General features: G+C 61.9%; 58 protein-coding genes and 2 pseudogenes (1 of these 60 only partly in view). 42 read left to right on the forward strand and 18 right to left on the reverse strand.

Features of this window, described 5'->3' with window-relative positions:
- Positions 1-164: 164 nt before the first annotated feature.
- The gene (locus tag C3F36_RS00005; protein ID WP_104454191.1) at positions 165-1,112 is read left to right on the forward strand and encodes an IS30-like element ISAs2 family transposase; all 948 of its coding nucleotides are present in this window, start codon (positions 165-167) and stop codon (positions 1,110-1,112) included.
- 302 nt (positions 1,113-1,414) lie between these two features.
- Here C3F36_RS00005 and C3F36_RS00010 read toward each other — a convergent pair whose 3' ends face one another.
- On the reverse strand, positions 1,415-2,458 hold the full coding sequence (locus C3F36_RS00010; protein ID WP_139737889.1) for a phage portal protein: 1,044 nt from the start codon (positions 2,456-2,458) through the stop codon (positions 1,415-1,417).
- Entirely contained in the window at positions 2,455-4,221 is a 1,767-nt protein-coding gene (locus C3F36_RS00015) for a terminase ATPase subunit family protein (protein WP_104454192.1), read from the reverse strand. Before C3F36_RS00015 ends, C3F36_RS00010 begins: the two co-directional genes overlap by 4 nt.
- 149 nt (positions 4,222-4,370) lie before the next feature.
- Here C3F36_RS00015 and C3F36_RS00020 point away from each other — a divergent pair, with 149 nt between their 5' ends.
- The 24 genes and pseudogenes from C3F36_RS00020 to C3F36_RS00130 form a co-directional block, all read left to right on the forward strand.
- Positions 4,371-5,192, forward strand: coding sequence for a GPO family capsid scaffolding protein (locus C3F36_RS00020; protein WP_104454193.1), 822 nt, complete (start codon positions 4,371-4,373; stop codon positions 5,190-5,192).
- A gap of 12 nt (positions 5,193-5,204) precedes the next feature.
- Positions 5,205-6,236, forward strand: a complete 1,032-nt coding sequence (locus C3F36_RS00025) for a phage major capsid protein, P2 family (protein ID WP_104454194.1) — start codon at positions 5,205-5,207, stop codon at positions 6,234-6,236.
- A 9-nt stretch (positions 6,237-6,245) separates the two neighbouring features.
- Positions 6,246-6,971, forward strand: a complete 726-nt coding sequence (gene gpM / locus C3F36_RS00030) for a phage terminase small subunit (RefSeq protein WP_104454195.1) — start codon at positions 6,246-6,248, stop codon at positions 6,969-6,971.
- Between the two features lie 106 nt (positions 6,972-7,077).
- A complete protein-coding gene (locus C3F36_RS00035) occupies positions 7,078-7,548 on the forward strand; it encodes a head completion/stabilization protein (protein ID WP_104454196.1) in 471 nt (156 codons plus the stop codon).
- Positions 7,548-7,751: a tail protein X gene (locus tag C3F36_RS00040; RefSeq protein WP_104454197.1), complete on the forward strand. Its 204-nt coding sequence runs from the start codon at positions 7,548-7,550 to the stop codon at positions 7,749-7,751. Before C3F36_RS00035 ends, C3F36_RS00040 begins: the two co-directional genes overlap by 1 nt.
- A 2-nt stretch (positions 7,752-7,753) precedes the next feature.
- Entirely contained in the window at positions 7,754-7,966 is a 213-nt protein-coding gene (locus tag C3F36_RS00045; protein ID WP_199769634.1) for a TraR/DksA C4-type zinc finger protein, read from the forward strand.
- Positions 7,967-7,975: 9 nt separating this feature from the next.
- Positions 7,976-8,338, forward strand: a complete 363-nt coding sequence (locus C3F36_RS00050) for a putative holin (protein ID WP_104454199.1) — start codon at positions 7,976-7,978, stop codon at positions 8,336-8,338.
- Between the two features lies 1 nt (position 8,339).
- Complete coding sequence (locus C3F36_RS00055) at positions 8,340-8,648, forward strand: phage holin family protein (RefSeq protein WP_104454200.1); 309 nt, start codon at positions 8,340-8,342, stop codon at positions 8,646-8,648.
- Entirely contained in the window at positions 8,645-9,466 is an 822-nt protein-coding gene (locus C3F36_RS00060) for an N-acetylmuramidase domain-containing protein (RefSeq protein WP_104454201.1), read from the forward strand. The genes C3F36_RS00055 and C3F36_RS00060 overlap by 4 nt, the downstream gene beginning before the upstream one ends.
- Entirely contained in the window at positions 9,456-9,929 is a 474-nt protein-coding gene (gene lysB, locus C3F36_RS00065; RefSeq protein ID WP_104454202.1) for an Rz-like lysis system protein LysB, read from the forward strand. Before C3F36_RS00060 ends, lysB begins: the two co-directional genes overlap by 11 nt.
- Positions 9,823-10,065 carry an Rz1-like lysis system protein LysC gene (gene lysC, locus C3F36_RS23675; protein WP_233759690.1) on the forward strand — a complete coding sequence of 81 codons (243 nt, stop codon included), beginning with the start codon at positions 9,823-9,825 and terminating at the stop codon, positions 10,063-10,065. Before lysB ends, lysC begins: the two co-directional genes overlap by 107 nt.
- Entirely contained in the window at positions 10,040-10,510 is a 471-nt protein-coding gene (locus tag C3F36_RS00070; RefSeq protein WP_104454203.1) for a phage tail protein, read from the forward strand. The genes lysC and C3F36_RS00070 overlap by 26 nt, the downstream gene beginning before the upstream one ends.
- Complete coding sequence (locus C3F36_RS00075) at positions 10,492-10,950, forward strand: phage virion morphogenesis protein (RefSeq protein ID WP_104454204.1); 459 nt, start codon at positions 10,492-10,494, stop codon at positions 10,948-10,950. The genes C3F36_RS00070 and C3F36_RS00075 overlap by 19 nt, the downstream gene beginning before the upstream one ends.
- A 78-nt stretch (positions 10,951-11,028) precedes the next feature.
- Entirely contained in the window at positions 11,029-11,601 is a 573-nt protein-coding gene (locus C3F36_RS00080) for a phage baseplate assembly protein V (protein WP_104455974.1), read from the forward strand.
- Positions 11,598-11,969 carry a GPW/gp25 family protein gene (locus C3F36_RS00085; protein ID WP_104454205.1) on the forward strand — a complete coding sequence of 124 codons (372 nt, stop codon included), beginning with the start codon at positions 11,598-11,600 and terminating at the stop codon, positions 11,967-11,969. Before C3F36_RS00080 ends, C3F36_RS00085 begins: the two co-directional genes overlap by 4 nt.
- Positions 11,966-12,865 (forward strand): baseplate J/gp47 family protein, encoded by a 900-nt coding sequence (locus C3F36_RS00090; protein ID WP_104454206.1) that lies wholly within the window; start codon positions 11,966-11,968, stop codon positions 12,863-12,865. The genes C3F36_RS00085 and C3F36_RS00090 overlap by 4 nt, the downstream gene beginning before the upstream one ends.
- Complete coding sequence (locus tag C3F36_RS00095; protein WP_104454207.1) at positions 12,862-13,494, forward strand: phage tail protein I; 633 nt, start codon at positions 12,862-12,864, stop codon at positions 13,492-13,494. The genes C3F36_RS00090 and C3F36_RS00095 overlap by 4 nt, the downstream gene beginning before the upstream one ends.
- Positions 13,491-14,525 (forward strand): phage tail protein, encoded by a 1,035-nt coding sequence (locus C3F36_RS00100; RefSeq protein WP_104454208.1) that lies wholly within the window; start codon positions 13,491-13,493, stop codon positions 14,523-14,525. Before C3F36_RS00095 ends, C3F36_RS00100 begins: the two co-directional genes overlap by 4 nt.
- A 15-nt stretch (positions 14,526-14,540) precedes the next feature.
- Complete coding sequence (locus tag C3F36_RS00105) at positions 14,541-14,954, forward strand: tail fiber assembly protein (RefSeq protein WP_104454209.1); 414 nt, start codon at positions 14,541-14,543, stop codon at positions 14,952-14,954.
- 208 nt (positions 14,955-15,162) lie between these two features.
- Positions 15,163-16,341 carry a phage tail sheath protein gene (locus C3F36_RS00110; protein ID WP_104454210.1) on the forward strand — a complete coding sequence of 393 codons (1,179 nt, stop codon included), beginning with the start codon at positions 15,163-15,165 and terminating at the stop codon, positions 16,339-16,341.
- Positions 16,342-16,350: 9 nt separating this feature from the next.
- Positions 16,351-16,869, forward strand: coding sequence for a phage major tail tube protein (locus C3F36_RS00115; RefSeq protein WP_104454211.1), 519 nt, complete (start codon positions 16,351-16,353; stop codon positions 16,867-16,869).
- 80 nt (positions 16,870-16,949) lie between these two features.
- Positions 16,950-17,234, forward strand: a complete 285-nt coding sequence (locus C3F36_RS00120) for a phage tail assembly protein (RefSeq protein ID WP_025327469.1) — start codon at positions 16,950-16,952, stop codon at positions 17,232-17,234.
- Between the two features lie 8 nt (positions 17,235-17,242).
- Positions 17,243-17,374, forward strand: coding sequence for a GpE family phage tail protein (locus tag C3F36_RS00125; RefSeq protein ID WP_081045270.1), 132 nt, complete (start codon positions 17,243-17,245; stop codon positions 17,372-17,374).
- Positions 17,371-18,288, forward strand: a pseudogene (locus C3F36_RS00130) (phage tail tape measure protein); the annotation flags it as partial. The gene C3F36_RS00125 and the pseudogene C3F36_RS00130, both read left to right, overlap by 4 nt.
- A gap of 17 nt (positions 18,289-18,305) precedes the next feature.
- Here the strand turns inward: C3F36_RS00130 and istB are convergent.
- Together istB and istA are read right to left on the reverse strand one after the other, a co-directional pair.
- Entirely contained in the window at positions 18,306-19,061 is a 756-nt protein-coding gene (gene istB / locus C3F36_RS00135) for an IS21-like element ISAs27 family helper ATPase IstB (protein ID WP_043851824.1), read from the reverse strand.
- Between the two features lie 22 nt (positions 19,062-19,083).
- Positions 19,084-20,649 (reverse strand): IS21-like element ISAs27 family transposase, encoded by a 1,566-nt coding sequence (istA, locus tag C3F36_RS00140; RefSeq protein WP_043851823.1) that lies wholly within the window; start codon positions 20,647-20,649, stop codon positions 19,084-19,086.
- 191 nt (positions 20,650-20,840) lie between these two features.
- On the opposite strand from istA, the gene C3F36_RS00145 reads away from it, so the two are divergent.
- The 3 genes from C3F36_RS00145 to C3F36_RS00155 are packed head-to-tail and all read left to right on the forward strand — an operon-like array spanning position 20,841 to position 24,676.
- Positions 20,841-23,012, forward strand: coding sequence for a phage tail tape measure protein (locus C3F36_RS00145; protein ID WP_158656055.1), 2,172 nt, complete (start codon positions 20,841-20,843; stop codon positions 23,010-23,012).
- Between the two features lie 12 nt (positions 23,013-23,024).
- Entirely contained in the window at positions 23,025-23,516 is a 492-nt protein-coding gene (locus tag C3F36_RS00150) for a phage tail protein (protein WP_104452358.1), read from the forward strand.
- Positions 23,516-24,676, forward strand: coding sequence for a phage late control D family protein (locus tag C3F36_RS00155; RefSeq protein WP_104454213.1), 1,161 nt, complete (start codon positions 23,516-23,518; stop codon positions 24,674-24,676). Before C3F36_RS00150 ends, C3F36_RS00155 begins: the two co-directional genes overlap by 1 nt.
- A 122-nt stretch (positions 24,677-24,798) precedes the next feature.
- On the opposite strand, the gene rplT is transcribed toward C3F36_RS00155, so the two are convergent.
- From rplT to thrS, 4 genes are all read right to left on the reverse strand, one after another.
- Positions 24,799-25,155 (reverse strand): 50S ribosomal protein L20, encoded by a 357-nt coding sequence (gene rplT / locus C3F36_RS00160; protein ID WP_010674800.1) that lies wholly within the window; start codon positions 25,153-25,155, stop codon positions 24,799-24,801.
- Between the two features lie 15 nt (positions 25,156-25,170).
- Positions 25,171-25,368 (reverse strand): 50S ribosomal protein L35, encoded by a 198-nt coding sequence (rpmI, locus tag C3F36_RS00165; protein WP_005300673.1) that lies wholly within the window; start codon positions 25,366-25,368, stop codon positions 25,171-25,173.
- Positions 25,369-25,454: 86 nt separating this feature from the next.
- Positions 25,455-26,003, reverse strand: coding sequence for a translation initiation factor IF-3 (gene infC / locus C3F36_RS00170; RefSeq protein WP_026139078.1), 549 nt, complete (start codon positions 26,001-26,003; stop codon positions 25,455-25,457).
- 3 nt (positions 26,004-26,006) lie between these two features.
- Entirely contained in the window at positions 26,007-27,935 is a 1,929-nt protein-coding gene (gene thrS / locus C3F36_RS00175) for a threonine--tRNA ligase (protein WP_010674801.1), read from the reverse strand.
- Between the two features lie 322 nt (positions 27,936-28,257).
- Between thrS and C3F36_RS00180 the strand changes: the two genes are divergently transcribed.
- On the forward strand, positions 28,258-28,473 hold the full coding sequence (locus tag C3F36_RS00180; protein WP_124245003.1) for a hypothetical protein: 216 nt from the start codon (positions 28,258-28,260) through the stop codon (positions 28,471-28,473).
- A 3-nt stretch (positions 28,474-28,476) separates the two neighbouring features.
- Here C3F36_RS00180 and C3F36_RS00185 read toward each other — a convergent pair whose 3' ends face one another.
- Positions 28,477-29,067 carry a tetratricopeptide repeat protein gene (locus C3F36_RS00185; protein ID WP_199767334.1) on the reverse strand — a complete coding sequence of 197 codons (591 nt, stop codon included), beginning with the start codon at positions 29,065-29,067 and terminating at the stop codon, positions 28,477-28,479.
- A gap of 174 nt (positions 29,068-29,241) precedes the next feature.
- On the opposite strand from C3F36_RS00185, the gene C3F36_RS00190 reads away from it, so the two are divergent.
- The gene (locus tag C3F36_RS00190; protein ID WP_104454214.1) at positions 29,242-30,297 is read left to right on the forward strand and encodes a PA0069 family radical SAM protein; all 1,056 of its coding nucleotides are present in this window, start codon (positions 29,242-29,244) and stop codon (positions 30,295-30,297) included.
- 6 nt (positions 30,298-30,303) lie between these two features.
- Here C3F36_RS00190 and C3F36_RS23535 read toward each other — a convergent pair whose 3' ends face one another.
- Both C3F36_RS23535 and gyrA read right to left on the reverse strand, forming a co-directional pair.
- Positions 30,304-30,477 carry a hypothetical protein gene (locus C3F36_RS23535; protein ID WP_199769635.1) on the reverse strand — a complete coding sequence of 58 codons (174 nt, stop codon included), beginning with the start codon at positions 30,475-30,477 and terminating at the stop codon, positions 30,304-30,306.
- 304 nt (positions 30,478-30,781) lie between these two features.
- Entirely contained in the window at positions 30,782-33,529 is a 2,748-nt protein-coding gene (gene gyrA, locus C3F36_RS00195; RefSeq protein ID WP_104454215.1) for a DNA topoisomerase (ATP-hydrolyzing) subunit A, read from the reverse strand.
- 199 nt (positions 33,530-33,728) lie between these two features.
- On the opposite strand from gyrA, the gene ubiG reads away from it, so the two are divergent.
- From ubiG to yfaE, 5 genes are all read left to right on the forward strand, one after another.
- Positions 33,729-34,445 carry a bifunctional 2-polyprenyl-6-hydroxyphenol methylase/3-demethylubiquinol 3-O-methyltransferase UbiG gene (gene ubiG / locus C3F36_RS00200; protein WP_010674813.1) on the forward strand — a complete coding sequence of 239 codons (717 nt, stop codon included), beginning with the start codon at positions 33,729-33,731 and terminating at the stop codon, positions 34,443-34,445.
- Positions 34,445-35,131 (forward strand): HAD family hydrolase, encoded by a 687-nt coding sequence (locus tag C3F36_RS00205; protein ID WP_104454216.1) that lies wholly within the window; start codon positions 34,445-34,447, stop codon positions 35,129-35,131. The genes ubiG and C3F36_RS00205 overlap by 1 nt, the downstream gene beginning before the upstream one ends.
- 588 nt (positions 35,132-35,719) lie before the next feature.
- A complete protein-coding gene (gene nrdA / locus C3F36_RS00210) occupies positions 35,720-37,987 on the forward strand; it encodes a class 1a ribonucleoside-diphosphate reductase subunit alpha (RefSeq protein WP_010674815.1) in 2,268 nt (755 codons plus the stop codon).
- A 79-nt stretch (positions 37,988-38,066) separates the two neighbouring features.
- Positions 38,067-39,200, forward strand: coding sequence for a class Ia ribonucleoside-diphosphate reductase subunit beta (gene nrdB / locus C3F36_RS00215; protein ID WP_104454217.1), 1,134 nt, complete (start codon positions 38,067-38,069; stop codon positions 39,198-39,200).
- Between the two features lie 48 nt (positions 39,201-39,248).
- On the forward strand, positions 39,249-39,569 hold the full coding sequence (gene yfaE / locus C3F36_RS00220; protein ID WP_406568611.1) for a class I ribonucleotide reductase maintenance protein YfaE: 321 nt from the start codon (positions 39,249-39,251) through the stop codon (positions 39,567-39,569).
- Positions 39,570-39,680: 111 nt separating this feature from the next.
- On the opposite strand, the gene mltA is transcribed toward yfaE, so the two are convergent.
- Complete coding sequence (mltA, locus tag C3F36_RS00225) at positions 39,681-40,832, reverse strand: murein transglycosylase A (protein ID WP_104454218.1); 1,152 nt, start codon at positions 40,830-40,832, stop codon at positions 39,681-39,683.
- Positions 40,833-40,982: 150 nt separating this feature from the next.
- Here mltA and C3F36_RS00230 point away from each other — a divergent pair, with 150 nt between their 5' ends.
- Positions 40,983-41,234: a DUF1289 domain-containing protein gene (locus tag C3F36_RS00230; protein ID WP_104454219.1), complete on the forward strand. Its 252-nt coding sequence runs from the start codon at positions 40,983-40,985 to the stop codon at positions 41,232-41,234.
- A gap of 82 nt (positions 41,235-41,316) precedes the next feature.
- Here C3F36_RS00230 and fruA read toward each other — a convergent pair whose 3' ends face one another.
- Genes fruA through fruB form a run of 3 tightly spaced genes read right to left on the reverse strand, consistent with a single transcriptional unit; the run spans position 41,317 to position 45,127 of the window.
- Entirely contained in the window at positions 41,317-43,041 is a 1,725-nt protein-coding gene (fruA, locus tag C3F36_RS00235) for a PTS fructose transporter subunit IIBC (RefSeq protein ID WP_104454220.1), read from the reverse strand.
- Positions 43,038-44,027 carry a 1-phosphofructokinase gene (gene pfkB, locus C3F36_RS00240; protein WP_104454221.1) on the reverse strand — a complete coding sequence of 330 codons (990 nt, stop codon included), beginning with the start codon at positions 44,025-44,027 and terminating at the stop codon, positions 43,038-43,040. Before pfkB ends, fruA begins: the two co-directional genes overlap by 4 nt.
- Positions 44,027-45,127: a fused PTS fructose transporter subunit IIA/HPr protein gene (gene fruB, locus C3F36_RS00245; RefSeq protein ID WP_104454222.1), complete on the reverse strand. Its 1,101-nt coding sequence runs from the start codon at positions 45,125-45,127 to the stop codon at positions 44,027-44,029. Before fruB ends, pfkB begins: the two co-directional genes overlap by 1 nt.
- Before the next feature lie 307 nt (positions 45,128-45,434).
- Here fruB and cra point away from each other — a divergent pair, with 307 nt between their 5' ends.
- From cra to C3F36_RS00270, 5 genes and pseudogenes are all read left to right on the forward strand, one after another.
- A complete protein-coding gene (cra, locus tag C3F36_RS00250; RefSeq protein ID WP_199769636.1) occupies positions 45,435-46,421 on the forward strand; it encodes a catabolite repressor/activator in 987 nt (328 codons plus the stop codon).
- A 634-nt stretch (positions 46,422-47,055) separates the two neighbouring features.
- A complete protein-coding gene (locus C3F36_RS00255) occupies positions 47,056-48,249 on the forward strand; it encodes an aromatic amino acid transport family protein (RefSeq protein ID WP_041211460.1) in 1,194 nt (397 codons plus the stop codon).
- 243 nt (positions 48,250-48,492) lie between these two features.
- Positions 48,493-48,889 (forward strand): annotated as a pseudogene (locus tag C3F36_RS00260) (antitoxin Xre-like helix-turn-helix domain-containing protein).
- Positions 48,889-49,578 carry an RES family NAD+ phosphorylase gene (locus C3F36_RS00265; protein WP_103260196.1) on the forward strand — a complete coding sequence of 230 codons (690 nt, stop codon included), beginning with the start codon at positions 48,889-48,891 and terminating at the stop codon, positions 49,576-49,578. The pseudogene C3F36_RS00260 and the gene C3F36_RS00265 overlap by 1 nt, the downstream one beginning before the upstream one ends.
- Before the next feature lie 119 nt (positions 49,579-49,697).
- Positions 49,698-51,035: an IS4-like element ISAeme15 family transposase gene (locus tag C3F36_RS00270; protein ID WP_104454223.1), complete on the forward strand. Its 1,338-nt coding sequence runs from the start codon at positions 49,698-49,700 to the stop codon at positions 51,033-51,035.
- A gap of 71 nt (positions 51,036-51,106) precedes the next feature.
- On the opposite strand, the gene C3F36_RS00275 is transcribed toward C3F36_RS00270, so the two are convergent.
- Positions 51,107-52,513 (reverse strand): DEAD/DEAH box helicase, encoded by a 1,407-nt coding sequence (locus C3F36_RS00275; RefSeq protein ID WP_041211462.1) that lies wholly within the window; start codon positions 52,511-52,513, stop codon positions 51,107-51,109.
- A gap of 305 nt (positions 52,514-52,818) precedes the next feature.
- Here C3F36_RS00275 and C3F36_RS00280 point away from each other — a divergent pair, with 305 nt between their 5' ends.
- Positions 52,819-53,622, forward strand: a complete 804-nt coding sequence (locus C3F36_RS00280; RefSeq protein ID WP_104454224.1) for a substrate-binding periplasmic protein — start codon at positions 52,819-52,821, stop codon at positions 53,620-53,622.
- Positions 53,623-53,709: 87 nt separating this feature from the next.
- Here C3F36_RS00280 and aroC read toward each other — a convergent pair whose 3' ends face one another.
- Positions 53,710-54,798, reverse strand: a complete 1,089-nt coding sequence (gene aroC / locus C3F36_RS00285) for a chorismate synthase (protein WP_104454225.1) — start codon at positions 54,796-54,798, stop codon at positions 53,710-53,712.
- A gap of 16 nt (positions 54,799-54,814) precedes the next feature.
- Positions 54,815-55,281, reverse strand: partial view of a 50S ribosomal protein L3 N(5)-glutamine methyltransferase gene (prmB, locus tag C3F36_RS00290; protein WP_041211581.1) — the final stretch only. 469 nt of this gene lie beyond the right edge of the window; only the last 467 of its 936 coding nucleotides appear in the window; the start codon falls outside the window, past its right edge; it ends in the stop codon at positions 54,815-54,817.

Raw genomic sequence — 55,281 nt, forward strand, 5'->3', positions numbered from 1 at the left:
CCAATTAAAATTGTTGGTTTGGAAATAAGCCTGTAAATGAAAGGATCTGACGGAAAGTGCGGGAATTCAGATAATAAGTGCGACACTCATGGATGAATGGCGAGAGGTGGCCAACTGCTGATTGGTGGTACCCTTATGCTCGCCAAAGTAAAAGCAGTATCACCATGAGCTATCAGCAGTTGACCGAGGGGCAACGATACCAGTTATCGGTGCTTCGCGCACAGGGGATGTCCATCCTTGCCACCGCACGCGCCATTGGCGTTCATCGCTCCACCCTCTACCGGGAGCTGCGTCGTAACGCCGGGCCGCAGGGCTACCAGCCAGACAATGCGCATCAGCACGCCACCCACCGACGGGCCAGTGCGGCCAAATCTCGGCTATCTGCCGATGTCATCCAGTTTGTCGAGCTGACACTCGCCTGGTGGTGGAGCCCGGAGCAGATAAGCGCGGTGGGCAAGCAGATAGGCCTCATGGTGAGTCACGAGTGGATATACCGCCATGTGGCCGCCGACAAAGCCCGGGGTGGCCAGTTGTACCGCCATCTGCGCCAGGGCCACAAGCGCTACCGCAAGGGGGCGAGCAGCCTGCGTTCTCCCATCAAGGAAGCCCGCTCTATTGATGAACGGCCGGCTATCGTCGATAGCCGGGAGCGGCTCGGTGATTGGGAGGCGGACACGGTGCTGGGCAAGCAAGGCACAGGTGCACTGGTCACCCTGGTGGAGCGCAAGAGCCGGCTCTATCTGGTCAAGCGGGTCGCGAGCAAACAGGCTGGGGTGGTGCGGGATGCGATAATCGAGATGTTAACGCCCTACATCGAGCAGGTGCATACCATCACCTTTGACAACGGCGGCGAGTTTGCCGAACACAAGGCGATAGAGGAAGCGCTGGGTGCCGAGACTTACTTTGCGCACCCTTACTCTTCGTGGGAGCGCGGTCTGAACGAGAACAGCAATGGGCTGTTGAGGCAGTTTATCCCAAAGGGAACAGACCTGAGAGAGGTCACGGACGAGGATGTCAGGAGAGCGGAGCAGTGGCTCAACCTACGACCTCGGAAATGTCTCGGATTCAGGCAGCCTGTCAAGGTATTCGAAGAGTACTGTCAGGCGGCATAGGCGAGTGTCGCACTTCGAAGTTGAATTCGCGGTGAAGGATCGCAAAAAGGATCCCTTATCCCCCGCGCGGCCAGTGCTGGCGCGGGGAGTCGCTCCCTGCACCTGGTCGTTCACCTGCATGATTTTCCACACATAAAGCGGGCAGGCGAGGCGGGGTCTTGACTGCGCGCGCTGGGTGCTGAGGGGCCGCCGCCCCGGGGCGTCAGGGCGCTGAACGCCAGGCAAAACAAAGCCCCCTCGGTGAGGGGGCCTCTCTTACGCCGTTTTAGCGACTCATAAGGTCCTTGTAACTGTAGCCTCGCCTATGCCGCCTGCCCTGTCAGATCTGACAGTCGGTAGGGATTGAACCGGATCACCTCCTCCCCCGCCCAGTCATTGAGCGCCAGCAGGCTGGCCTTGATGCTGTCTATCTCGTTGATGTCGAACACCTGGGCGGCCTTGGTCACATCGCCAAAGCCGCCGGTGCTGTTGGGCATGACTCCCATCAACTGGGGCGGTACCCGGTGGCTGGCGAGCTGGTCATCCCGGCTCACGTTCTTGATGCTGAGGAAGTCATCCTTGGCGGCCACCTCGGCCACCGGGATCAGCTTGACCCCGTCCTTGCTACCGCCCGGGGTGTAGAGCAAGAGGTTGCGGAAGTTGCCGGGGCCCTTGCTCTGGCGCAGGGCTTCTTTAAGGTCCTTGATGTCCTGCTCATTCTGCGTTGGGTCTGTGATGTGCATGATGAAGCCCGCGTGGCTGCCGTTCTCGTAGTAGCGGCGGCGGAACAGGGTGGCCGACTCGTTGAGCAGGGTGGAGTTGAGCCCGCCAACATAGTCGGGGATGCCGTAGATCTCCTGGTTGATGTCCGCCTCCATCACATGGCCCACCCGGCCTGCGGGCAACGCCTGCTCCTGGCCGGGTTGGGCAATCCACCAATACTGGTTGAGATCCAGCGCGCGCCGGGTGTACTTGGCGCGCAGGTGGTCATAGCGCAGCACCCCGCCGAGCCGGTTCTGCACCGCCTGCAGGTAGCCGTTGCCGAAGATGAGGTAGTCCAGCACCAGGCCGGTGAAGGCGGCCAGGCTCAATTTCGGGTGCGGGATGAAGCAGGAGCGCAGGATGTTGCGCTTCACCTGGATGGCCGAGGCGTGATGCACCCCGGCCCGATAGACCCGGGACAGCCCATTGAGGGAGAGGGGCGGCTCGTACCAGCGGCCGTTGTGCATGGCCTCCAGGTAGTCGAACACCTCCCGTTGCGATAAGACGGGCACCGGCTCGCCAAAGCTGAACGCCTCGATGGCCGCGCCGGGTTTCTGGGTCGCCGTCATCGGCGGGGTATGGCGCTGTGGGCGGCGCTTTCTCATGAGAAAATCTCCATCATGCTGGTATTGGCACCGGTGGCACCTGCCAGCGGCTCATGTAACAGGGCTTGCATGGTTGCCCAGGCAATGTCGGCGTGGCTGGTTTCGTCGGAGCGGCTCGCCTCAAAGGTCGGCAGCTTGCCGCCCGCGGTCACGGCGCGGCGGATGCTCATGAACGCCTGGGCCAGATCGGTCATCCCGCTGTCAAATTCCAGCCGCCCCTTGTTCATCACATCCTGGGCCTTCATCACCATCTGGATTTTCACGCTCGGGTTGTACTGGATAGGGGTCGCCGCCGGGTAGAACTGCTTCACCAGCTGGTAGACCCCCTCCCCGATCCCGGTCGTGTCGATGCCGATGTAGCACACGTTGTAGCGCTCGCACATGGCCTTGATGGCTCGCGCCTGGGCGTCGAAATCCATCCCGCTCCAGCGGTGGCGCTCCAGCACCCGGAACTTGCCGCCCGGTACCGCTGGCGGGGCCAGCACGGCGCAGCCCGCGCTATCGCCCTGCCCGCCCTTGGCCGGGTCATAGCCGATCCACACCGAACGGTTGCCCAGGGGGCGCAGGGCAAAGGGCTTGTAGTCGTCCCACAGCTCCCAACTGTCGACCATGCAGCGCTGCAGGGTGACGAGCGGGAAGACGCTCGAGGTGTCGTCCATGAATTCGCACATCAGCAGGTTGCGGAAGCGCTCCTCGGAATACTCACTGTGCAGTTGGGCCATGTCGAACAGGTCGCAGCCGCCGCGCACTGCATCTTCCACCGTGACGATCTGGCGCCATTGACCATCGCCACCGAGCTTGCCGCCGGTCAGGTGGGCGTGGCTCAAGTCAAACTTGATTTGGTCGGCCTTGGGCCTGCCCTTGTTGAACTCCTCACCCGACCAGAATTTGTATGCCGGATGGGAGAGGCTGGAGGGGGTGGAGAAGTAGGTCTGACGCCACTTCTTGTGCATCGCCATCCCGCTGGCCACGTTGCGAAAATCCGCAAAGCCATGGATCCAAAAGTATTCGTCCATGTAGATGTTGCCATGGTAGCCCTGCGCGGTGCGGGCGTTGGTGCCGAGGAAGTAGAGGTGCGCCCCGTTCGGCAGCACCATGGGGTCGCCCTTGAGCTCCACCCCTTCTGCGTTGGCAAACTGGATGATGTACTGCTTGAAGATGTGGGCCTGTGATTTGCTGGCCGACAGGAAAATCTGGTTGCGCCCGGTGACCAGGGCATCGATGAAGGCCTCGAAGGCAAAGAAGTAGGTCGCCCCAATCTGGCGCGATTTGAGCAGGTTGCGCCGCCGATGCTGCTTGCCCGCCTCATACCAGACCCGCTGGTAATCGAACATGGTGGACTCAAAGCGCTCGATCAGCCGCTCCTGCTGTTCGGGCTCCACCACATTGCGCTCGGGGGCTTTCTTCGGCCCCCTGTTGCGGTTCGCCACCTTGGGGTTGAGGTCGGCCTCGTTGCCGCCCTTGCTGTATTTGTTGACCCGGGCGATGCGCTCCAACTGCCTGCCCAGCAGGTCAATCTCCTTGAAATCGCCGCCGGTTTTCACCTCCTTGGCGATCAGCTGGCACATCCGCGCCTCGATGGCGAAGTCGACCCGGTCAATGGGTTTGATGTCATCCCAACCGTCGCGGGATTTCCAGGTGCCGACCGTCCCCTCGGGGGTCGCCAGCAGCTCCGCAATGGCTCGGATCTTGTACCCCTGAAAGTACAGGTGCATGGCCTGCCTGCGGGGTTCGATATGGGGGAAGAGTAAGGGTGCTGTCATGGCGCCAGTCTACCCAGCCGCTACTGCTCCAAACGCCCCCGCGCCAATGTGCCAGCGCCGCACACACTGGCCGCCGATTGCACGATCCCGCAGCTCACCCAGACCATAACCGCGACATCACCACCCAATCACCAAAGGGATCCCAGCCAATGGCAAAGTCCAAATTTTTCCGCGTCGCCGTCGAGGGGGGCACGACCGACGGGCGCACCATCACCCGCGAGTGGATTGAGCAGATGGCCCAGCGCTACAACCAGTCCACCTACGGCGCGCGGGTCAATATGGAACACATCCGGGGCTATGACCCGAAAGGTCAGTTCAAGATGTACGGCGACATCACCGCAGCCAAGACCGAAGAGGTCGACATGGAAGGTGAAAAGCGCCTGGCCCTGTTCGTCCAGATCGACCCGACCCCCGAGCTGGTCGAACTGAACAAGGCGCGCCAGAAGGTCTACACCTCCGTCGAAATCCACCCGAACCTGAACGAGAAGGGCGCCTACCTCATGGGGCTGGCCGTCACCGACAGCCCGGCCAGCCTCGGCACCGAAATGCTTCAGTTCTGCAGCAAGGCATCGGTCAGCCCGCTGGCAGGACGCAAGCAGTACAAGGAGTGCCTGTTCACCGAAGCGCTGGAAACCGTCATCGAATTCGAAGACGAGCAGGATAAAGGCCCCTCCCTGGCCGAGCGCATCGCCGCCCTGTTCTCCACCCACAAGAAGCAATCCACCGCCGATTTCAGCGACGTGCACCAGGCCGTCGAGGCCGTGGCGAAAGAGGTCACCGGCCTCGATGCCGAGCTGCAGAAGAAGTTCACCGAGCAGGCCCAGACCATCACCGAACTGACCAGCCAGCAGGACGCCACCGCCAAGGCGCTGGCCGACCTCACCGCCAAGCTGGAGGGCCAGGAAGACCTCAGCCACAAGCGCCAGCCCGCCACCGGTAGCGATGGCACCACCATTCAAACCGACTGCTAAGGACCATGCCCAATGCGTAACGAAACCCGCCAGAAGTTCAACGAGTTCACCGGCCAGGTGGCCAAACTCAACGCCATCACCAGCGCCATGGTGCAATTCAACGTGCAGCCCAGCGTTCAGCAGACCCTGGAAACCAAGATGCAGGAGTCGGTCGCCTTCCTCGGCCTGATCAACGTCATCCCGGTCGATGAGATGAAAGGCCAAAAGGTCAGTATCGGTGTCAGCGGTACCATCGCCGGGCGCACAGACACAGCCAACAAAGACCGCGAACCCAACAACCCGACAGGGCTCTACGACCAGAACTACGAATGCGCCCAGACCAACTACGACACCATGATCGGCTACGCCCAGCTCGACGCCTGGGCCAAGTTCCCCGACTTCCAGACCCGAGTGCGCGACGCCATCATCACCCGTCAGGGGCTGGATCGCATCATGATCGGCTGGCATGGCACCAGCGTTGCCGCCGACACCGACCGCACCGCCAACCCCCTGTTGCAGGATGTGAACATCGGCTGGCTGAAGCACATCCGCACGGATGCCCCGGCCCAGGTCATGAGCGAGGGTACCGTGGGCAGCGGCAAGATCTACGTGGATACCGCTGACGGCGACTACAAGAACCTCGATGCCCTGGTGTTCGATGCCGTCAGTGAGCATGTCGCGCCTTGGTATCAGGACGATACCGAACTGGTGGTCATCTGCGGCCGCAAGATGCTCTCAGACAAGTATTTCCCCATCCTCAACGACGCGGGCGACAACCAGAACAAGCTGGCCGGTCAGGTGCTGGTGAGCCAGAAACAGATCGGCGGCCTCAAGGCCGTGCGCGTGCCCTTCTTCCCGGAAGACGCCATGCTGATCACCAAACTCAGCAACCTCTCCATCTACTGGCAGGACGGCGCTCGCCGCCGTCATATCGAGGAAGAGCCCAAACGCAACCGCATCGTCAATTTTGAGAGCTCCAACGATGCCTACGTGGTCGAGGACTACGACTGCGTCGTACTGATCGAAAACATCGTCATGGGGCCGAACCCGGCCCCCGGCGCGTAAGGGGGTAGCATGACCCCAGCCCGTCGCAACCGCGAACGCAAACTGGCCGCCCTGAATGGGGCGGCCAACCCCAAATTCGAGCAGCAGCACGCCAACGCCTACGAGCTCCAGCTGATGCAGTTGGCCGAACACCGCCGCACCCTCAAGGGTATCCAGAGCATCGAGCGCAAGATCGACGTCAAGCGCACCATGCTGCCGGTCTACAAGCCCTGGATTGACGGCGTGCTGGCTGCCGACCGCGGCGGTCAGGATGACGTCCTGGTCACCATCATGCTCTGGACCCTCGACACCGGCGATCTGGAAGGGGCCCTTCCCATGGCGTCCTACGTGATCCGCCATGGCCTGACCACCCCGGACCGCTATGAGCGCACCGCCGCCACCCTGATTGCCGAAGAGGTCGCCGACACCACCATCAAGCTGCAAGAAATAGACGTCGGCCCGACCTGCGGCCTGCTCATGGCTTATCTCCATCTGCTGACCGACTGCGACATCTTCGACCAGGTGCGCGCCAAGCTGCACAAGGCGGTGGGCCGCGCCACACTGGCCGAAGGGTTCAAGCAACAGGCCGCCGAACACTACCGGCGCGCCCTCGAACTGCATGACAAGGTCGGCATCAAGAAGGAGCTCGAAGTGCTCGAACGCGAGATCCGGAAGGGCGCAGAACAGGCAGCCAACGCAGCGGAAGAAAGCAGCCCCCCAGAACAGCAAGGCCCCGCCCCTGGCGAGGCCAGCTAACCGAGCGAACCCCGCACCCTGGGCGGCTCGGGCCTGACGAATGCCAGCGGCATACCAGACGGCCCGACCACCGCCCAACCTGCGGCAAGACCAACACAGGAGCACCATGAGCACCGGATTCATTGCCACCGCCCCGGCCGCGCCAGAAGAAGGGGAGATCAACAGCAGCGCCTTCTGGCCGACGATCTCACTGCCTGACCTGCGCGAAACCGTCCGGATCGATGGCACCGTCACCACGGCCCGCCTCAAGCATGCCGTGATCGACGCCATCACCAGCGTCAACCGGGATCTGGCTGATTGGCGCCGCGCCCGTGAGGCAGAAGGGGTCGCCACCCTGGCCGCCGTGCCGAGCGAGCTCATCAACAGCGAATCGGTGCACCTGCACAGCTACCGGCGCGCCGTCTATGCCATGACCCGCGCCAACCTGCTGGAACGCTACACCGACTACAGCGCCACCGGTGACGGCGTCAAAGGTGCAGATGCCAAGGTCGTGAGCTCGGATGACCTCTACCGGGATGCCCGCTTTGCCATCCGCGACATCCTCGGCACCACCCACAACACCGTCGAGCTCATCTGATGGAGCTGCGCAGCCAGCAGGGCGACACCCTCGATTACATCCTGTTCCGGCACTACGGCTACACCGCCGGCATCACAGAGCAGGTGCTGGCCCTCAACCCCGGTCTGGCCGAGCTCGGCCCCATCCTCCCGACCGGAACCCTTATCACAATGCCAGCGGCCCCCACCCAGGCCGAGCAGCCGCTGATCCAGCTATGGGACTGACCATGAGCCGCCTCGACGACGAACTCGAACGACTGGCCAACATCAGCGAGCAGCAAATCGCTGCCCGCGTTCACGCCGCCCGCATCAGTGGCACCGGCCCCCACTACTGCATCGACTGTGACGAGCCAATTCCTCAGGCCCGCCGCGAAGCGATCCGGGGCTGCGAGCGCTGCACCGACTGCCAGACCCTGGCCGAACACCACAACAACCGATAGGAGAGCACGATGCCAGAACCGATTTCATCCAGTGCAGCAACCAGCACTCTGAGCGCCCTGACGCTGCTGTCCCTCTTCCCGGGCGTCGATCCCGGCGTCCTGCTCGGCGCGTTCGCCGGGGCGCTGGTGTTCATCGCCACCACCGCCGAGCTCGGCAACCTGCGCAAGGCGGGCCTGTTCGTTGCCGCTTTCGTGGCGGGCGCGCTGGCGGCCCCGCTGGTTGCCGCCATGTTGGCCAGCGTGCTGCCACTCAGTGTCGAAGTCCCCAGGGCCGTCGGCGCCATGCTGGCCTCGGCGCTGGCCGTCCACCTGCTGCAGTGGATCCTGCGCAAAACGCCGGAAGACCTGCTCAAACTCCGCAAAGGGGGCTGACATGCTGACCATCCTCTACGCCATGATCTGCACCGCGATCGCTATGCGCATCGCCACCTTCAACCGCAACGGGGGCGACTATCGCCCCCTGCCTGCCCTGCTGGCATGGGTCATCACCGTCGCCGCCGGTTCCGTGCCGTTGCGCGTCCTGCTCGGTGTCCTGCCTCCCCCTGACCCCGCCGCCGTGTTGCTGGCCGCCATGGTGCTCACCGCCCTGATCGGTTCCCGCGGATCCGTTATGCGCCTGCTGCCGCGCCGCCGCCAGCAACCGACCACCGCCAGCCACCTGAACGGGAGGTTTCAACCATGAGCCTGAAAAAAGGGGATACCGGCGCCGCCGTCGCCGATCTGCAGCGTCGCCTGGCCAAAGCCGGTTATCCGCTCGAGCCGGATGGCTGGTTTGGCGATGCCACAGAGCGCGCCCTGCTCGCCTTTCAGCGGGACTACATGATCACCGCCATCGGCCAGGCTGGCCCCCGCACCCTGGCCGCCCTGCTCGGCAGCGAGCGGGGCAACCAGTTGCGCATCGGCGACATGCAGGCTGGCGCTGACCTGCTGGGCATGCCGCTGGCCACCATGGCCACCGTCGCCCAGGTCGAGAGCATCGGCGAGGGGTTCACCACCGACATGCGCCCGGTGGTGCTGTTCGAGCGGCATGTGTTCTACAAGCAGCTCACCCAGCACCTGGGCAAGGCCGCCGCCGACCAGATGGCCGCCCATTACCCCAACCTGGTCAACCCCAAGCGCGGCGGCTATGCGGGCGGGGCGGCCGAGTGGGAGCGGCTGCAACTCGCCATCAGCCTGCACCGGGATGCCGCCATCGAGTCGGCCAGTTGGGGGATGTTCCAGATCATGGGCTTCCACTGGCAGGCGCTGGGCTTTGCCTCGGCCAGCGACTGGCAGACCGCCATGCAGCGCAGCGAAGTGGACCACCTCACCGCCCTGTGCCGCTACATCCAGCAAGATCCCGCCATGCACAAGGCCCTGCAGGGTCGCAAGTGGGCTGACTTTGCCCGCCGCTACAACGGCCCGGCCTACAAGGACAATGACTACGACACCAAGCTCGCCAAAACATATGACCACTTTGCCAAGGTCTATCCGGTGAAGGAGGTGGCGGATGTGGCGTAGCCTGCTGCGCTCCCCCCTCACCTGGTTGCTGCTGGCACTGGCCATCGCCTTGGCTGGCTGGGGCTGGTCGGCCACCTCGGCAGCGACCGCCAGGGGCAAAGTCTCCACCCTGCAAAGCGACCTCAAGGCCGCCAACGACAAGGCCGTCGAGGCCGAGCGGCGGGAGAAGACCAAAGACGGGGTCATCGATACCCTCACCGGCGAGCTGGACGCCCAGGCAAACGCCGCCGCCACGCTGCAACGCCAGCTTGGCGATCTGACCATCACGGCCGCCACCCGGGCCGACACCATCAAGAGGCTCAAACGTGAAAATGCTGAACTCAAGGAGTGGGCTGATCGCCCTCTGCCTGATCCTGTTGTCAGGCTGCTCCAGCGCCCCGCCCTCACCGGCGCAGCAGATTATCAGGCTCACCTGTCAGGGGCTGACCCCCTGCCAACTGCCGGCCGCCAGCCCAGTCAATAACGGCGACCTCATGGATCAGCTGACCCAGACCGAGGCCGCCTGGGCCAGCTGCGCCGCCCAGGTCGACAGCCTTATCGCCTGCCAGCAACGGCACCAGAACGGGAGGGAACATGGAAAAGCCAAAACAGATCCGTGAGGTGCTGACCCGCTGCGTGCCACACCTCAAGACCAACCCAGACAAGCTGCACATCTTCATCGCCCCGGGCAATGTCGAAAGTACTGGGGCCCGCTCGCTCTCGTTCGAGTGGCAATACCCCCTCACCATCGGCATCGAGGACTTTGCTGGCCACCCGGATCAGGTCATGGTGCCGCTGCTGGCCTGGCTGCGCCAACACCAGCCCGAGCTGATGACCAACGACGAGCAGCGCAAGGAGGGCATCACCTTCGAGGCTGAATACCTTGCCAACGACCTGATGGATCTCATCATCACCGTCAAGCTGACCGAGCGGGTCAGGGTGTGGCAAAACGAACAGGGAATTGGTTGGGAGCACCTGCCGGAGCCACCGGAAGACCCCTATGACGGCATCACCTGGGAACTCTTCATCAACGGGGAGCATCAGCCATGGCCGCCGACGACCTGAGCCGCCTGACCCACTGGGCCGATGGCCTGCTGGCCAGCATGGAGCCCGCCGCCCGCCGTCAGTTGGCGGGCGAAATGGCCCGCACCTTGCGCGCCAGCCAGGCCCAGCGGATCCGCGCCAACCGCCAGCCCGATGGCAGCCCTATGGCCCCGCGCAAGCCTCAGCCCAAGCTGAAAAAAAACCGGGGGAGCCTGCGCCGCAAGATGTTCTTCAAGATAAGCAACCCCGCCTGGCTCAAGGCCCGCGCCAGTGAACAACAGGCCGTGGTGGAGTTTGTCGGCACCGCCAACCGGCTCGCCACCATTCACCAATATGGCCTCAAAGACCGCATCAAGGGCCGCGAGATCTCATACCCGGCGCGGGAACTGCTCGGCATCACAGAACAAGAGCGGGACCAGCTAGAAACCACCCTGCTCGCCCACCTCACCAAAGGACTGTAACCACCGCCGCCAGTGTGCCAGCGCCGTACACACTGGCCGCCGCTCGCCTTCCCCGCCATTGCCCAAAACAATGGCCCCATGCAACCAACCCCCATTGAACTCCAACGCCTGATCGACAACCTGATCCGCATCGGCACCGTGACCGCCGTGCGATCCGGGGAATGTCGCGTCAAGACCGGCGACCTCATCACCAACTGGCGGCCCTACGCAACTGCGCGGGCCGGGAGGAATCGCACCCGCCATCGCCTCTCCATTGGCGAACAGGTGCTGATGCTCTCGGTCAGCGGCGACCCGCGCAATGCCTACATCGTCGGCCCCATCAATTGCGCTGCCTTCCCAGAGCCCTTGGCGGACGATGACAACCCGGACCTCGATCGCACTGAATACGCTGATGGCGCCGTCATCGAGTACAACCCGGCCACCGGGGTGCTCAATGCGAGCGGCATCAAGACCGCCACCCTTTCCGCCTCGGTGACCGTCAAGCTGATCACCCCCCTGGTGGAATGCACCCAGGCACTCAAGGTCGGTTCGACCATCGAGGCGGGCGGCAAGATCACCGCCCCCAGCGCCAAGATTGGCGGCATCGAGGTGACTACCCACAAGCACGGCAACGTCAGCACCGGCAGCGGCACCTCCGGGGGCCCGCAATGAAATGGCTCGGCATGAACGCCGCGAGCGGGCGCGCCATCAGCGCCACCGACCACATCATCCAGTCGGTGCGCGACATCCTGATCACCCCGGTGGGATCCCGCGTCATGCGCCGCGACTACGGCAGCGAGCTGTTTTACCTCATCGACCAGCCCCAACATCAGGCCACCCGCCTGCGCCTGATGGCCGCCACCGTGCAGGCCCTCATCAACTGGGAACCCCGCATCACCATCACCCGGGTCGATGTGCTGGGAGGCGGCATGGATGGCGCCCTTACCGTCGAGCTCACCTGGCAGCGCAAAGACGGCGGCGCGCCGGGTACCGGAACAGAGAGCGCCACTATTGCCATTCCCACAGGAGCCGCCAGTTGAGCACCATCACCCTCTCCCAACTGCAGCAGCCAGATGTGATCGAACTGCTGGACTTCGAAAGCATCCTGGCTGAACGAAAAGCCTATTTCGTCAGCCTCTACCCGGCAGACCAACAGCCCAGCGTCGAGGCCACCCTGGCGCTCGATTCCGAACCCATCACCAAGCTGCTGCAAGAGAATGCCTATCGAGAGCTGATCCTGCGCCAGCGAATCAACGCTTCCGCCGTCGCCAACATGCTGGCGTGGGCCAAGGGGAGCGACCTCGACAACCTGGTGGCAAACTGGAATGTACAGCGGCTCATCATCCAACCGGGTGACCCCACCGCCACCCCGCCGGTACCGGAAATCAAGGAAGATGACGAAGCCCTGATCCTGCGCGCCCTGATGGCGTGGGATGGCCTCAGCGTGGCGGGCCCGACGGGCGCCTATGAGTATTTCGCCCTCTCGGCTGACGGTAAGGTGGCTGACGCCAAAGGGTCAAGCCCAGCGCCCGCCGAGGCGCTAGTCACCATACTCAGCACCGAGGGGAACGGCAGCGCCGATGCGGCGTTGATCGCCAAAGTCACCCAAGCCCTGAGCCAGGAAGACAGGCGCCCAGTGGCCGACCGGCTCACGGTGCAGAGCGCCGGCATCATCAACTACACCATCACCGCCAAGCTGCACATCGACAGTCAGGGGGCCGAGGTGGATGTGATCCTGCAGGCTGCCCGCGAACAGCTCGCCGCCTTTATCAATCCCCGCCGCCGCATCGGGGTCGAGGTGCCGCGCTCCGCCATCGATGCCGCCCTGCACGTGCAGGGCGTGCGCAAGGTCGAGCTGACTGGCTGGGCTGACATCATCCCGAACGCCACCCAGGCCGCCTACTGCACCGGCTTCACCGTGGAGCGGGCGGCATGAATACCCTGCTGCCACCCAACACCAGCCGCACCGAGCGCAACCTGGCCGCCGTGGGTGCCAATGCCCAGGCCTTGCCGATCCCGTTTCGCTCGCTCTGGTCCCCCTGGACCTGCCCCGCCCACCTGCTGCCCTATCTGGCTGCCAGCTGGAGTGTCGACCGCTGGGATAAAAAATGGCCTGAGGCCACCAAGCGCCAGGTCATCGCCAACAGCTACTTCGTGCACAGTCGCAAGGGCACCATCGGCGCCATCCGCCGGGTCGTGGAACCCCTGGGGTATCTGATCCGGGTGCTGGAGTGGTGGCAAGAGGCCCCGGCGGCCACCCCGGGCACCTTCAAGCTCGACATTGGCGTGCTCGATACCGGCATCACGGAAGCCATGTACCAGGAGCTGGAGCGGCTGATCGCCGACGCCAAGCCGATGACCCGCCACCTGACGGGCCTCGCCATCAGCATGGAGACCCGGGGCCCGCTCTATCTGGGGGCCGCCTGTTACCTGGGCGATGAGCTGACCATCTACCCCTACAGTCCAGCCGTTATCGAAGTCAGCGGCCAGCAGTGGCACGGCGGCATCACTCACACCATCGACACCATGACCATTCAACCGCAACAGACAGGAGGTGCCGCTTGAGCGCCATCTACTTCGCCATTCCCACCGATGCCGGCCAGGCCAAGATTGCCAACGCCCTCGCGCTGGGGGTGCCGCTGAAAATCACCCACATGGCCGTCGGCGATGGCAACGGTCAGCCCGTCACACCGAACGCCGCCCAGACCGCGCTGGTCAGGGAGAAGCGCCGCGCCCCCATCAATACCCTGTTTCAGGACCCCACTAACCAGTCACAGTTGGTCGCCGAGCAGATCATCCCGGAAAACGTCGGCGACTGGTGGATCCGTGAAGCCGGCATCTTCTCCGAAGATGGCACCCTGATCGCGATTGCCAACACCCCTGACACTTACAAGCCGCTGCTGAGCAGTGGGGCCGGCAGAACCCAGGTCATTCGCATCGTGCTGATCGTCAGCGACACCAGCGCGGTAGAGCTGAAAATTGACCCCGCCGTGGTGTTGGCCACCCGCAAGTATGTCGATGACCTGATGGCTGCCCACAAGCAAAGCCGTGACCACCCGGATGCCAGCGAGACCGCCAAGGGCTTTACCCGCTACGCCACCCAGGTCGAAGTGAATGAGACTGTCACCGCCAATCAGAAGGCAAATGCCGTTGTCACGGTGAAAACCCTGTGGGGCTGGGTGAAGCAGGCCAGCGAAACCGTGCTGGGCTTGATGAAAGTGGCGACGCAAGCGCAGACCGATGCAGGCACGGATGATGCGTCGGCCATTACCCCCAAGAAAATGCGAAACGGCTTCTCATACAGCACATTGGCATCTGGGTGGTACATCTTGTTCCCATCATGGCTAGGTGGGCTGGTAGTTCAGGGAGGCCCGGTTGCAGCGATTCTTGCAGGGCAGTCCGTCGTAATAACCATGCCGATCGCATGGCCAAAGGGGGCGCTGAAAGGACTATTTACCCAACCAGCAGTTATCGGAGATTCGACAGTACCGATTTCGTTTTGTGTGGATCCTCAACCAGGCGGCAATCAGTTCACCATCAGAAATCGCTCAACGGCATCTAGCGGCAACTCGTACTGGTTTGCTTTTGGTTTTTAGAGGGGAGTTTGATAAATGAACAGAATATTTTTCTTAGCAGAACCGATAGGGTTTTATCCTGACTCCGCATTTGAAACACCACCCGCAGCCGCCGTAGAAATATCGTTGGATAAATACAACGAGCTGATGGAGTTATCTTCGCAAGGTTATGAGATAGCAGCAGATGAAGATGGCTTGCCAATTAATCTACCAAAGCGTGCGCCGACCGATATGGAGATTTCAGGGCACGAGCTGACGAACAGACTTAATATTGCCGGTGAACAAGTCGCCATCCTCCAACCTGCTGTTGATGGTGGGTACGCGAGACAAGAGCATTTCCAGCTACTGGCTGACTGGCAGCGCTACCGCTACGAGCTGACCTTGGTATCGGAACAACCTGGCTGGCCTGAATCACCGCACTGGCCTGCTGAGCCGGCGCGCATTATCTGACTCAAACATACTCCCCGCCCCACCCCGCCCTGTGCGGGGTGTTTCATGACTGCCGCCACCCTCACCCTGTCACCGCCTCGCCAGTGTGTACGGCCCTCACACACTGGCCGCCGCTCGCCTGACATCCCCTACCCCTGCATCCTGACCCTGCTCGCATCACATGCATTACCTACGCAAAGAATGCTCCGTCCGGACAACAGGAGAACCTATGGCACTGGACCAATTTCACCACGGCGTGCGCGTCGTGGAAGTCAACGAGGGCACGCGCACCATCCGCACCGTCGCCACGGCGGTGATCGGCATCATCTGCACCAGCAGCGATGCGGATGCCGCTTACTTCCCCCTCAACAAACCCGTGCTGATTGCCAACCTGCCGGCGGCCATCGCCAAGGCGGGCAGCACCGGCAACCTCAAACGCTCGCTGCAAACCATCTATGACACCGTCAACACCATCGTCATCGCCGTGCGCGTGGCCGATGGCGCCGACGCCGCCGAGCTGACCAGCAACATCATCGGCACCATCCTGCCGGATGGCAGCTATACCGGCCTCAAGGCGCTGGAGCGTGCCGCCCCGGCCACCGGCGTCAAGCCGCGCATCCTCTGCGTGCCGGACAACTGCACCTTAGCCGTAGCCACCGCCCTGGCGGGCGCAGCCAAAAAGCTGCGCGCCTTCGCCTATGTGCCGACCATCGCCGACACCGTCGAGGCAGCGCTCGCCTACCGCGAGAACTTCTCCAGCCGCGAACTGATGCCGATCCACGGCGACTGGACCGCCTGGGACACCGCCGCCAATGCCAGCATCAAGCTCGATGCCTGCCTCAAGGCGGCCGCCATGCGGGCATTCATCGACAAGGAGATTGGCTGGCACAAGACCCTGTCGAACGTCGGCGTGACCGGGGTCGACGGCATGACCAAGGCCCTGTTCTGGGATCTGCAAGACCCCGATACCGAGGTCGGCCTGCTCAACGCCAACGAAATCACCGCCCTCATCCGGTCCGATGGTTTCCGGTACTGGGGGAACCGCACCTGTTCCGATGACCCGCTGTTCGCCTTCGAGAACTACACCCGCACCGCCCAGATCCTGGCCGACACCATGGCCGAGGCGCACATGTGGGCCAACGACAAACCGCTTACCCCCACCCTGGTGAAAGACATCGTCGAGGGCATCAAGGCCAAGGGCCGGGAACTGGTGGCGGGCGGTTACCTGCTCGGCTTTGACTGTTGGTACAACGAGGAGCTCAACGACAAAGACACCCTCAAGGCCGGCAAGCTGCGCATCGATTACAACTACACCCCGGTGCCGCCGCTCGAAGACCTCGGCTTCATCCAGCGCATCACCGACACCTACCTCATCGACTTCGGCGCCCGCGTCGCGGCCGCCGCATAAGGAGCCCCCATGGCACTGCCACGCAAACTCAAACGCCTGAACGTCTTCCTCAACGGCGACAACTGGGTCGGTGAAGCGGAAGACATCACCCCGGCCAAGCTGTCCCGCAAGTTTGAAGCCTATCGCGGTGGCGGCATGGGGGGTGCCGTCAACATCGACATGGGGCTGGATGACAGCGCCCTCGATGTCTCCTTCACCTTCGGTGGCTACGGCGAACCCCTGCTGAGTTGCATGGGTGAGCCCAAAGCCGACGGCACCAGCCTGCGCTTTGCCGGTTCAGTCCAGCGTGATGACACCGGCGAAGTGGTCGCCGTCGAGATCGTCTGTCGTGGCCGTTTCAAAGAGCTCGATCGCGGCACCCTCAAGGCCGGTGACAACACCCAGGCCAAGGTCACCATGGTCAACACCTACTACAAAGAGACCATCAACGGCCGGGTGATGCACGAGATTGACCTGATCAACATGGTCGAGATTGGCCCCGACGGCGTCGACCGCATGGCCGAACACCGCAAAGCCATCGGCCTCTAACCCACCCAACAACCCAACGGGCGGCCCTTATCCCAACAGAAAGTGCCGCCCTCACCACATCCACAACAGGAACAAGCACCATGGAACAGAAAGAAATCACCCTCGACACCCCGATCCAGCGCGGCGAGAGCACCCTCAACAGCCTGATCATCCGCAGCCCTAAGAAGGCGGGCCACCTGCGCGGGCTCAACACCATGGACATCGTCCAGATGAACGTGGATACCCTCATCAAACTGCTGCCCCGCATCACCGACCTGACCGAAAAGGAAGTGAACGATATGGACCCGGCTGACCTGCTCAAAGCCGGGGTCGTGGTGGTCGGTTTTTTGATGGGCTCGCAGCAGGAGGCCTACCTCACTGCATAGATGACCTGATGGCAGAGATCGCCATCATCGCCCACTGGCCGCCGTCCGAGATGGCGGCCATGGACATCAGCGAGCTGATGGGCTGGCACCAACGCCTCGTTGAGACTCACAACCGCATCAACGGGGCCGAAGAACAATGAACCCTCTCAAACTGCAAATCCTGCTCGGGGCGGTTGACAAGATCACCGCCCCCCTCAAAGCAGTCAGCGGCCAGAGCCGCCTGACCGCTCAAGACCTGCTCGCCACCAAAAAGCGCATCAAAGAGCTGGAAACTCAGAGCGGCCAGATTGACGGTTATCGCACCCTGGGACGCCAGATTGGCGCCACCCGCGCCCAGCTTAACCAAGCCCAGCGTGATGCCCAGCAGATGGCCCAACAGTTCGCCAAGGTAGAACAGCCGACCAAGGCCATGACCCGGGCCATGGAGCAGGCCAAGCAGAAGGTGCGCGACCTCTCCCAGCAAGAGCGTGAAATGGTTGCCCGTCACGGCAGCCTGAAACGCGCCATGAACGAAGCCGGCATCAACACCAAACAGCTCGGCGAACACCAGCGCCGCCTCAAGACCGATTTGGCTGCAGCCAACACAGTGCTCGACTCTCAGCGCACCAAGCTGGGCCAACTGGCCGACCAGCAAAAGCGCCTCAACCAGGTCAAGGCCAACTACCGCCAAACCCAGGAGCTGCGCGGCCAGATAGCGGGCCACGGCGCTGCCGGTATTGCGGCCGGTACCGCCATCGGCCTGCCGGTGTACAGCGCCATCAAGGAATATTCCGGCTTCGAAGACGCCATGAAGGGGGTGGCCAAACAGGTGGCCGGGGCCAGAACCGACAGCGGCCAGCTGACCGACGTCTACTACGACATGGCCAAGGCGATTAAAGACATCGCCGAAGAGATCCCGCAGCTGAACGGCGCCATCGACATCGCAGCGCTGGTCGAAGGGGGCGCCCGCATGGGCATCCAGGGCAAAGAGAACCTGCTGGCCTTCGCCAAGTGGCTAATAACATCATGTCGATCAGCCAATAACATCATGCCGATCACTTTTTTTCTGCCCGCGTTTATAGCGTCTTCCTTTTACTCCGCCTGATCGGCATCGGTCAAGTTGGCGCCCTGTTTTCTCATCGATTCTCCCGTTAAGGTCACGCGCACCGCTCTGTGGATCAGTCGGTCCAAGATCGCCTCGGCGAAGGTTGCCTCTCCGATCATCCCGTACCACTTCTCCACCGGCAATTGGCTCGCCACTATCGTTGAGACGTTGCCGTAGCGGGTATCGATGATCTCCAGCAGGTTGCTGCGTTCGCTCGCGTCCAGCATCTCCATGCCCCAGTCATCCAGGATCAGTACCCCTATGTTGCTTACCCGCTCCAGCAGTTTCGGATAGCTGCCATCCGCTTGGGCCAGTCGCATCTCTTCAAGTAGGGTTTTCAGCCGGTAATACCGCACGCCCACTCCTTGCCGGATAAAGTAACGGCCCAGGGCACACGCCAGGTAACTCTTGCCACAGCCTGCCGCGCCCGTTAGCAGCAGGTTTTGTTGATGACTCAGCCAGTGTCCTTCCAGCAGTTGGCGGATCTGCGCTTTGCTCACGCCTCGACCCGCCCGATAGTCGAGCTGCTCCACCTGTCCGGCTAGCCGGAACCGGGCTTGCTTCTCCAGGCGGTTGGTTTTCCTCTGCTCCCGCTGCACCAGCTCATGGCTCAGTAATAGTTGCAGCCGCTCTTCAAAACCCATATCCAGGTACAGCATGCTCTGGGCCTGCTGCTGGTTCAGAGCCTGTTTCATGCCGCTCAAGTGCAGGCGGCTTAGTTGTTCATCGAGGTGTAATTGCATCGGCTTCTCCTGATCCGTGGGGTTAGTGGAAGTAGTGCTCGCCATGGACATTGTCATGACGGATGTCTTGCAGCGGATCCTGTCGCTCGTTGGCAATGAGTTGTTGCTCCTCCAGGCCATGCTTGAGCATGCTGCGGATGTTGTGCAGCCGGTTGGCGCCGGTCAGGTGCCCCCGGAGGCAGGCCGCTTCCAGCCGCTCCTTGCCATAGGTTTTGCTCTGCCCCAGCAAGGCCAGGCAAGGGCGCACCGCTTGCGTCGAATGCTCTGCCTGCCGGATAAAGCCATCCACCCAATGCGTGGTGTAGGGGCCGATGGACGCCGCCCAGCCAAGCAGTCGCTCTGGCGACCACTCCAGCAGTGCCTGATGATGCGCGGGCATGTGTTCACGCAGGCTGCTGTGCTGGCCTTTGTGATGACTCCGCTGGTGTTCGGCCACGATCTTGCCCGCGTGGTACAGCGTGACGGTATGCTCGGCCAGATGCGCCTCCAGCCGCTTGCCCTGCAAGGCATAGGGCACTGAGTAATAGTGCTTTTCCAGATCGACGTGGTAGTCCTTACCAACCAGCACCGGCACTACTTTGGTGTAGTGATAGGGATAATCCGGCAACGGCTTGAGCGCCGGTGCATCGAGCTCGGCAAACAGTGAGGCACGGCAGCCAGGCAGCTTCTGGAAGGATTTCTGGTTGAGCCGGGTCAGCAGTTCACCCATTCGCTGATTGAGCTGGGCCAGGCTATGGAAGGTTTCATGACGCAGCACCGCCAGGATCCAGCGGGTGACGATCTGCACGCCCACCTCCGCCTTGGACTTATCCTTCGGCTTGCGGGGCCGCGCGGGCATGATCGCCGTACCGAAATGGGCCGCCAGCATCTGGTAGGTAGGGTTGAGATCCGGATCGGTATTGCGCGCCACGCTGACGGCACTCTTGAGGCAATCAGGTACCACCAATTGCGGCACACCGCCAAAGAACTCGAAAGCGCGCTTGTGGCTCATCACCCAGTCATCGAGCTGCTGGGAGCGGGTGGCCTCGGCAAAGGTGTAGTTGGAGGCCCCCAGCACGGCGACAAAGATCTGGGCCCGGTAAAGGATCTCGCCGGTATGCGGATCGACAATGGGCATGGTCTGGCCGCAGTAGTCGACAAAGAGTTTTTCGCCCGCAATATGGGTCTGCCGCATCGAGGGTTGCAGCAGCGCCGCCCACTCTTTATAGAGCCGACAGAAGTGGTTGTAGCTGTAGTGGGAGCCTGGATGGCGCTCGGCGTACTCCTGCCATAGCAGCTCGAGGGTCACGCCTTTTTGACCTGGTTTTTTGAGTTCCTGATGCAACAAGGCCCAGTTGGGAGTGGGTTTGTGCTGAGTTTTATGGACAGAGCAGGTCTTGAGAAATGCGCGCTCCAGGGAGACATCATCCCAGGACTCAGACAGGGGCCAGGTCATGATACCCAGTTGAGCCGCCCGGTTGAGGTAATAGGATACGGTGCTAGGAGAGATATGCAGGCTGAGGGCGATCTGCCGATGAGCCAGTTGAGCCTGATATTTAAGGCGAAGAATTTCTTTGAGTTTTCTCACAGTGATAGGCCTCGCAGACATGCACGTTCCTCTGTTGGAGCAGATGGGAAAGTGCGGGTTTAACGAAGCGGGGAGAAAAAGTCACCAATAACATGGATGCCGATCATGGTTTCCCATCGAGGGTAAAAAGTGATCGGCGTGGGATGTTATTGAGTGATCGGCATGGATGTTATTACGTGATCGGCATGAATGTTATTGAGCGATCGCCATGCGTGGGAATATGCACCAAGACCACCGCCAAAGCAGCCACCGCCTTCGGGTTGCCGACCGAGCAGCTCGCCGACGACATGGGCAAGATCGCCAACCTCTACAAGATCCCCATCCGTGACATCGAACAGCTCGGCGATGCCATCAACTTTCTGGACGACAACGCCCAATCCAAGGGCGGCGACATCATCGAGGTGCTGCAACGCATGGGTGGGGTGGCTGACAAGCTCGACTACAAGAAGGCCGCCGCGCTGGGCTCCACCTTCCTCAGTCTGGGCGCCTCCGCCGAAGTCGCCGCCAGCGCCTCCAACGCCATGGTGCGCGAGCTATCCATTGCCACCATGCAGAGCAAGCAATTTCATGCAGGACTGGCAGAGCTCAGCCTCAATGGTGCCGACATCGAACGCCGCATGACCAAAGATGCCATGGGCACCATCAGCATGGTGCTGGCGAAGATAAAGACCCTAAAACCGGAAGCACAACTGCGGGTGACTACCCAACTCTTTGGCAAGGAGTACGGCGATGATGCCGCCAAGCTCGCCAACAACATGCCGGAACTGAATCGCCAACTGGAACTGACCACCTCGGTCAAATCCAAGGGCTCGATGCAGCGGGAGTCCGACATCGACAAAGACTCTCTCTCGTCCCAGTGGCTGCTGTTGCAGGCCGGGATGGCGAACGTCAAGAGCGCCCTCGGCGAACAGCTGCGTGGCTCGTTGCTGGACATCATCGGCTTCATCCAGAAAACCGTGGGGGCGGTACGGCGCTGGGTCGAGGCCAATCCCGAGCTGGCCAATACCATCGTCAAGGTCGCCGCCGCCGTTTCCGTCATCACCATCGCCTTCGGCGGCCTGTCGCTGACCGTGGCCGCCCTGCTCGGCCCCATGGCCATCATGCGCTTCTCTATGGGCACGATGGGGATCCAGCTCGGCAGCCTGTTCGGTTCAGCCGACAAGGCAGGCAAGGGCCTCTCCCTGTTCACCAGAATGATGGCGCTCAACAGCCGCATGGCCGCCCCCCTGATCACCAATTGGAGCGCCCTCGGCAACATCCTCAAGGGCCTCTCCTTCTCGGGGGTGGGCAGCAGCATGAAATCCATGCTGACCAGCATGGCAGGCCTTCCCGCCAAGCTGGGCGTCATGACCGCCGCCACCTGGCGCTATGTGACCGCCCAGCTTGCCGCATCAAAGGCCCTCGCGGCCACCAAATTCACCGCCATGACCACCGGGCTAAGAAGCGCCACCGCGGCCACCTACGCCTATGTGGCAGCCAATGGCGTCATGGGCACCACCATGAACATGATCAAAGGCAGTGTCGGTGGTGTGATATCCCTGCTCAAAGGCGGCTTGGTGGGTAGCCTGAAACTGGTGGGCCATACCATCGCCTTCGTCGGCAGGCTGCTGCTGATGAACCCCATCGGCCTGCTGGTCACCGCCATCGGCATCGCAGCCCTGACCATCTACCGTTACTGGGAGCCAATAAAAGCATTCTTCTCGGGCTTCTTCCAAGGGCTCAAAGAGGGGCTTGGGCCGGTTGCTGCCGTGTTCGCGCCCGCGTTTGAGGCGATGGCCAACGCCCTCAGCCCACTCAAACCGATATGGGACGGCATCAGCAGCGCCCTCGGCTCTGCTTGGGAATGGATGACCAACCTGTTAACCCCCATCAAAACCACCCAGCAAGAGCTGGACGGCGCAACCAACGCGGGCAAGCGGTTCGGGCTGTGGCTGGGCGGGCTTGGCAAATCATTCATCCAGGTGATCGCCGACTTCACCAAATTTGGCTCTGACTTGATAGATGGCCTGCTCAAGGGGATCTCTGATAAGTGGGCAGAGCTGAAAACCAAGATCAGCGCCATGACCGACCTGCTGCCGGACTGGTGGAAGGGCGGTTCGGAGGTGAAAGCATCGGTGAGCCAGTCGGGTTACCTGACGGGCAACCTCTCCCAACCCGCACTGGCGGGGGGTAATGGCTATGGCCACCGTATCGCCGACACTCCGAAGCTCAAGCCCAAGGTCAGTACCACCACCATCCACAGTCAGCCGTTCTACCAGCTCACCGTCAACCCTGCGCCGGGAATGAACGAAGCTCAGCTCGGCAAACTGGTGATGGACAAGCTCAAAGAGAGCGAGCGGGCCAACCAGGCACAGGGCCGCGCCCGATTTGGCGACCGCAACTAAGGAGCAATCACCATGATGATGACCCTGGGCTGGTTCGTGTTTATGCGCTCGACCCTCGCCCCCCTCTCACAACAAGACGAACGGGCATGGCGCCATCCGGGCAATAACCGGATCGGTGCTCGTCCTGCCTATCAGTTCCTCGGCCCAGATGATGAAACCACCACCCTGAGCGGGGTGCTGCTGCCCGAAGTGACCGGCGGCCCCGTCTCCCTCGACTTGCTCAACAATATGGCTGACAGTGGTCAGGCTTTCCCCCTGATCCAGGGGGATGGCGTCATGCGTGGGTCATTCGTGATCGAGGGCATCAGCACCACCCGCAGCGAGTTTTTCAGCGATGGCACCGCCCGTAAAATCGAGTTCACCATCAAGCTCAAGCGGGTCGATGACAACGACAGATCCCTTGTCCAAACCCTGCTGGGCCGCACCGCGGGCAACCTCTTTGGCCGCCTGGGCCTGGGCAAGCTGGTCGGCAGTATCGGCAACAAGCTAGGGGGGCTTCTCTGATGGGGGCTTTCGACCAGTTCGGCACGCGATTGGCCGAAAACTTGGGGCTGACCAATCCGCTCGACGCCTTGCGCCAAGGCCACCCGGTACCGGCTTACCAGGTACTGGTCGATGGCAAAGACATCTCGGCCACCATCAGGCCGCGCCTGATGTCGATGACCATCACCGACAACCGGGGCTTCACCGCCGACACCATCGAGATCACCCTCGATGACAGCGACGGCCAGCTCGATATGCCACGCCGGGGCGCCACCCTACGCGCCCTCATTGGCTGGCAAGGCCAGGTCATGGTCGACAAGGGCACCTACAAGATCGACGAGGTGGAGCACGGCGGGGCCCCGGATGTGCTCACCATCCGGGGCAAGTCAGCCGACCTGCGCGGCGGCATGAACAAGCTGCGTGAGCAAAGTTGGCACCAGACCACCGTCAGCGGCATCGTCAGCCAAGTCGCTGCCCGCTACCAGCTCACGCCCTGCGTGGGTGACTCACTCAAGGGCCAGCTGATCGACCACATCGACCAGGCCAACGAGAGCGATCTCGCCTTCCTCACCCGCCTGGCTGGTCAGTGCGATGGCATCACCACCGTCAAGAATGGCCGCCTGCTGTTTATCAAAGCAGGCCAGGGAACCACCGTCAGCGGTCAGCCTCTGCCGGCCATCACCATCACCCGTCGGGATGGCGATCAACACCGCTTCTCGGTTGCCGACCGGGATGCCTACACCGGCGTGACCGCCTACTGGCAAGACAACAAGGAGGCGGAAAAGAAGAAAGTCGAGGTGAAGCGCAAGAAGAAGACCAAGCCGAAACAGGAACGGCCCTTGCCCCCGGGGGTCATGGTCAACAAGCAAGAGAACGAACTGCTGGTCGGTAGCAGCGAGAACGTCAAAGAGCTGCGGCATGTCTATGCCAGCCAGGCAAATGCCATGCGGGCCGCCCGGGCTGAGTGGGAGAAGCTGCAACGCGGCGTGGCCGACTTCCAAATCACCCTGGCGATGGGCCGCCCTGAACTCTACCCGGAGCAACCCACCACTGTCAGAGGGTTCAAACCCCAGATTGACGAGGCCGACTGGCTGCTCACCCAGGTGGTGCACGACCTCACCAACCAAGGCTTCACCAACCGCCTGCAGCTCGAAGTGAAGCTGGAAGAACTGCCGGAGTGACTACATCCAGATAACCTGCGGACAATATGTGGACACGGGAAAGGGAAAAGTGATTAAAAACAGCAGGTTAAGGATACAAAAAAGGAGGCCTGAGCCTCCTTTATTTTTATAACAGAGCTGGATTAGACCAGAGCTGCTTTAGCTTTTTCAACCAGGGCGGTGAAAGCCAGCTTGTCGTGAACGGCGATATCGGACAGGATCTTGCGATCGATCTCGATGGAAGCCTTCTTCAGACCGTCGATCAGACGGCTGTAGGACAGGCCGTTCTGACGGGCTGCAGCGTTGATACGTGCAATCCACAGTTGACGGAACTGACGCTTCTTCTGGCGACGGTCACGGTAGGCATACTGACCAGCTTTGGTTACCGCTTGTACCGCTACGCGGTAGACACGGGAACGGGCGCCGTAGTAACCCTTGGCGGCTTTCATTACTTTCTTGTGACGAGCGCGAGCGGTCACACCACGTTTAACTCTTGGCATTTTTCACATCCCCCCTTATGCGTACGGCAGACAAGCGACAACACGTTTGTGGTCGGCAGCGGAAACAAAGAACTTCGGTCCCAGCTGACGCTTACGCTTGCTGCTCTTCTTGGTCAGGATGTGACGCAGGTGGTTGTGCTTGCACTTGAAGCGACCTGAGCCAGTCTTCTTGAAGCGCTTTGCGGCGCCCCGGTTGGTTTTCATCTTCGGCATTTCATACTCCGCATTGTGAGTGACAACAAAATCGCAAGGCGAACCGACTCATGGGGCCAGCCCCATGAGTCAATTTCTTGTGGGCCTTAAGATTTCTTCTTGGGTGCGAGGACCATCACAGCTTGACGGCCTTCGACTTTCGGGAACGATTCGACTACAGCCAGCTCTTCCAGATCGTTCTTGACGCGCTCGAGAACCTTGATACCAAGATCCTGGTGGGCCATTTCACGACCACGGAAGCGCAGAGTGACCTTTGCCTTGTCCCCGTCTTCCAGAAAGCGAACCAGGTTGCGTAGTTTTACCTGATAGTCGCCTTCGTCTGTGCCAGGACGGAATTTGATTTCCTTGACCTGGACGACTTTCTGCTTTTTCTTCTGTTCTTTGGTGGTCTTGCTCTTTTCGTAGAGGAATTTGCCGTAATCCATGATCCGGCAAACGGGCGGCTCAGCGTTCGGACTGATCTCGACCAGATCCACTCCTGCCTCAAGGGCCAAGTTCAGCGCATCCTGAATGGAGGTGATGCCAATGGCTTCACCATCCAGACCAGTCAGACGAACTTCTTTCAGACGGATCTCTTCATTGATCCGGTGAGCGCGGGCTTGCGGTTGCTTGCCCAGTTTTTTTCCGCCTTTTATAGCTTATTCCTCCACTTTCTTTTGTCCGCGGGTCTGAACTTCCTGGGTCAACAGAGCAATCAGCTCTTCAACAGGATAAGAGCCCAGGTCAGCCCCTTTACGAGTACGCACTGCAATCTTGCCGGCTTCTACTTCTTTGTCGCCGCAGACCAGCATGAAGGGTACTCGCTTCAAAGTATGCTCGCGGATTTTAAAGCCAATCTTCTCATTTCTCAAGTCCGCTTTTGCGCGAAGGCCCGCATCATTCAATGCCTTGGCAACTTTCACAGCATAATCGGCCTGGTTATCCGTGATATTCATGACCACGGCCTGGGTCGGAGCCAGCCAGGTCGGGAACAGACCGGCGTACTCTTCCGTCAGGATCCCGATGAAGCGCTCCAGCGAGCCCAGAATGGCGCGGTGGATCATCACGGGGATGTGGCGCTCGTTGTCTTCGCCCACATAGGTGGCGCCAAGACGGCCCGGCAGGGCAAAGTCGAGCTGCACGGTACCACACTGCCAGGCACGATCAAGGCAATCGTGCAGGGTGAACTCGATCTTGGGACCGTAGAAAGCCCCCTCGCCCGGTTGCAGGTCGTACTTCAGGCCGTTGAGTTCCAGCGCCTCGGCCAGCGCGGCCTCGGCACGATCCCAGGCTTCATCAGAGCCGATACGCTGCTCCGGACGGGTCGAGAGCTTGACCACGATGTTTTCGAAACCGAAGGTGCCGTAGACGTCATAGACCATGCGGATGCACGCAGACACCTCTTCCATGATCTGCTCTTCGGTACAGAAGATGTGGGCGTCATCCTGGGTGAAACCCCGTACCCGCATCAGGCCGTGCAGGGAGCCTGACGGCTCGTTGCGGTGGCAGGAGCCGAACTCGGCCATGCGCAACGGCAGATCGCGGTAGGATTTCAGACCCTGGTTGAAAATCTGCACGTGACCCGGGCAGTTCATCGGCTTGATGGCGTACTCGCGGTTTTCGGACTGGGTGGTGAACATGGCCTGGGCGTATTTCTCCCAGTGACCTGAACGCTCCCACAGCACGCGATCCATCATGAAGGGGCCTTTCACTTCCTGATAGTCGTACTCTTTGAGCTTGCCACGGATGAAGGTTTCCAACTCGCGGAAAATGGTCCAACCATCGTTGTGCCAGAACACCATGCCCGGCGCTTCTTCCTGCATGTGGTACAGGTCGAGCTGCTTGCCTATCTTGCGGTGGTCGCGCTTGGCGGCCTCTTCCAGACGCTGCAAATAGGCCTTGAGCTGCTTCTTGTCGGCCCAGGCGGTGCCGTAGATGCGCTGCAGCATCTTGTTGTTGGAGTCGCCGCGCCAGTAGGCGCCGGACATCTTCTGCAACTTGAAATGGTGGCAATGACGCATGTTGGGCACGTGCGGGCCGCGACACATGTCGATGTACTCTTCATGATGATAAAGACCGGGCTGGTCATCACGGGCAATGTTCTGATCCAGGATCTCGACCTTGTAGGTCTCGCCACGGGCTTCGAACACGTCGCGCGCTTCCTGCCAGGAGACCTTCTTCTTGATGACGTCGTAATCCTTGGCGGCCAGCGCCAGCATGCGCTCTTCCAGGGCAGCCAGATCTTCGTCGGTCAGGGTGCGGTCGAGATCGATGTCGTAGTAGAAACCGTTGTCGATGACGGGACCGATGGCCATCTTGGTCTGGGGCCAGAGTTGCTTGATGGCATGACCCAGCAGGTGAGCACAGGAGTGGCGCAGAATGTCCAGACCTTCTTCGTCTTTGGCGGTGATGATGGCCAGGGAGGCATCGGCTTCGATCAGCTCGCAGGCATCCACCAGTTCACCGTTTACCCGACCGGCAATGCACGCCTTGGCGAGACCGGGACCGATGTCCGCGGCCACATCCATGACGGAAACGGCGTGGGCAAATTGACGTTGGCTGCCGTCAGGCAGAGTAATGATTGGCATTAGGTGTTTCCTTATACAGTGGTGACCCCTACCAAAGGCCACATGCAGGTTGGAGAAACCCTTTCATGTCCAGCTGTTCACTCCCGAGTTTCACCGTTCACAATACGGTTGGTACACGGCAGTGGCACACCATATGGCGTGTGCAAGGCCATCCATTGAGAGGTACAGCGGGGGATTGTATCAGACGCGACAACCCAGACAAGCTGTCTTGGCGATTTTGCATACCGTCTAAGCGCGGGTGTCAACCTGTCCTACTTGCGAGGGCGCCCTTCTGCTGCCATACCCTGTACCAGATTGAGGCGTCAGCCAAAGCAAGGGGGGCATGATGTACACCTACGACATTTCATTTCCGGAGCATGCAGAAAAGCTGGTTCATCCGGATCACCTTCTCACGACTCACTGTCCCGTCCATATCGGTGAGCTGGTGATCCTGGGCGATGGCAGCAAGCGGGAGGTATGCAGCATCGTCCACAGTGCCGAGCGCAGTACCCTCTATGTCACGGACGTGACGCCCGGCAAAGTCACCGCCAGCCGTTGATCCCTAGCCGGCGTTCAGAAAAGAGTGGCCATTGAAATCGAAGGCGCTGCGCCCCTCCTCGGCCAGCGCCATCTCCTGCAACACCTGGAGTGCCATCTTGTTGCCCTTTTGCGAGGCCTGATAGAGCCACTGCTTCGCCTCGGCCAGTTCAACCCGCCCGTTGACCCCCATCAGTTGCAGGATGCCCACCTTCAGCATGGCGGGCACATCACCGTTCCTGGCTGCCAGCTCCATCCAGCGAAACGCCTCGTGCAGATCCCGCTTCACCCCGGCCCCGCGCAGATAGACCTCTCCCAGCCGATACTGGCCGAGAGCGTCCCCCGCCTGCGCAGCCTGACGATAGAGTCGGATGGCGCGATCCATATCCTGCTCGCTCCCCTGCCCCACTTCATGGCTCCAACCCATCAGCGCCTTTGCCCGTGGCTGGCCCTGCTCCGCCAGCGGCGTCCAGATCCGGGTCGCCTCATCAAAGTGCCCTGTCCGCCAGGCGCGGTTGGCCGCCGCCAGCTCCTGCTCAGTGGAGAGCGGGATCAGACGCCAGATGACCAGCGCAATGAGGGCGATGAAGAGCCAGCGGGCGATAGTAGGTTGCATGACATTTTCCGTGATCTGGTTCGCATTTCGTCTATGTAAACGAAATGTAGCAACAGATCAAGCAGGAGATCACCTGGGTTCACCCTCTTTCATGGGGTCGCTCTTTGCGAACTTGCAGTTTGAGGGGCTACACAGCAAAATAACTGTATATATAAACAGTGCATTGGTGATGTGATGGCAGGACGAGGCGCGAACCACAATGTCGAGCACCGCTTCAGCGGCCCGCAAATCGAACCAGTTGACGACGGCTGGAGTCAGAGCGACTGGGACGCGGCATTTGCCGCCAGCGCTCCCCGCACCGAGGTGACGGAGATCAGCGCCCGCAGCATCATCAGCTACAACGATTCGCCGGATCTTCCCTTCGGTCGCTCCATCAATCCCTATCAGGGGTGCGAGCATGGCTGCATCTACTGCTATGCCAGACCCAGCCACGCCTACCTTGAGCTCTCCCCCGGGCTGGATTTCGAGAGCAAGTTGTTTGCCAAAATCAATGCTGCCGAGTTGCTGCGACGGGAGTTTGCCAAGCCAGCCTATCAGCCACAAACCATCGTGCTGGGGGCCAATACCGATCCCTATCAACCCATCGAGCACCACTATCGCCTGACTCGCGCACTCCTGACGGTGATGCTGGCTCATCGCCATCCGGTAGGACTCATCACCAAGAGCGCCATGATCCTGCGCGACCTCGATCTGCTGACCGAGCTGGCCCGAGAAGGGCTATGCCAGGTGATGGTGTCGGTCACCACCCTCAATGAGACGCTGAGGCGGCAGCTGGAGCCCAGGGCCAGCACGGGGGTTGGGCGGATCAAGGTGATCGAACGACTGGCCAAGGCCGGTGTGCCGGTCGGTGTGCTCGCCGCCCCCATGATCCCCAGGCTCAACGAGCCTGAACTGGAACAGATCATCAAGGCCGCCGTCGACGCCGGGGCGGGCTGTGCGGATTACATCTTGCTGCGATTGCCCCACGAGCTCACCACCCTCTTTTGCGACTGGCTCGATACGCACTATCCCGGCCAGAAAGAGGCGATCCTCAACCAACTGCGGGCAAGCCGGGGTGGCTCACTCAACAGCGCCACCTTTGGCAGCCGCATGCGAGGTGAAGGACAGTTTGCTGACCTGCTCGCCCAGCGCTTTCGCCTGATCAGCAGGCGGCTGCAACTGGGCAAGCGCCATATTGCACTCAATACAGCCGCCTTCATCCGCCCGGGCGAGCAGTTACGTCTGTTCTGAGCGCCATCAGCCCCGTGGTCTCGGCGGGTAGCTCCCCGCTGGGTGGCGCTGTGCAATCAGCTCCGCAGGCAGGCGGGATGGCTCGTGCGCCACCTCCTCCTCATCCACTCTAAGGCGTGCCTTCTCCTGCCCTCCCCACATCCGGCCCCACCAGATCTCCCACATTACCCAACTCGTCATAACAGTGCTCCTGGCAAGCGATGCCTGCCTCTGTGGTGGCCTCATCCAACGCAGGCAGCATGGCTGGCGGTCATGACAGGGCTATGACAGCCGAGTGAAGGAATCGTGTTGATGCGATGGGGCCAGCCCTGCATATCAGGAAGATGACGCCGTGGCAGGCTGGGCTGCATGCACGGCAGACGGAGCCTGGCAGCAGAAAAGAGGGCGCCAGGGCAAGCACAAGGACGGGGAGAACCTGGGGTGAGGCGGACAAAAAAAGAGCGACCATCAAGGTCGCTCTTTTGCACCGGACAAAGGGGGACGATTACTCGTCGCCCGCCTCCCCGGTATCGACGGCGCCAGCGTCCGCTGCGGTGTCGGTGCCTTCAGACACCTCTCCTTCAACAGCCAGGGCCTCAGTTTCCTCTTCGTCGCTCTCGGCAACGCGCTGCAGGCCGACCACGGTCTCGTCTTCACCGGTACGGATCAGACGCACACCGCCGGTGTTGCGGCCGATGACGCTCACCTCGGACACCCGGGTACGAACCAGGGTACCGCCGTTGGTGATCAGCATGATCTGGTCGGTATCTTCGACCTGGATCGCATCGATCACCTTGCCGTTGCGCTCATCCACCTTGATGGAGATGACGCCCTGGGTACCACGGCTCTTGGTCGGGTACTCGTCCAGCGCGGTGCGCTTGCCGTAACCGTTCTCGGTGGCGGTGAGGATGGCACCATCACCACGGGGCACGATGAGGGAGACCACCTTGTCACCGGCGCCCAGCTTGATGCCACGCACGCCAGCAGCGGTACGACCCATGGGACGTACGCCCTTGAAGGTACCCTTGCTTTCGGTGCCTTCGCCGTTGTCACTGCCATCATCATCGTTGCCGGCGTCGTCGTCGGTGTCGACTTCGTCAGTGGCATCGGCATCGGCGCGACCGCTGCCTTCCGCGAAGCGAACCACCTTGCCCGCATCGGAGAAGAGCATGATCTCGTTGCTGCCATCGGTGATGTCCACCCCGATCAGCTCATCACCCTCTTTGAGGTTGATGGCACGGATACCGGAGGAGAGCGGACGGCTGAAGTCGGACAGGCTGGTCTTCTTCACGGTGCCGTTGGCGGTGGCGAAGAACACATACTTGTCGGCGTCATATTCTTTCACCGGCAGGATGGCGGTGATGCGCTCACCCTCATCCAGCGGCAGCAGGTTGATGATCGGACGACCGCGGGCGCCACGGGACGCTTCCGGCAGCTGATACACCTTGAGCCAGTAGACCTTGCCACGGGTGGAGAAGCACAGAATGGTGTCGTGGGTGTTGGCCACCAGCAGACGCTCCACAAAGTCCTCTTCCTTGATCCGGGTGGCCGACTTGCCACGACCACCGCGGCGTTGGGCCTCGTAGTCGGAGAGCGGCTGATACTTCACATATCCCTGGTGAGACAAGGTAACGACCACGTCTTCCGGGGTGATCAGATCTTCGATGTTGATCTCGGCACTGGACATGCTGATCTCGGTGCGACGCTCGTCGCCGTACTGCTCGCGCACGGCCAGCAGTTCGTCACGGATCACTTCCATCAGGCGTTCCGGGCTTGCCAGGATGTGCAGCAGCTCGGCGATGAGATCCAGCAGAGATTGGTACTCTTCCAGGATCTTCTCGTGCTCGAGGCCGGTCAGCTTGTGCAGACGCAGGTCAAGGATGGCCTGGGCCTGGATCTCGGTCAGGAAGTACTGCCCTTCACGGATGCCGAACTCAGGCTCCAGCCACTCGGGGCGAGCCGCGTCGTCGCCCGCTTTTTCCAGCATGGCGGCCACGTTGCCGAGCTCCCAGCCCTTGGCTACCAGGGCGGCTTTCGCATCCGCCGGGGTCGCACTGTGGCGAATGAGCTCGATGATGGGGTCGATGTTGGCCAATGCCACCGCCAACCCTTCCAGGATGTGCGCCCGATCCCGCGCCTTGCGCAGCTCGAACACGGTCCGGCGGGTCACCACTTCACGGCGGTGCAGCAGGAAGGCATCCAGGATCTCTTTGAGGTTCATCACCTTGGGCTGGTTGTTGTCCAGCGCCACCATGTTGATGCCGAACGTGGTCTGCATCTGGGTGTGCTTGTAGAGATTGTTCAGCACAATCTCGCCGGACTCGCCGCGCTTGATCTCGATGACGATGCGCATGCCGTCCTTGTCGGACTCATCGCGCAGGGCGCTGATGCCCTCGATTTTCTTCTCTTTGACCAGCTCGGCGATCTTCTCGATCAGGCGAGCCTTGTTCACCTGATAGGGGATCTCGTGGACGATGATGGTCTCGCGACTGGTCTTCTCGTCCACCTCCACTTCAGCCTTGGCCCGCACATAGACGGAGCCGCGACCAGTACGGTACGCCTGCACGATGCCGGAACGGCCGTTGATGATGCCGCCGGTGGGGAAATCCGGGCCGGTGACATGGGTCATCAGCTCGTCAATGGTGAGGTCGCCGTTTTCGATCAGCGCCAGGCAACCGTTGACAATCTCGGTGAGGTTGTGAGGCGGGATGTTGGTCGCCATGCCCACCGCGATACCGGAGGAGCCGTTGACCAGCAAGGTGGGGACCTTGGTGGGCATGACAGCCGGGATCATCTCGGTGCCGTCGTAGTTCGGCACCCAGTCCACGGTCTCTTTGTCCAGATCGGCCAGCAGCTCGTGGGAGATGCGCGCCATCCGCACTTCGGTGTAACGCATGGCCGCGGCGTTGTCGCCGTCCACCGAACCGAAGTTGCCCTGACCGTCGACCAGCATGTAGCGCATGGAGAAATCCTGCGCCATCCGGACGATGGTGTCATACACGGCGCGGTCGCCATGCGGGTGATATTTACCGATTACGTCACCGACCACACGGGCCGATTTCTTGTAGGGCTTGTTCCAGTCGTTCCCCAGCTCGTTCATTGCATACAGAACGCGGCGGTGAACCGGTTTCAAGCCATCACGCACATCCGGCAGAGCTCGTCCTACGATCACGCTCATGGCGTAATCCAGATAGGAACTCTTGAGCTCTTCTTCGATGTTGACCGGCGTGATCTCTCTGGCCAGATCGCTCATAGAAAGCCTTAATCCCTAATTAGTTGTTCTTTGGCTTAAACAGCGCGACATGGTAACACACTGAGCCAAATACATTAAGCCACAAATCCGATGAGCACATCGGGCTGGTGCGACGAGGTCGGTCCGTTATAATGCGCGCCAGGACAATAGATTGCGCGCGCCCAGCCCGCTGCGTGCCTTGCCACAGGATCATCAAAACATGAATAGTGATGCCAATGTCGATCTGACAGAAATCGCCAAATTTGAAGCCATCGCCTCCCGCTGGTGGGACATGGAGGGCGAATTCAAGCCGCTGCATCAAATCAACCCGGTGCGCCTTGACTGGATCACCGACAAGAGCGGCGGCCTGTTTGGCAAGCGCGTGCTCGACATCGGCTGCGGTGGCGGCATCCTCTCCGAGAGCATGGCCCGCCGGGGGGCCCGGGTCACCGGCATCGACATGGGCAAGGAGCCCCTCGGCGTCGCCCGCCTCCACGCGCTGGAACAAGGTGTGGAGCTCGAGTACCGCCAGATCACCGCCGAAGCCCACGCCGATGAAGTGCCGGGCCAGTATGACGTAGTCACCTGCATGGAGATGCTGGAGCACGTGCCGGACCCGGCCTCGGTGCTGCGCGCCATCGCCACCCTGGTACGGCCGGGGGGCAAGGTGTTCGTCTCCACCATCAACCGCAACCCGAAAGCCTATCTGATGATGATCCTCGGGGCCGAGTACCTGATGAAGATGGTCCCCAAGGGCACTCACGATCACAAGAAGTTCATCACCCCCGCCGAACTCTGTCGCATGGGGGAAGCGGCGGGCCTCCTGGTGCGGGACATGAGCGGCGTTCACTACGCCCCGCTCTCCAACAGCTTCAAGCTCGGCAAGAATGTCGACGTCAACTACATGGTGGCGTTCGAGCGCCCGGAGCAAGGCTGATGAGCACACCTCACCCGATGCCCCTTGGCTGCGTGCTGTTTGATCTGGACGGCACCCTGCTCGACACCGCCCCAGACCTTGGCGCCGCCGTCAACCACGTGCTGATAAGCGAAGGCTTTGCCCCGCTCTCTGACGACATCATCCGCCAGACCACCTCCCACGGGGCCCTCGGGCTGCTCAGGGCCGGTCTTGGTGACGAGCTGCTCGAGGAGCTGGGGGCCACCCGCCTTCGCACCGCCCTGCTCGACTACTACGCCGCCAACCTCTGCGTCGGCACCCGCCCCTATGAAGGCATGGTGGATCTCATCGAGTGGCTCGACGAGAAAAAGCTGCCCTGGGGCATTGTCACCAACAAGCCGGGTTTTCTCACCGAACCGCTCCTGGCAGCCCTGCCTGAACTCGCCAGTTGCGGCGTGACGGTGAGCGCCGACACCCTGCCGGTACGCAAGCCCGACCCAGCCCCCATGTTCTTTGCCTGCGAGCGGCTCGGCATCACGGCGAGCCAGTGTCTCTATGTAGGGGATCACGTGCGCGACATCGAGGCTGGCCGCAATGCCGGCATGCGTACCGCGGTGGCTGGCTGGGGTTATCTCAATGATGACGAGGATCCCGCCCTCTGGGGCGCCGATCTTCACTTTGATACCGTGCAGGCCCTGCACCACTGGCTGCGTTACGAGCTGAGCTGACACGTTCATTGCCCATGACCGACAAGGCATCCGGATAGAGGTGGATCTGCGGGGCAACTTTGATGATGTCCCGATGGCCATGTGGGCATCGGCCCCGGCGCGCAGCTCTCCCCGCAGCACACCAGAGGGATCCCGGACGATCCCTCTTTTTACAGGCTTGGCAACCCCCCGAACGGCGTAACAGGACACCTTTTGACCCTGACTGCACAAGGGATGAGCAGGCCGGATTTGCTAGTAAAAACACCCTGCTTTCGCAAGCAAAAAAAGTTATTTTAATTTTCCATCTTCGATCGCCGGACTTGCATTTGACGGATCGGACGGATGAAAACCCGTTCGCTGTGAGCGTCCACTAACTCCCGTCCCGACACCCACAATTTATCCACAGCTAATGCGTTATCCACAGATTGCATTACCGCATCGACCTCACTATCTTGTAGTTCGCATTAAAAATAACACTACATCTTGTGATTCATCGCACAATCCCTGCCCAGTTTCCCTCGACAGACGGAGCCGGGTTGCGCCATTGTGCGATGGCTTTTCGGGAATCAACCGATACCGGCAGGTATCAATGAAAGGGGTCATCAGCCAATGAACTTGTTTGTGACGAAGCGTAACGGACACAAAGAACCCATCGATCTGGATAAAATTCACCGTGTGCTCGACTGGGCTGCCGAGAAGCTCGACAACGTGTCGGTCTCCCAGGTGGAGCTCAAGTCCCACATCCAGTTCTATGACGGTATCCGTACCGCCGACATCCACGAGACCATCATCAAGGCTGCTGCTGACCTCATCTCCGAGCAAAGCCCGGACTACCAGTACATGGCTGCCCGTCTGGCCATCTTCCACCTGCGCAAGAAGGCCTACGGCCAGTTCGAGCCGCCCCACCTGTATCAGCACGTCGCCAGACTGGTGGACATGGGCAAGTACGACAAGCACCTGCTGGAAGACTACACCCAGGCGGAATTTGAGGAGCTGAACGGCTACCTCGATCACTGGCGCGACATGGACTTCTCCTACGCGGCGGTCAAGCAGCTCGAAGGCAAGTACCTGGTACAGAACCGCGTCACCGGCGAGATCTACGAGAGCCCGCAGTTCCTCTACATCCTGGTAGCAGCCTGCCTCTTCTCCAAGTATCCGAAAGATACCCGTCTGGACTACATCAAGCGCTTCTATGATGCGGTCTCGACCTTCAAGATCTCCCTGCCGACCCCGATCATGAGCGGGGTGCGCACCCCGACCCGCCAGTTCAGCTCCTGCGTGCTGATCGAGTGTGACGACAGCCTGGATTCCATCAATGCCACCGCCAGCGCCATCGTGCGTTACGTTTCCCAGCGCGCCGGCATCGGCATCAACGCCGGTCGCATCCGTGGTCTGGGCAGCCCCATCCGTGGCGGCGAAGCCTTCCACACCGGCTGCATCCCCTTCTACAAATACTTCCAGACTGCGGTGAAGTGCTGCTCCCAGGGCGGCGTGCGCGGCGGTGCGGCCACCCTGTTCTACCCGCTGTGGCACACCGAGGTGGAGAGCCTGCTGGTACTGAAGAACAACCGCGGCGTGGAAGAAAACCGGGTCCGTCACATGGACTACGGCGTGCAGATCAACAAGCTGATGTACCAGCGCCTCATCAAGGGCGGTGACATCACTCTGTTCTCCCCGTCCGATGCACCCGGCCTCTATGACGCCTTCTTCGCGGACCAGGACAAGTTTGAAGCGCTCTACGTCAAGTACGAGCAGGATCCGGCCATTCGCAAGAAGACCCTGAAGGCGGTGGATCTCTTCTCCCTGATGATGCAAGAGCGCGCCGGTACCGGTCGCATCTACATCCAGAACGTGGATCACTGCAACACCCACAGCCCGTTCGACCCCTCCGTGGCACCGGTGCGCCAGTCCAACCTCTGCCTCGAGATTGCGCTGCCCACCAAGCCGCTCAACAACGTGGATGACGAGGACGGCGAGATTGCCCTGTGCACTCTCTCCGCCTTCAACCTGGGCGCCATCGAGAAGCTGGAAGATCTGGAAGAGATGGCCGAGCTGGCCGTGCGCGCTCTGGACGCCCTGCTCGACTATCAGGACTACCCGCTCAAGGCCGCCAAGAAGGGCAGCATGAACCGCCGCACCCTGGGTATCGGCGTCATCAACTACGCCTACTACCTGGCGAAAAACGGTGCCCGCTACTCCGATGGTTCCGGTCTGGCCCTGACCCACCGCACCTTCGAGGCGATCCAGTACTACCTGCTGAAGGCCTCCGTGCAACTGGCCCGCGAGTTCGGCCCCTGCCCGGCCTTCAACGAGACCACCTATGCCCAGGGTATCCTGCCCATCGATACCTATAAAAAGGATCTGGACACCCTGTGCAATGAACCCCTGCACCTGGACTGGGAAACCTTGCGCGAAGAGATCAAGACCGTGGGTCTGCGCAACTCCACCCTGACCGCCCTGATGCCGAGCGAGACCTCCAGCCAAATCTCCAACGCCACCAACGGCATCGAGCCGCCCCGCGGCCTGGTGTCGGTGAAAGCCTCCAAGGACGGCATCCTCAAGCAGGTGGTGCCGGAGTACCACCGCCTGAAGGATCAGTACGAACTGCTGTGGAAACAGCCGAGCGTCGACGGTTACCTGCAGCTGGTCGGCATCATGCAGAAGTTCGTGGATCAGGCGATCTCCGCCAACACCAACTACGACCCGGCCCGCTTCGAAGGCAACAAGGTGCCGATGAAGCAGTTGCTCAAAGACTTGCTGACCGCCTACAAATACGGTCTCAAGACCCTCTACTATCACAACACCCGTGATGGTGCCGACGACACCCAGACCGATCTGCAAGATGACGGCTGCGCTGGCGGGGCTTGCAAGATCTAACCGCGAAACGCACTGATAAACCGGGCGGGAGCATCAAGCTCCCGCCCTCCTGTTTTCCCTATTTCACGGCATTCTAACCATGGCTTACTCTACTTTTTGCCAGACCCAAAACGATCAGCTCAAGGAGCCGATGTTCTTCGGCCAGTCGGTCAACGTGGCCCGTTATGACCAGCAAAAGCACGACATCTTCGAGCGGCTGATCGAGAAGCAGCTCTCCTTCTTCTGGCGCCCGGAAGAGGTGGACGTCTCCCACGACCGCATCGACTTCCAGGCTCTGCCGCCCCACGAGCAGCACATCTTCATCTCCAACCTGAAGTACCAGACCCTGCTGGATTCCATTCAGGGCCGCAGCCCCAACGTGGCCCTGCTGCCCCTGGTCTCCATTCCGGAGCTGGAGACCTGGATCGAGACCTGGGCCTTCTCCGAGACCATCCACTCTCGCTCCTACACCCACATCATCCGCAACATCGTCAACAACCCGGGCCAGGTGTTCGACGACATCGTGACCAACGAGCAGATCTTGAAGCGCGCCGGCTCCATCAGCCACTTCTATGACGATCTCATCGAGGCCACCTCCGTCTATCACCTGCACGGTGAGGGGGCCCACCGGATCGGGGATCGCGAAGTCACCATCAGCCTGCGGGAGCTCAAGAAGAAGCTCTACCTGTGCCTGATGAGCGTCAACGCCCTCGAAGCAATCCGCTTCTACGTGAGCTTCGCCTGCTCCTTCGCCTTCGCCGAACGCGAGCTGATGGAGGGCAACGCCAAGATCATCAAGATGATCGCCCGTGACGAAGCGCTGCACCTGACCGGCACCCAGCACATGCTGAACCTGATGCGCAGCGGCAACGACGACCCCGACATGGCGGAGATCGCCGTCGAGTGCGAGCAGGCCTGCTTCGAGCTGTTCAAGGAAGCGGCCCTGCAGGAGAAGGAGTGGGCCGAGTACCTGTTCCAGGACGGCTCCATGATCGGCCTGAACAAGGACATCCTCTGCCAGTACGTGGAATACATCACCAACCTGCGCATGGCGGCCGTCGGCCTGCAACCGGCCTTTGCCGGCACCAAGCAGAACCCCATCCCCTGGATCAACACCTGGCTCTCCTCCGACAACGTGCAGGTGGCGCCCCAGGAAGTGGAAGTAAGCTCCTATCTGGTGGGTCAGATAGACAGTGAAGTGCACGCCGACGATCTGGGTGACTTCGAGCTGTGATGCAAGGCGACCTCTGCTGGCAGACCATGATGCGGGAGAGCGACGTCCGTGAGTGACGCCACCGCCACCCTGAACGCGCCCCTGCATTCCGCCACCACGGCGTCGGAGGGGCAAGCCCCCCAGGTACAGACCCTGGACGGTGTGCTGCGCCCCCATCCCGGCGAAAGCGTGCTGGAGACCCTGGAGCGCCACGGCCATCACGTGGAGTTCCAGTGCCGCAGCGGCTATTGCGGCGCCTGCCGCACCCCGCTGCTGGCGGGCAAGGTGCACTACGCCGCCGTCCCGCTCGCCTTTGTCTCCCAGGGGGAGTGCCTCCCCTGCTGCTGCCAGCCGGTGGGCGCCATCAAGCTCGATATCCGAAAGGGCTGACGGCCCTTGTCGCCAGATCTGCCCCGCAAACAAAAAGCCGCCGGATTGCTCCGGCGGCTTTTTTCATGGGAATGTCCCGTCTCTTAAATGAGGGGCCATGACCCTCTTGCGTTACAACCAGGGGGCGGCGGTCGGCCCGTGGTGCAGACCCAGCTTCCAGACCCGGCCAAAGTGCTTGTAATGACCGGCCGCGACACCGGCCTTCTCACCCATACCGTGGTAGAGATCGAGGTGGCCCTTCTTCACCGCGCCCCCCACATCCAGCGCAATCAGCAGCCGCAGCTGGTGCTTGCCGGTCCAGTTGCCCTCTTTGTCCAGCAGCGGTACTTCCGCGAGGATGGGGGTGCCCATGGGCAGCAGAGTCTTATCGGCAGCCACCGCCGCCATCGGCAACAGCGGAATGCCGGCGGCCCCCACCACGTCGTTGGTGGGACGGCGCTCGAAGAAGACATAGGAGGGGTTCTGCTCCACCAGCTCCTTCACGCTCTCTTCCGGCTGACGATTGGCCCACTCCTTGATGGCCTTCATGGACATCTGCTCCTCGGGCACTTCGCCACGGTCGATGAGCACCCGGCCAATGCTGACATAGCCGTGGCCGTTCTTGCCGCTGTAGCCGAGGTACTGCAGCCGGTTGTCATCGCCGTAGTGAACGAAGCCGGAACCCTGCACGTCCATCAGGAAGTTGTCGATGAGGGACTTGCTGTAGCCCAGCTCCAACCCCCGGTTGGCCAGCGCCCCCCGGTGGATCTCGGCCCGGCTCGGGCAGCGACCGCCGCAGTTGGGCATGGCATAGATGGGATACTTGTACTGGGCGTCCGGGCGATGGCGCACCTCCAGCACCGGCGAGTAGTAGCCGGTGAAGAGCACGTTGCCCATGCGGTCGGCACCGCCAAGCTGCGCCAGGCTGATGCCGTACTGGGTGATATGGGCGGGATTGCCCCCATTGGCGACCCAGCGTGAGAGTTGACGGTAGAGCTCCCCATAGCGGCTCGCCATGCGGCCGGAGCGTTCCATCACCATCCGGCTCTGGGGACCGAACTTGCTGTAATCGGCGCGGGCGCGGCTGTTGATCCGCTCCACCCGCACCAGATCCCCCGGCAGGGCACCATCCAGATACTGCTTGCCCAGATTCACAGGGATCTCGCAGTTCAGAAAACATCCGGATTCCGCCTTCTTCTGGGGCACCTTGACCGGTTCAGGGTTGCCCGCACAACCGGCCAGCCCCACCACGGCGGCGGCCAACCAGTACGCATGTCTATTCATATGTCCTCATATAACACCGAGTGTCTTGCACGGCGGGGAAGATGCCAAAATTGCCCGGGGAAAGCAAACGCCTTCACGCCCCTGACGACGGATTTCTCCTGCCGTGATCTTCTGGGTTATAACAAGGTGACAAGGTGTGAGAGGTCATGGATGGAACAGCTCGAAATCTTCCCGCTCCAGAGCCCCTGTGTCGGGGTCTGCGAACTGAACAACAAGGGGTATTGCAAGGGATGCCTGCGAAGCCGCGAGGAGCGTTTCAACTGGCTTGCCATGACCCCTGCCCAGCAGCAGGAGGTGATGCGCCTGTGCCGCAACCGCAAGGCCAGGGTCGAGGCCGCTCGCCGCAAGGCGCAGGCCGCAGAGGCGGCCGATCCGCCGCCCCCGCCAGGCTGGGATTTTTAAATCCCACGTTGCCCCTCCCCCCAACAAGAAAGGCGGCCCCAGGGCCGCCTTGTCATGAAGAGTGTGTCACGCCGTGACGCCCTCAGGCGGTCGCCAGCTTGGCCTGCTCCTCGCCACGCTTGAGCATGGCGTAAGCCACCCCGGTCACCAGAGAACCGGCCGCGATCGCCAGGATGTACATCATCACATGGCTGATGGCGTTCGGGATGAAGAGCACGAACAGACCACCGTGGGGTGCCACCAGCTCGCAGCCGAACAGCATGGAGAGCGCACCGGTCAGGGCACCGCCCGCCATGCAGGCCGGGATGACGCGCATGGGGTCCTTGGCGGCAAACGGGATGGCCCCCTCGGAGATGAAGCACAGACCCAGCACGAAGGAGGCCTTGCCCGCCTCCTGCTCCGCCTTGATGAACTTTCTGCTGGCCAGGAAGGTCGCGATCCCCATCCCCAGTGCAGGCACCATGCCGGCGGCCATGACCGCTGCCATGGGGGCATAGGTCTTGGAGGCGAGCAGGCCGACACCGAAGGCATAAGCCGCCTTGTTGACCGGGCCACCCATGTCGAAGCACATCATGGCGCCGATGATGACACCCAGCAGCACGGCGTTGGCAGAGCCCATGTTGTTGAGGAACTCGGTCATGGCATTCATGATGCCCGCCACCGGGCCACCTACCACGTAGATCATCACCAGACCGGTGAACATGCTGGCAAAGAGCGGAATGATGAGGATGGGCTTGAGGGCTTCCAGGGTGACCGGCAGGCGCACCTTGTCGCTCAGGAACTTGGCGCTGTAACCGGCGAGGAAGCCGCCGACGATGCCGCCAAGGAAACCGGCGCCGAGCGAGCTTGCCAGCATACCGGCGATCATGCCAGGCGCCAGACCCGGACGGTCGGCGATGGAGTAGGCGATGTAGCCTGCCAGCACCGGGATCATCAGGGCGAAGGCGGAGCCGCCACCGATCTTCATCAGGGCCGCGGCCAGCGTCCCCTCTTCCTTGAACGCTTCAATGCCGAAGATGAAGGAGAGCGCGATGATAAGGCCCCCCGCCACCACCATGGGCAGCATGAAGGAGACACCGGTCAGCAGGTGCTTGTAGGGGCCCGCCTTTTCCTCTTTCTTGACCGCAGCCGCGCCGCTGTGGCGATAGACCTTCGCCTCGGTCCAGGCCTTGTCGAGCTCGGCCCGGGTTTTCTTCAGGGCAGCCCCCGTGCTGGTGCGATAGACCGGCTTGCCGTCAAAGCGCGCCATGTCCACCTCGATGTCAGTGGCGAGGAACACCAGATCGGCGGCGGCAATCTCGTCCGCCGTCAAGGCATTCTGGGCACCGACCGAGCCCTGGGTTTCTACGCGGATCTGGTGACCCAGCTGCTTGGCCATGGTCTCCAGGGCCTCGGCCGACATGAAGGTGTGGGCCACCCCGGTCGGACAGGCCGTCACCGCCACGATGCGCTTGGCACCGCTGGCCGGTTTGGCAACGGCAGGTGCCGCCTCATGGCGATAGACGCTGGCACCGCTTCGCGCGGCTTCCAGCAGGGCAGCGGGATCCTGGAGCGCCAGATCCATGTCGCCCCGATAGAGCGACTTGCCGTCATAGGCGGCCAGATCCACCGGTGCGCTGGCAACGACCAGCACCAGGTCGGCGGCGGTAATCTGCTCTTTCGAGGGAACCTGACGGGGCTGCACGCTGGAGTCGACGTCGAGGGTGAGCTCCCAGCCAGCCAGTTTGGCCTGCTGTTCTATCCGTTTTGCAGCGAGAAAGCTGGTGGCAATGCCCGCCGGGCAAGCCGTAACCAGAATTGCTTTCATTGGGCATCTCCTGAGTTAGCCATCAAATGGGGTTGGGGTTGAGTCGGTGCCAGATCATCCAGACGCTGTACGCGCACCTGCTCGAGTAAGGGGTTGAGCACATTGATATCGTTGAAGCCGACCGCGACCTGGCTCACCGCCAGTGCCGAGACGGCGGTGGCCAGACGCAGGGTCTGCTCCGGCGTCCAGTCCAGGCTCATGCCATGGACCAGGCCCGCCACCAGGGAGTCGCCGGCACCCACGGTGCTGACCACCTCCATGCGCGGCGGAATCGCCTGCCAGGTGGCATCCGGTGCAAACCAGATGAGGCCGTCCGCACCATTGGAGATCACCACGTTGGGGATCCCGCTTGCCTGCAGCGCGCGGGCGCACTCGGCCTGCTCGCTCAGGGTCTTCACGGGGCGACCGGCCCACTGGCTCAGCTCTTCCAGGTTGGGTTTGACCAGGGTCGGTGCCGCCTTGATCCCTTCGCTCAACGCCGCGCCGCTGCAATCGAAGATCACCTGCTTGCCCTTGGCCTTGAGCAGGCGGATCAGATAGCCACAGTAATCGGGGGACACCCCTTTGGGCAGGCTGCCCGCCAGCACGAACCAGTCGGTGTGGGGAGCCAGTCGCTCCAGCGCCGCTTCCAGGGCGCTGACATCGCCTTCCTGCACGGCGAGTCCCGGCAGATTGAGATCGGTCACCCGGCCGGATTGTTCGGAGATCTTGACGTTGATCCGGGTGTCGCCCGCCACGCGCACGAAGTGATCGGCAAGGGCACGCTCCTCGAACAGGGAGACGAAGCTCTGCTGGTTACCCTCGCCGAGCCAGCCGGTCAGGCCTACGTCACGGCCGAGATCTTTCAAGACCATGGCGACGTTGATCCCCTTGCCCGCGGCGCGCAAGTTGGCCTCGCTCACCAGATTGACCTCGCCAGGGTGCATGGCCTTCAGACGGGTGGTGAGATCGAGCGCGGGATTGAGGGTGATGGTGACGATGTCCATCAGTGCGCCCCCTCGCCAAGACCCGCGGCAATGGCTTCGCCAATGCCCTTGAGGGCTGCTTCGGCATCCGCTCCTTCGGCGCGAAACGCCAGACGATGACCGCACTTGACCCCAAGCCCGATCACCTTCATCAGGCTCTTGGCAGAGACGGCTTCACCGCTGCCATCGAGGTTGGCGACGCGGATGTCGGATTCATACTCCTTGGCCACCTTGACCAGCATGGCGCCCGGACGGGCGTGCAGACCGTGGGGGTTGATGATGGTGAAGGTCTCGGACAGACCGCTCGCCGGACCCGCCTGCAACATGGCAAGACCGTCGCTGCCAGAAAGGGTGGCCAGCTGGCCGGCTGCGGCCAGCTTGGCCAGATTCTCGAGTTGCAGCAAATGGCCGCTATCTGCGGCACACAGCAGCAGCAGGGCGCTGACCGGCAATTCACCGACGTTCAGCGGGGTGCTCGGGGTGGCCAGCACCCAACCGGTCTGGGCCGCTTGCGCACGGGCCAGCCAGATGCCCTCCCCCAGGTGAACAGGCTGGCTGGCCAGGAGGGCGCTCACCATGGCGGCGTCTCCCCAGCCTGCGGATTTGGCGCGGGCCGCAGCCCCCAGCAGCAACTGCTCCTGGTCGTCGGCCGGGAAGTCCGCCAGGGTCAGGTATTGCACCTCTTTGGCGGCAGTCGCGCCAGTCAGGATATTGATGATGGTCTCTTCGTCGGTCGCCCCCTTGAGCTGGGCTGCGGCCTGCTCGTCACCCAGCACGTGGGTGAGCTGGCGCAAAATGCCCAGATGCTCGTCGGACTTGGCGGCGATGCCGATGGCGACGTAGGCAATCTGCCCCTCGTCCCACTCGATGCCGTGGGGGAACTGGGCTACCATGACGCCGGTGCTCTTCACCAGATGACGGGTGTCCGTGGTGCCGTGGGGAATGGCAATACCGCTGCCAAGATAGGTGGCGTGCTGCGCTTCCCGCGCCAGCATGCCGTCCACGTAACCAGCTTCAACCAGACCGGCGTCGGTCAGTTTGCTTGCCAGCAGTGCGATGGCGTCCGCCTTGGTCGTCACCGATTGTCCCAGCAGGATTTGCTGTCGCGCCAACTTCAACATAGAGATTCTCCATCAGGTCCGGCTTCGCCTCGCGGCGTACCGGCTCAACTCAACTCGATTTTCGGGTAACTTGCCTGCTGACAATAGACGGTGATCTCTCGCTTTGGTGAGCCGGAACCCATTTCCAAGTGCAGATAATCATCCGTTACTGACAAGCTGAATCGTTTCACTTACACTCAGACTGAATCGTTTCAGCGCATTGTTCAAGATCCCGCAGAAAGTACGTTTCAATGATATGATCCCGCGCACACTTTTCGGCGCCCCAACCAGGAACCGGCGCGGGCCTTGCAACTCAAACAGAGCCAACATGATGAAACTGGATGAAATCGCCGCGCTGGCCGGTGTCTCTCGCACCACCGCCAGCTATGTGATCAATGGCAAGGCCGATCAATACCGCATCAGCCAGGCAACCCGCGACAAGGTGATGGCCGTGGTCCATGCCCACAACTATCAGCCGGACAGCCGCGCCGCTTCCCTGCGCGGCGGCCAGACCCGCACCCTCGGCTTCATCCTGCCCGACCTCGAAAACGCCAGTTACGCCAAGCTCGCCAAGCGCCTGGAGCAAGGGGCCCGCACCCAGGGATATCAGTTGCTCATCGTCTGCTCGGAGGACGATCCGGACACCGAAAAGGAGCTGGCCCGGATGCTGGTGAGCCGCCATGTGGACGCGCTCCTGGTGGCAAGCTGCCTCCCCCCGGCGGATCCCTTCTACCTGGAGCAGCAGTCCAGGGGCGTGCAGATCCTCGCCATCGACCGTGCCATGGCCACCGAGCACTTCGTCACCGTGGCGAGTGAAAACCAGAAGGCGAGCCTGGACCTCACCACCTCCCTGCTCACCCCGGCCATCGGTCATATCGCCTTGATCACTGCACTGCCGGAACTGACGATCAGTCAGGAGCGAAAAGCGGGCTTCGAACAGGCCATTGCCAGTCACAGTGCGACCCGCCACCTGTGTGAAGGGGCCCACTTCTCGCGCACCGAAGGGTATCGCCTGATCAAGACGCTCCATCAGCAGCTCGGGCAACTGCCCGAGGCGCTGATCACCACCTCCTACATCCTGATGGAGGGGGTGCTCGACTACCTGCTGGAGCAGGAGGCTGACATGAGCCAGCTCGCCATGGCTACCTTCGGGGATGACCGCCTGCTCGATTTCCTCCCCTTTGGCATCAACTCCCTGCCCCAGCAGCACGACGCCCTGGCAAGCCAGGCCCTGACGCTGGCCCTCAAGGCGGTCAATGGCGACTACCAGAGCGGCCTGCACTATGTGAGCCGTACCCTCAAACGCCGCCGCTGACCCGACCACGACGCACCACCCCGGGGGCGGCCCGCCGTGCCAGCCCCTGAGCCTCCTCCCCCACACCTGCTTGTGTTCTCCCCTGTTGTCTCAGCTTTTGCCCTGCGCCTTCTGGCTTTGAGGTGATCTGCCGGGCGGCAACCCCGCCGGCAGGGTTGGCCACCCCGCGCCAGGACCCGTTTATCGGCGCCTCGGCTCGATATAAGTGAAAATGATGGCTTTTTGGAGTATGACCCGATGTTTGCTTATATCGGGCCAGTCGCACCACCAGGGCCCCGTGTTACCCTCTGCAAGCCCTGTTGCCGCCAACGCGGGCGCTCTCGATGTCGACCCGCAACGCAGCCTGACGGGCGGCCTCCCCTTGAGGGGCGCATTTTTTCGGCGCATGGCGCAATGTGTCACTTTTTATTGCCACCCTTCGGCTTACCACAGCACAAAATCCGCTTTTAAGGGATTGTTTCCGCCATTTCAATCCGCTAACTTGGCAACCAATTTTTACAACTGACAGGTTTCAGGTTCAGATGTATCCACACCGATATTGCTAGCCTCCGGCTTTTCCCCGGAGGCGTCTCCCGACACAGCCAACTGGCTCTCTCTTGTTTGCAACAGCGCCCCTCACTTTCGGATGGATGACATGAATACCAAGACCCTGGGTTGTACCCTGTTGATTGCCGGCACCACCATAGGCGCCGGCATGCTGGCCCTGCCGCTGGCCTCCTCGTCCCTGGGCGGCCCCGCCACCCTGATGCTGATGATCGGCCTCTGGGCCCTGATGGCCTTCACCGCCATGCTGCAGGTGGAAGCCAGCCTCAGCACCGGCAAGTGGTACCTGCACCAGCTGGCGGATCACCTGCTCGGCCCCTGGGGCAAGGGCATCGCCTCCTTCTGCATCCTGATGCTGTTCTACGCCCTGGCCTCCGCCTACATCAGCGGCGGCAGCAGCCTGCTGGCCCAGGCATTGGCCGATGCCGGCCTTCCCCTCGGCCAGGAGCAGGCGGCCTGGGTCTTTACCCTGCTGTTTGGCGGCATGGTGTGCGTCGGCACCAGGCAGGTGGATTACCTCAACCGCCTGATGTTCACCGTGAAGCTGGTGATCATGGTGGCGGTGCTGGCGCTGCTGCTGCCCCGCGCCCAGGGGCAGCACCTGCTCTCCATGCCCCTCGGGGAAGGCCTGCTGCTGGCGGGCCTGCCGGTCATCTTCACCTCCTTCGGCTTCCACGGCTCCATCCCGAGCGTCATGCTCTACCTCGGGGACAACCCCAGGCAGTTGCGCCGGGTCTTCGTGTGGGGCTCCGCCTTGCCACTCGTGCTCTACGTGCTGTGGCAGGTCGCCATCCTGGGGCTGCTGGGCCAGCAATCCCTGATCCAGACCGGCGGCGCCCTGGATAGCCTGCTGGCCAACGTCGGCGGCCTGGTGAGCTGGCCCGCCTTCAACCAGGCGATGCATCTGTTTGCGGATCTTGCGCTCGCCACCTCCTTCCTCGGGGTGACCCTGGGACTGTTCGACTTCATGGCCAAGGTGACCCGTCGCAAGGACAACTGGCAGGGCCGCACCCAGACCGGCCTCATCACCTTCGTGCCGCCCCTGCTGTTCGCCCTCTACTTTCCGCAAGGCTTCATCATGGCGCTGGGTTACGCCGCCATTGCGCTGGCGGTGCTGGCGGTGCTGCTGCCGGTGGCCCTGGTGTGGCAGAGCCGCAAGCAGGCCGAGGCAGACCACTACCGCGTCCCGGGTGGCGTGCTGGCCCTGGGTCTGGCCGGTGCCATGGGGGTACTGATCGTCGGGGTGCAGGTCAGCGTCAGCATGGGGCTGCTGCCCGCCCTCTGATCTCCCCGACCCGACAAGCAGAAACGCCGCAAAGAGACACGCCCCGCCAACCCAGTTGGCGGGGCGTTTCATTGGCACGGGCTCACTTGGCCGACCCACGCCCCTCCTCGCGAAATCCATCCAATAATGAACATTTGAGTGCAACCATGTATAGATATGTACATGACTGCGCCCCTGCCCTACACTGCTTAGCAGACAACTCATGATCCCGTGCCCGTCTGGCACGCCAACCCGGGAGGCAACATGGTCGCCACCGCATCTCTTCCCCGGCAACAGCCCGCCGTCGATCCCAGCAAGGCCCTGCCCGTGGTGTTTCGCATCCTGGACAAATGGCAGTGCAGCACGGATGAACAGCTCAGGCTGCTTGGCATTACCTCCCGCTCCACCCTGAACAAGTACAAGGAGGCCAGCGGCGGCATTCGGCTGAGCGCCGATCTCCAGGAGCGGATGAGCTATTTGCTCAACATCCACAAGAGCCTGCGGCTACTGTTCAGCCTGGATGAGAGCATCTATGGCTGGGTGCGCAAACCCAACAGCCACCCCTTCTTTGAGCGCCATGGAGGTCATGCAGGGTGGGCGGGTGGCCGATCTCTACGAAGTGGCCACCCGGCTGCACGCCTGGCGCGGGGAGATGGCCTGATGTCCTCCCCGCCCTTGCGCGCCTTCCACAATGCATGCGCCTATCGCATCATTCCGAGCCGCTTTCCCCCCATCTGCCTCTATGAAGACGTCGCTACCGCCGACGAGCTGGAGGCGGTCTGGGCCGTCGAGGCCCTGACCAACGACAGGCTGAGGGAAGAAGCGGGCGAGCTGATGCGGGTGCCCAGGGAAGACTGGCTGGTGGGGCTGCCCGGCGGCAGCTATGTGATGGCCGCCTTCACTCACCTCAATCCCGAGGGTGCCCGTTTCACCACGGGGGACTTTGGCGGCTACTATTGTGCCCCCTCCCTCGACACCGGCATCAAGGAGACGGTCTACCACAGGGAGCGGATCTTCGGGTACACCCGGGAGCCAGCCCAGAAGGTGCAGATGCGGGTGATCCAGGCGCAGTTCAGCGCCAGCCTCATCGACATCACGGGCCCGGCGTTTCTGCCAGGCCCCCTCTATCACGCCACCGATTACGGCCCCGCCCAGGCCTTCGCCCGGGAGCAGAAGGTCGCCGGGGCGGACGGCATCCACTACCGCTCGGTGCGCCACCCCGGTCACGACTGTCACGTGCTCTATCGCCCCCGCCTGGTCAGCCGTGTGGACCACGCCCGTCATCTGGAGTACCACTGGAGCGGCGAGGCCATCACCCATGTGCTGGAGATCCGCCTCTACGGTGAATAGCGTCTACCAGGACAAAAAAAGCCCCGCCAGATTGGCGCAATGCTGATCAGTTAAGGATCCATTGACCGATCCTTCTGCTGTAGGACAATCCGGAACCAATCACTAGTTCCGGATTTTTTATGTCTATTGCAAACGATCTGAACGATGTTGTTGAGGCATCTGGCGACATGCTGGCTCGGCTGGCCATTTTTGCCGACCATATTCCCGACGAATGGATTACTGCCGCTGCCGCCTTGTCTGAAAAGGCCACTATCCGCCGACGCCGCTTACCTTCTGATATGGTCTTGTGGCTCGTCGTGGGGATGGCCTTTTTCCGCAATGAGCCCATCTCCGAGGTCGCTCGGCGCCTCAACATCTGTGCAGAAGGGTTGGCCAATGATGCCTTGCTCGCGGACAGTGCCCTGTCTCAGGCCCGTCAGCGACTCGGCAAACAGCCGCTCGAGTGGCTGTTCAAACAGTGCGCCGATGTGTGGGGGCGGGAACGTTATCCTGAAGACCATTGGCACGGTTTACAGGTCTTTGCCATCGATGGGGCCCTGTTCCGAACCCAGGATATGCCTGAACTCAGAGCACATTTCGGCTCGGGTAACACCTCAACCAACCGGCAGACACCCTACCCGATGCTGCGGTTGGTCACGCTCATGAATGTCCGCTCGCATGTCATTGCCAACGCGGCCATCAGCCCGTACCGCAAAGGGAAAATCCCCCTGGCCAGCGAGTTCATTCACTCATTGCCGGACAAGTCAGTGACCCTGCTGGATAAAGGCTTCTTCGGTGCCGACCTGTTGCTGCGTATTCAGGCCGAAGACACCGACCGTCACTGGCTCATCCCGGAACGCAAGGGGCTGGTATACACGGAACTTGAGCGCTATGGCGACGGTGACCGTCTGTTGCAAATGACGGTCTCGCCTCAGGCTAGCAAGAAAAACCCGGCGTTGCCGACACACTGGCAAGTTCGCGCAGTGACCTATGAGGTGGCAGGCAAGGAGAAAACGGTCTTTACCTCCCTGCCCGTGGCGCGATTCAGTGCAGCTCAGGTGGCGACCCTGTACCACGAGCGCTGGGAAATCGAGCTGGGATACCGGGATATCAAAAGCGCGATGCAGCACAACGCCATCACGCTGAGAAGCAAGAAAGTGGACTTGGTCTATCAGGAGCTGTGGGGATTGCTGCTTGGATACAATCTGGTCAGGCGGGAGGCCAGCCAGGCCGCCGTAGCCCATCAGCGAGCGCCCAATGAGGTGAGCTTTAAGTTTGCCTGTCAGTTCATCGCGAACCAGATGGCAGTGATGGCGGGCGCGTTATCGCCAGCCCATACGCCACGGAGGTTGGCGGAGTTGCGGGGCTGCATAGGCGTCATGTTCATAGAAAAACGCCCCAGGCCATCGAGACCCAGGGCGGTGAAGATATCAAAGACCCGTTTTCCGGTAAATCGCAATGCGGCTCCGCTTAAGTGAACAGCATTGCGCCAGATTGGCGGGGCTTTTTGTATCAACCGAACAGTGGGGGAGCCTGGCTCCCTGACCGCTTACTGGTTGTGGCTGGCGCGACGGGGACGACGGGCCTGGGCCGGCTTCGCGGCGCCATCAGCCGGACGCTGACCACCCTGAGGCTTGGGCTTGCCGCCGTTGCCAGTGCGATTGCCACCGCCGTTACCACCGCCGCCATTGCCGGAGCGACCGGCCCCCTGACGCTGGCCTTGACCTTGCGGACGCGGCGCACGGCGCTGCTCGCTCGGATCCCGCGGCTCTTTGCGAAGCGGCGCACCGATACCACGGGCGATGTTGTCGAGGGTCTCGCGGGAGGCTTCAAAGCCGGCCACCTGCTCGCACGGAATGTTCTGCTTGGTCAGGCGCTCGATGGCCTTGATGAGCTTGCCTTCATCGGCCGCGACCAGGGAGATGGCGTGACCGGCGGCGCCGGCACGGCCGGTACGACCGATACGGTGCACGTAATCTTCCGCCACGTTCGGCAGCTCGAAGTTGACCACCTGCGGCAGTTTGTCGATGTCCAGGCCACGGGCGGCGATGTCGGTCGCCACCAGCACCTTGACGCTGCCATCCTTGAAACCGGCCAGGGCACGGGTACGGGCACCCTGGCTCTTGTTGCCGTGGATGGCGGCGGCGCTGACGCCGTTCTTGTCGAGGGTCTCGGCAACGCGGTTGGCCATGTGCTTGGTACGGGTGAACACCAGCACCTGCTGCCAGTCGTTGCTGGTGACCAGGTGACTCAGCAGGGCAATCTTGTTGGCCTTGTCGCAGGGGTGTACCAGCTGCTCGATGCGCTCGGCGGTGCTGTTGCGCGGGGTCACTTCGATCACCGCCGGGTTGTCCAGCAGACCGGTGGCAAGCTCGCGAATTTCGTCGGCGAAGGTGGCGGAGAAGAGCAGGTTCTGACGCTTCTTCGGCAGCAGGGCCAGGATGCGGCGGATGTCGCGGATAAAGCCCATGTCGAGCATGCGATCCGCTTCGTCCAGTACCAGGATCTCCACTTCATCGAACTTGACGGCGTTCTGGTTGTAGAGATCCATCAGGCGGCCCGGGCAGGCCACCAGCACGTCCAGACCACGGCGGGTCGCCATCATCTGGGGGTTGATGCTCACGCCGCCAAATACCACGTGGCTGCGGATCGGCAGGTGTTTGCCGTAGTTGCGCACGCTCTCGCCCACCTGGGCGGCCAGCTCGCGGGTCGGGGTCAGCACCAGGGCACGGATGCGATTCGGGGAGACCTTGCGCTTGCTTTCAGTCAGACGCTGCAGCATCGGCAGGGTGAAACCTGCGGTCTTGCCGGTCCCGGTCTGGGCGGCGGCCATCAGATCACGGCCAGCCAGTACCGCCGGGATCGCTTGTTGCTGGATGGGAGACGGGGTGTCGTAGCCTTGCTCGGCAACGGCACGCAACAAGGGTTCGGCCAGACCGAGGGAAGTAAAACTCATAGTTACCTGCTAGGGATAGGGGCGCCAAAGATCGTGGTGGGGCTCCTCTGCTGAGCCGATGCCATCTCACAGGATCCGGGCCTATAGAGAAAACAACGATTTCCCCGGGGAGCAGAGCAAAGGGGAAAGAATAGAGGCGCAGTCTAACGGAGTTGGCGCACTTAGACGAGGAAAATGTGATGCGCCTCCCAGCACGGCTGGAAATAGGGACGAAGGCAGGACAAAATGGCCCGAATCGCCGTATGTATCAATGCCCCTGCGCAGCCTGCCGGGGACGGCGCGATACACGGAACAGGAGGTTTTGATTGAAACGGAAGTTCACCCCCACCGCCCGGCGCATGCTGGGCCTCGTCCTGCCCCTGCTCTTCGCCCAGCCCCTCGCCGCCAGGGAGACCCTGTCGGTGGCCTGGAGCCACTGGCCCCCTTTCAGTCAAATCGCTGCCGACGGCACCCTCGGTGGACTGGACGTGACCCTGACCCGCCAGATCCTGGGCAAGGCAGGCGTGGAGCCCGCCTTTCGCAACCTCCCCTGGGCCCGGGCCCTCTACCTCATGGAGCGCCAGCAGCTGGACGTGGCCATGGGCGCCCTGAAAACCCCCGAGCGGGAGCGGTTCGCCCGCTTCTCCGCCCCCTATCGGCGCGCCAGCTTCGTGCTGCTGAGCCAGCGCCCGCAGGCCGGGGAGCCCGAGGGCTGGCGAGAGATCACGGAGCTGGCAACCCTGTGCCAGGCCAAGGGGCTGCGCCTTGGCAAGCTGCGGGGCACCCGCCCCCTGCCGATGAGCGAGGAGTGCCCCGCCCTCGGGCAGGCGAGCGAATACAACAGCGATGACAGGCTGCTCACCCTCTTGCTGGCGCGTCGCCTCGACGGCGTCATCATGGAGTGGCAGTACGCCCGCTACCGGCTCGGCCAGCTCGGGGCGAGCGATGCCATCCAGTGTGAGGTGCTCTTGCACCAGCAGCCTGTGCGCCTGATGTTTGCCAAAGAGGCCGTGAGCGATGAGGTGCTCGCCCGCATCGATGCCGCCATCGCCACCCTGCCCTCACCGGATCCCGCCTTTGCGCCGCCCCGCTGCCGCCTGGACGCAACCCGGCTGCCACCGGCACCCTGAGGCAGGCGCCGGAAAAAATCCATGAAAAAGGCGACCCTGGGGTCGCCTTGTGGTATCTGGTGATCACTCACCCTGCCCGCAGCATGATCAGCGCAGCTGTGGGGTCTGGGTGTGCACGCCCTGGTTCTGGGCGCGGTGGCGCAGCAGGTGATCCATCAGCACCAGGGCCAGCATGGCCTCGGCGATGGGCACGGCACGGATGCCGACGCAGGGGTCGTGACGACCCTTGGTGATCATCTCGGTGGCCTCACCGCTGGTGGTGATGGTCTTGCCCGGCACCGTGATGCTGGAGGTAGGCTTGAGGGCCATGCTCACCACGATCTCCTGACCCGACGAAATGCCCCCCAGGATGCCCCCCGCATGATTGCTGGCAAAGCCGGCCGGAGTCATCTCGTCCCGATGCTCGGAGCCTTTTTGCTCCACCACCGCGAAGCCGTCACCGATCTCCACCCCTTTCACCGCGTTGATGCCCATCATGGCGTGGGCGATGTCGGCGTCGAGGCGGTCGAACACCGGCTCCCCCAGGCCTACCGGCACGTTGCGCGCCACGACGCACACCTTGGCCCCCACGCTGTTGCCCTCTTTCTTGAGGGCACGCATGTATTCATCGAGCACCTCCAGCTTGCCCGCATCGGGGAAGAAGAAGGGGTTCTGCTCGATCTGGCTCTCGTCGAACCCTTCCGCCTTGATGGGGCCGAGCTGGGAGAGGAAACCCACGATCTCGATGCCGTGCACCTGTTTCAGGTACTTCTTGGCGATGGCCCCCGCCGCGACCCGCATGGCGGTCTCGCGGGCCGAGGAGCGGCCGCCGCCACGGTAGTCACGCTGGCCGTACTTCTGGTGATAGGTGTAGTCGGCGTGACCCGGACGGAACAGATCCTTGATCTCGGAGTAGTCCTTGGAGCGCTGATCGGTGTTCTCGATGAGCAGCCCGATGGAGGTGCCCGTGGTCTTGCCCTCGAACACCCCGGAGAGGATCTTCACCTCGTCCGCCTCGCGGCGCTGAGTGGTGTAGCGGGACGTACCGGGCTTGCGCCTGTCCAGATCCCCCTGCAAATCGTCTTCGCTTATCTCCAGCCCCGGCGGGCAGCCGTCGACCACGGCGCCCAGCGCCAGACCGTGGCTCTCGCCGAAAGTGGTGACCCGAAAGAGTTGGCCGAAACTGTTCCCTGCCATGAATGCTCCTTGCTGCTTAGTTCTTGTAAATGGCGAAATGGGCCTGGTACTGCTCGAGCTCTGCGCGGGTCATCACAAAGACGCCGTGGCCGCCGTTTTCGAACTCGACCCAGGTGAAGGGCACCTCGGGGAACTGGGCTTCCAGGTGGATCATGCTGTTGCCCACCTCGACCACCAGCACGCCATCCTCTTTCAGGAAGTCGGCGGCATTGGCCAGCAGACGTTTGGTGAGCTTGAGGCCGTCGGAGCCCGACGCCAGGGCCAGCTCCGGCTCGTGGCGAAACTCCTCCGGCAGATCCGACATGTCCTCGGAGTCAACATAGGGCGGGTTGGAGACGATGAGATCGTACTTGTCACCGGCCGGCAGATCCCGGAACAGATCGGAGCGAATGGGGATAACCTGCTGCTCCAGCCCGTGATCGTTGATGTTGCGCTCGGCCACGTTGAGGGCATCGACGCTGATGTCGATGGCATCCACTTCCG

The organism is Aeromonas sp. ASNIH2 (assembly GCF_002934795.1).
Classification (GTDB): Bacteria; Pseudomonadota; Gammaproteobacteria; order Enterobacterales; family Aeromonadaceae; genus Aeromonas; species Aeromonas caviae.

Excerpts from the sequence above, each read along its gene's own strand:
- fruA (WP_104454220.1), bottom strand. The coding sequence starts at position 43,041 with ATGAAAGCAATTCTGGTTACGGCTTGCCCGGCGGGCATTGCCACCAGC.
- C3F36_RS00275 (WP_041211462.1), bottom strand. The coding sequence starts at position 52,513 with ATGAGTTTTACTTCCCTCGGTCTGGCCGAACCCTTGTTGCGTGCCGTT.
- C3F36_RS00255 (WP_041211460.1), top strand. The coding sequence starts at position 47,056 with ATGAATACCAAGACCCTGGGTTGTACCCTGTTGATTGCCGGCACCACC.
- cra (WP_199769636.1), top strand. The coding sequence starts at position 45,435 with ATGATGAAACTGGATGAAATCGCCGCGCTGGCCGGTGTCTCTCGCACC.
- C3F36_RS00050 (WP_104454199.1), top strand. The coding sequence starts at position 7,976 with ATGCCAGAACCGATTTCATCCAGTGCAGCAACCAGCACTCTGAGCGCC.
- C3F36_RS00265 (WP_103260196.1), top strand. The coding sequence starts at position 48,889 with ATGTCCTCCCCGCCCTTGCGCGCCTTCCACAATGCATGCGCCTATCGC.
- istA (WP_043851823.1), bottom strand. The coding sequence starts at position 20,649 with ATGTCTGCGAGGCCTATCACTGTGAGAAAACTCAAAGAAATTCTTCGC.
- C3F36_RS00085 (WP_104454205.1), top strand. The coding sequence starts at position 11,598 with ATGAAATGGCTCGGCATGAACGCCGCGAGCGGGCGCGCCATCAGCGCC.
- gyrA (WP_104454215.1), bottom strand. The coding sequence starts at position 33,529 with ATGAGCGATCTGGCCAGAGAGATCACGCCGGTCAACATCGAAGAAGAG.
- C3F36_RS00060 (WP_104454201.1), top strand. The coding sequence starts at position 8,645 with ATGAGCCTGAAAAAAGGGGATACCGGCGCCGCCGTCGCCGATCTGCAG.
- istB (WP_043851824.1), bottom strand. The coding sequence starts at position 19,061 with ATGCAATTACACCTCGATGAACAACTAAGCCGCCTGCACTTGAGCGGC.
- aroC (WP_104454225.1), bottom strand. The coding sequence starts at position 54,798 with ATGGCAGGGAACAGTTTCGGCCAACTCTTTCGGGTCACCACTTTCGGC.
- C3F36_RS00180 (WP_124245003.1), top strand. The coding sequence starts at position 28,258 with ATGATGTACACCTACGACATTTCATTTCCGGAGCATGCAGAAAAGCTG.
- C3F36_RS00005 (WP_104454191.1), top strand. The coding sequence starts at position 165 with ATGAGCTATCAGCAGTTGACCGAGGGGCAACGATACCAGTTATCGGTG.
- C3F36_RS00075 (WP_104454204.1), top strand. The coding sequence starts at position 10,492 with ATGGCCGCCGACGACCTGAGCCGCCTGACCCACTGGGCCGATGGCCTG.
- rplT (WP_010674800.1), bottom strand. The coding sequence starts at position 25,155 with ATGCCAAGAGTTAAACGTGGTGTGACCGCTCGCGCTCGTCACAAGAAA.
- nrdB (WP_104454217.1), top strand. The coding sequence starts at position 38,067 with ATGGCTTACTCTACTTTTTGCCAGACCCAAAACGATCAGCTCAAGGAG.
- C3F36_RS00120 (WP_025327469.1), top strand. The coding sequence starts at position 16,950 with ATGGAACAGAAAGAAATCACCCTCGACACCCCGATCCAGCGCGGCGAG.
- mltA (WP_104454218.1), bottom strand. The coding sequence starts at position 40,832 with ATGAATAGACATGCGTACTGGTTGGCCGCCGCCGTGGTGGGGCTGGCC.
- C3F36_RS00230 (WP_104454219.1), top strand. The coding sequence starts at position 40,983 with ATGGAACAGCTCGAAATCTTCCCGCTCCAGAGCCCCTGTGTCGGGGTC.
- C3F36_RS00150 (WP_104452358.1), top strand. The coding sequence starts at position 23,025 with ATGATGATGACCCTGGGCTGGTTCGTGTTTATGCGCTCGACCCTCGCC.
- C3F36_RS00070 (WP_104454203.1), top strand. The coding sequence starts at position 10,040 with ATGGAAAAGCCAAAACAGATCCGTGAGGTGCTGACCCGCTGCGTGCCA.
- C3F36_RS00080 (WP_104455974.1), top strand. The coding sequence starts at position 11,029 with ATGCAACCAACCCCCATTGAACTCCAACGCCTGATCGACAACCTGATC.
- C3F36_RS00010 (WP_139737889.1), bottom strand. The coding sequence starts at position 2,458 with ATGAGAAAGCGCCGCCCACAGCGCCATACCCCGCCGATGACGGCGACC.
- C3F36_RS00185 (WP_199767334.1), bottom strand. The coding sequence starts at position 29,067 with ATGCAACCTACTATCGCCCGCTGGCTCTTCATCGCCCTCATTGCGCTG.
- rpmI (WP_005300673.1), bottom strand. The coding sequence starts at position 25,368 with ATGCCGAAGATGAAAACCAACCGGGGCGCCGCAAAGCGCTTCAAGAAG.
- C3F36_RS00115 (WP_104454211.1), top strand. The coding sequence starts at position 16,351 with ATGGCACTGCCACGCAAACTCAAACGCCTGAACGTCTTCCTCAACGGC.
- C3F36_RS00020 (WP_104454193.1), top strand. The coding sequence starts at position 4,371 with ATGGCAAAGTCCAAATTTTTCCGCGTCGCCGTCGAGGGGGGCACGACC.
- C3F36_RS00095 (WP_104454207.1), top strand. The coding sequence starts at position 12,862 with ATGAATACCCTGCTGCCACCCAACACCAGCCGCACCGAGCGCAACCTG.
- ubiG (WP_010674813.1), top strand. The coding sequence starts at position 33,729 with ATGAATAGTGATGCCAATGTCGATCTGACAGAAATCGCCAAATTTGAA.
- C3F36_RS00270 (WP_104454223.1), top strand. The coding sequence starts at position 49,698 with ATGTCTATTGCAAACGATCTGAACGATGTTGTTGAGGCATCTGGCGAC.
- gpM (WP_104454195.1), top strand. The coding sequence starts at position 6,246 with ATGACCCCAGCCCGTCGCAACCGCGAACGCAAACTGGCCGCCCTGAAT.
- C3F36_RS00205 (WP_104454216.1), top strand. The coding sequence starts at position 34,445 with ATGAGCACACCTCACCCGATGCCCCTTGGCTGCGTGCTGTTTGATCTG.
- C3F36_RS23535 (WP_199769635.1), bottom strand. The coding sequence starts at position 30,477 with ATGACGAGTTGGGTAATGTGGGAGATCTGGTGGGGCCGGATGTGGGGA.
- C3F36_RS00110 (WP_104454210.1), top strand. The coding sequence starts at position 15,163 with ATGGCACTGGACCAATTTCACCACGGCGTGCGCGTCGTGGAAGTCAAC.
- C3F36_RS00155 (WP_104454213.1), top strand. The coding sequence starts at position 23,516 with ATGGGGGCTTTCGACCAGTTCGGCACGCGATTGGCCGAAAACTTGGGG.
- C3F36_RS00040 (WP_104454197.1), top strand. The coding sequence starts at position 7,548 with ATGGAGCTGCGCAGCCAGCAGGGCGACACCCTCGATTACATCCTGTTC.
- C3F36_RS00035 (WP_104454196.1), top strand. The coding sequence starts at position 7,078 with ATGAGCACCGGATTCATTGCCACCGCCCCGGCCGCGCCAGAAGAAGGG.
- C3F36_RS00015 (WP_104454192.1), bottom strand. The coding sequence starts at position 4,221 with ATGACAGCACCCTTACTCTTCCCCCATATCGAACCCCGCAGGCAGGCC.
- C3F36_RS00055 (WP_104454200.1), top strand. The coding sequence starts at position 8,340 with ATGCTGACCATCCTCTACGCCATGATCTGCACCGCGATCGCTATGCGC.
- fruB (WP_104454222.1), bottom strand. The coding sequence starts at position 45,127 with ATGTTGAAGTTGGCGCGACAGCAAATCCTGCTGGGACAATCGGTGACG.
- C3F36_RS00025 (WP_104454194.1), top strand. The coding sequence starts at position 5,205 with ATGCGTAACGAAACCCGCCAGAAGTTCAACGAGTTCACCGGCCAGGTG.
- C3F36_RS00045 (WP_199769634.1), top strand. The coding sequence starts at position 7,754 with ATGAGCCGCCTCGACGACGAACTCGAACGACTGGCCAACATCAGCGAG.
- C3F36_RS00190 (WP_104454214.1), top strand. The coding sequence starts at position 29,242 with ATGGCAGGACGAGGCGCGAACCACAATGTCGAGCACCGCTTCAGCGGC.
- C3F36_RS00105 (WP_104454209.1), top strand. The coding sequence starts at position 14,541 with ATGAACAGAATATTTTTCTTAGCAGAACCGATAGGGTTTTATCCTGAC.
- thrS (WP_010674801.1), bottom strand. The coding sequence starts at position 27,935 with ATGCCAATCATTACTCTGCCTGACGGCAGCCAACGTCAATTTGCCCAC.
- C3F36_RS00125 (WP_081045270.1), top strand. The coding sequence starts at position 17,243 with ATGGCAGAGATCGCCATCATCGCCCACTGGCCGCCGTCCGAGATGGCG.
- pfkB (WP_104454221.1), bottom strand. The coding sequence starts at position 44,027 with ATGGACATCGTCACCATCACCCTCAATCCCGCGCTCGATCTCACCACC.
- nrdA (WP_010674815.1), top strand. The coding sequence starts at position 35,720 with ATGAACTTGTTTGTGACGAAGCGTAACGGACACAAAGAACCCATCGAT.
- lysB (WP_104454202.1), top strand. The coding sequence starts at position 9,456 with ATGTGGCGTAGCCTGCTGCGCTCCCCCCTCACCTGGTTGCTGCTGGCA.